This window comes from Asanoa sp. WMMD1127, assembly GCF_029626225.1.
In the GTDB taxonomy this organism is placed as follows: Bacteria; Actinomycetota; Actinomycetes; order Mycobacteriales; family Micromonosporaceae; genus Asanoa.
Window position 1 is genome coordinate 7828992 of the sequence record NZ_JARUBP010000001.1, and the last position, 53936, is coordinate 7882927.

General features: G+C 72.2%; 59 protein-coding genes, 1 pseudogene and 1 riboswitch (2 of these 61 cut by a window edge). Of the genes and pseudogenes, 28 read left to right on the forward strand and 32 right to left on the reverse strand.

Going from position 1 to position 53936, the window contains the following annotated elements; genetic code table 11:
• From ppdK to O7635_RS37445, 4 genes are all read right to left on the reverse strand, one after another.
• Positions 1-1757: the 5' portion of a pyruvate, phosphate dikinase gene (gene ppdK, locus O7635_RS37430; RefSeq protein ID WP_278085679.1), read on the reverse strand. It extends 979 nt beyond the left edge of the window; the window shows 1757 of its 2736 coding nt (coding positions 1-1757); the start codon lies at positions 1755-1757; its stop codon lies off the left edge, out of view.
• Positions 1758-1889: 132 nt separating this feature from the next.
• Positions 1890-2270, reverse strand: coding sequence for a VOC family protein (locus O7635_RS37435; RefSeq protein WP_278085214.1), 381 nt, complete (start codon positions 2268-2270; stop codon positions 1890-1892).
• Positions 2271-2323: 53 nt separating this feature from the next.
• Entirely contained in the window at positions 2324-4021 is a 1698-nt protein-coding gene (lysS, locus tag O7635_RS37440) for a lysine--tRNA ligase (RefSeq protein ID WP_278085215.1), read from the reverse strand.
• A 103-nt stretch (positions 4022-4124) separates the two neighbouring features.
• Positions 4125-4931 (reverse strand): alpha/beta hydrolase, encoded by an 807-nt coding sequence (locus tag O7635_RS37445; RefSeq protein ID WP_278085216.1) that lies wholly within the window; start codon positions 4929-4931, stop codon positions 4125-4127.
• A 100-nt stretch (positions 4932-5031) separates the two neighbouring features.
• On the opposite strand from O7635_RS37445, the gene O7635_RS37450 reads away from it, so the two are divergent.
• The 3 genes from O7635_RS37450 (at position 5032) to O7635_RS37460 (ending at position 6443) form a co-directional block, all read left to right on the forward strand.
• The gene (locus tag O7635_RS37450) at positions 5032-5652 is read left to right on the forward strand and encodes a TetR/AcrR family transcriptional regulator (RefSeq protein ID WP_278085217.1); all 621 of its coding nucleotides are present in this window, start codon (positions 5032-5034) and stop codon (positions 5650-5652) included.
• Between the two features lie 78 nt (positions 5653-5730).
• Positions 5731-6108, forward strand: coding sequence for a type II toxin-antitoxin system RelE/ParE family toxin (locus O7635_RS37455; RefSeq protein ID WP_278085218.1), 378 nt, complete (start codon positions 5731-5733; stop codon positions 6106-6108).
• Entirely contained in the window at positions 6108-6443 is a 336-nt protein-coding gene (locus O7635_RS37460; protein ID WP_278085219.1) for an XRE family transcriptional regulator, read from the forward strand. The genes O7635_RS37455 and O7635_RS37460 overlap by 1 nt, the downstream gene beginning before the upstream one ends.
• Here the strand turns inward: O7635_RS37460 and dusB are convergent.
• Entirely contained in the window at positions 6440-7561 is a 1122-nt protein-coding gene (gene dusB, locus O7635_RS37465; RefSeq protein ID WP_278085220.1) for a tRNA dihydrouridine synthase DusB, read from the reverse strand. The genes O7635_RS37460 and dusB overlap by 4 nt on opposite strands.
• Before the next feature lie 43 nt (positions 7562-7604).
• On the opposite strand from dusB, the gene O7635_RS37470 reads away from it, so the two are divergent.
• A complete protein-coding gene (locus O7635_RS37470; RefSeq protein ID WP_278085221.1) occupies positions 7605-8648 on the forward strand; it encodes a crosslink repair DNA glycosylase YcaQ family protein in 1044 nt (347 codons plus the stop codon).
• A 2-nt stretch (positions 8649-8650) separates the two neighbouring features.
• On the forward strand, positions 8651-9184 hold the full coding sequence (locus tag O7635_RS37475) for an XdhC family protein (RefSeq protein ID WP_278085222.1): 534 nt from the start codon (positions 8651-8653) through the stop codon (positions 9182-9184).
• A gap of 152 nt (positions 9185-9336) precedes the next feature.
• On the opposite strand, the gene O7635_RS37480 is transcribed toward O7635_RS37475, so the two are convergent.
• The 3 genes from O7635_RS37480 to O7635_RS37490 form a co-directional block, all read right to left on the reverse strand.
• Positions 9337-10707 (reverse strand): glycine--tRNA ligase, encoded by a 1371-nt coding sequence (locus tag O7635_RS37480; protein WP_278085223.1) that lies wholly within the window; start codon positions 10705-10707, stop codon positions 9337-9339.
• A gap of 104 nt (positions 10708-10811) precedes the next feature.
• A complete protein-coding gene (locus O7635_RS37485) occupies positions 10812-11612 on the reverse strand; it encodes a hypothetical protein (protein ID WP_278085224.1) in 801 nt (266 codons plus the stop codon).
• A 25-nt stretch (positions 11613-11637) separates the two neighbouring features.
• Positions 11638-11979 carry an antibiotic biosynthesis monooxygenase gene (locus O7635_RS37490; protein ID WP_278085225.1) on the reverse strand — a complete coding sequence of 114 codons (342 nt, stop codon included), beginning with the start codon at positions 11977-11979 and terminating at the stop codon, positions 11638-11640.
• Between the two features lie 27 nt (positions 11980-12006).
• Between O7635_RS37490 and O7635_RS37495 the strand changes: the two genes are divergently transcribed.
• The 7 genes from O7635_RS37495 to O7635_RS37525 all read left to right on the forward strand — a co-directional run bounded on the left by O7635_RS37495 (position 12007) and on the right by O7635_RS37525 (position 16290).
• Positions 12007-12264, forward strand: a complete 258-nt coding sequence (locus O7635_RS37495) for a DUF6703 family protein (RefSeq protein WP_278085226.1) — start codon at positions 12007-12009, stop codon at positions 12262-12264.
• Between the two features lie 74 nt (positions 12265-12338).
• Positions 12339-13283 carry a metal ABC transporter substrate-binding protein gene (locus tag O7635_RS37500; protein ID WP_278085227.1) on the forward strand — a complete coding sequence of 315 codons (945 nt, stop codon included), beginning with the start codon at positions 12339-12341 and terminating at the stop codon, positions 13281-13283.
• Positions 13280-14035 carry an ABC transporter ATP-binding protein gene (locus tag O7635_RS37505; RefSeq protein ID WP_278085228.1) on the forward strand — a complete coding sequence of 252 codons (756 nt, stop codon included), beginning with the start codon at positions 13280-13282 and terminating at the stop codon, positions 14033-14035. The genes O7635_RS37500 and O7635_RS37505 overlap by 4 nt, the downstream gene beginning before the upstream one ends.
• Positions 14032-14940, forward strand: coding sequence for a metal ABC transporter permease (locus O7635_RS37510; protein WP_278085229.1), 909 nt, complete (start codon positions 14032-14034; stop codon positions 14938-14940). The genes O7635_RS37505 and O7635_RS37510 overlap by 4 nt, the downstream gene beginning before the upstream one ends.
• 14 nt (positions 14941-14954) lie before the next feature.
• On the forward strand, positions 14955-15254 hold the full coding sequence (locus O7635_RS37515; protein ID WP_278085230.1) for a metalloregulator ArsR/SmtB family transcription factor: 300 nt from the start codon (positions 14955-14957) through the stop codon (positions 15252-15254).
• Positions 15251-15649 carry a transcriptional repressor gene (locus O7635_RS37520; protein ID WP_278085231.1) on the forward strand — a complete coding sequence of 133 codons (399 nt, stop codon included), beginning with the start codon at positions 15251-15253 and terminating at the stop codon, positions 15647-15649. The genes O7635_RS37515 and O7635_RS37520 overlap by 4 nt, the downstream gene beginning before the upstream one ends.
• Before the next feature lie 38 nt (positions 15650-15687).
• Positions 15688-16290 carry a hypothetical protein gene (locus O7635_RS37525; protein WP_278085232.1) on the forward strand — a complete coding sequence of 201 codons (603 nt, stop codon included), beginning with the start codon at positions 15688-15690 and terminating at the stop codon, positions 16288-16290.
• Here the strand turns inward: O7635_RS37525 and O7635_RS37530 are convergent.
• Together O7635_RS37530 and O7635_RS37535 are read right to left on the reverse strand one after the other, a co-directional pair.
• Entirely contained in the window at positions 16276-17109 is an 834-nt protein-coding gene (locus tag O7635_RS37530) for a hypothetical protein (RefSeq protein ID WP_278085233.1), read from the reverse strand. The two genes, O7635_RS37525 and O7635_RS37530, sit on opposite strands and share 15 nt — an antisense overlap.
• On the reverse strand, positions 17106-17759 hold the full coding sequence (locus O7635_RS37535; protein WP_278085234.1) for a hypothetical protein: 654 nt from the start codon (positions 17757-17759) through the stop codon (positions 17106-17108). Before O7635_RS37535 ends, O7635_RS37530 begins: the two co-directional genes overlap by 4 nt.
• A 153-nt stretch (positions 17760-17912) precedes the next feature.
• Between O7635_RS37535 and O7635_RS37540 the strand changes: the two are divergent.
• A pseudogene (locus O7635_RS37540) lies at positions 17913-18329 on the forward strand (Crp/Fnr family transcriptional regulator); the annotation flags it as partial.
• Between the two features lie 4 nt (positions 18330-18333).
• Here O7635_RS37540 and O7635_RS37545 read toward each other — a convergent pair.
• Complete coding sequence (locus O7635_RS37545) at positions 18334-19326, reverse strand: SMP-30/gluconolactonase/LRE family protein (protein WP_278085236.1); 993 nt, start codon at positions 19324-19326, stop codon at positions 18334-18336.
• Between the two features lie 87 nt (positions 19327-19413).
• On the opposite strand from O7635_RS37545, the gene recO reads away from it, so the two are divergent.
• The 3 genes from recO (at position 19414) to O7635_RS37560 (ending at position 21391) form a co-directional block, all read left to right on the forward strand.
• Positions 19414-20193 carry a DNA repair protein RecO gene (recO, locus tag O7635_RS37550; protein ID WP_278085237.1) on the forward strand — a complete coding sequence of 260 codons (780 nt, stop codon included), beginning with the start codon at positions 19414-19416 and terminating at the stop codon, positions 20191-20193.
• Positions 20190-21005 (forward strand): isoprenyl transferase, encoded by an 816-nt coding sequence (locus tag O7635_RS37555; protein WP_278085238.1) that lies wholly within the window; start codon positions 20190-20192, stop codon positions 21003-21005. The genes recO and O7635_RS37555 overlap by 4 nt, the downstream gene beginning before the upstream one ends.
• Positions 21006-21187: 182 nt before the next feature.
• Entirely contained in the window at positions 21188-21391 is a 204-nt protein-coding gene (locus O7635_RS37560; protein ID WP_278085239.1) for a hypothetical protein, read from the forward strand.
• Positions 21392-21529: 138 nt separating this feature from the next.
• Here the strand turns inward: O7635_RS37560 and O7635_RS37565 are convergent, their stop codons facing one another.
• The 4 genes from O7635_RS37565 to O7635_RS37580 are packed head-to-tail and all read right to left on the reverse strand — an operon-like array spanning position 21530 to position 24942.
• Positions 21530-22129, reverse strand: a complete 600-nt coding sequence (locus tag O7635_RS37565) for an N-acetyltransferase (protein WP_278085240.1) — start codon at positions 22127-22129, stop codon at positions 21530-21532.
• Between the two features lie 30 nt (positions 22130-22159).
• On the reverse strand, positions 22160-22960 hold the full coding sequence (locus tag O7635_RS37570) for an energy-coupling factor transporter transmembrane component T (RefSeq protein WP_278085241.1): 801 nt from the start codon (positions 22958-22960) through the stop codon (positions 22160-22162).
• The gene (locus O7635_RS37575) at positions 22957-24360 is read right to left on the reverse strand and encodes an ABC transporter ATP-binding protein (protein ID WP_278085242.1); all 1404 of its coding nucleotides are present in this window, start codon (positions 24358-24360) and stop codon (positions 22957-22959) included. Before O7635_RS37575 ends, O7635_RS37570 begins: the two co-directional genes overlap by 4 nt.
• Positions 24361-24366: 6 nt before the next feature.
• Positions 24367-24942 carry an ECF transporter S component gene (locus O7635_RS37580; RefSeq protein ID WP_278085243.1) on the reverse strand — a complete coding sequence of 192 codons (576 nt, stop codon included), beginning with the start codon at positions 24940-24942 and terminating at the stop codon, positions 24367-24369.
• Positions 24943-25019: 77 nt separating this feature from the next.
• Positions 25020-25125: riboswitch (TPP riboswitch) on the reverse strand.
• A 49-nt stretch (positions 25126-25174) separates the two neighbouring features.
• Here O7635_RS37580 and O7635_RS37585 point away from each other — a divergent pair.
• A complete protein-coding gene (locus O7635_RS37585) occupies positions 25175-25999 on the forward strand; it encodes an alpha/beta hydrolase (RefSeq protein ID WP_278085244.1) in 825 nt (274 codons plus the stop codon).
• Complete coding sequence (locus O7635_RS37590) at positions 25996-26805, forward strand: AAC(3) family N-acetyltransferase (RefSeq protein WP_278085245.1); 810 nt, start codon at positions 25996-25998, stop codon at positions 26803-26805. Before O7635_RS37585 ends, O7635_RS37590 begins: the two co-directional genes overlap by 4 nt.
• A 201-nt stretch (positions 26806-27006) precedes the next feature.
• Here the strand turns inward: O7635_RS37590 and O7635_RS37595 are convergent, their stop codons facing one another.
• Positions 27007-28236 carry an NAD(P)/FAD-dependent oxidoreductase gene (locus O7635_RS37595; RefSeq protein ID WP_278085246.1) on the reverse strand — a complete coding sequence of 410 codons (1230 nt, stop codon included), beginning with the start codon at positions 28234-28236 and terminating at the stop codon, positions 27007-27009.
• 64 nt (positions 28237-28300) lie between these two features.
• On the opposite strand from O7635_RS37595, the gene O7635_RS37600 reads away from it, so the two are divergent.
• The 3 genes from O7635_RS37600 to O7635_RS37610 all read left to right on the forward strand — a co-directional run bounded on the left by O7635_RS37600 (position 28301) and on the right by O7635_RS37610 (position 31504).
• Positions 28301-28903, forward strand: a complete 603-nt coding sequence (locus O7635_RS37600; RefSeq protein ID WP_278085247.1) for a TetR/AcrR family transcriptional regulator — start codon at positions 28301-28303, stop codon at positions 28901-28903.
• A 44-nt stretch (positions 28904-28947) separates the two neighbouring features.
• Positions 28948-29457 carry a DUF6328 family protein gene (locus tag O7635_RS37605; RefSeq protein ID WP_278085248.1) on the forward strand — a complete coding sequence of 170 codons (510 nt, stop codon included), beginning with the start codon at positions 28948-28950 and terminating at the stop codon, positions 29455-29457.
• 130 nt (positions 29458-29587) lie between these two features.
• A complete protein-coding gene (locus O7635_RS37610; protein ID WP_278085680.1) occupies positions 29588-31504 on the forward strand; it encodes an acyl-CoA dehydrogenase family protein in 1917 nt (638 codons plus the stop codon).
• Positions 31505-31568: 64 nt separating this feature from the next.
• Here O7635_RS37610 and O7635_RS37615 read toward each other — a convergent pair whose 3' ends face one another.
• Entirely contained in the window at positions 31569-32228 is a 660-nt protein-coding gene (locus O7635_RS37615; RefSeq protein ID WP_278085249.1) for a DedA family protein, read from the reverse strand.
• Positions 32229-32399: 171 nt separating this feature from the next.
• Positions 32400-32672 (reverse strand): hypothetical protein, encoded by a 273-nt coding sequence (locus tag O7635_RS37620; protein ID WP_278085250.1) that lies wholly within the window; start codon positions 32670-32672, stop codon positions 32400-32402.
• Between the two features lie 507 nt (positions 32673-33179).
• On the opposite strand from O7635_RS37620, the gene O7635_RS37625 reads away from it, so the two are divergent.
• Positions 33180-33764: a dihydrofolate reductase family protein gene (locus O7635_RS37625; RefSeq protein WP_278085251.1), complete on the forward strand. Its 585-nt coding sequence runs from the start codon at positions 33180-33182 to the stop codon at positions 33762-33764.
• A 12-nt stretch (positions 33765-33776) separates the two neighbouring features.
• On the opposite strand, the gene O7635_RS37630 is transcribed toward O7635_RS37625, so the two are convergent.
• The 10 genes from O7635_RS37630 to O7635_RS37675 all read right to left on the reverse strand — a co-directional run bounded on the left by O7635_RS37630 (position 33777) and on the right by O7635_RS37675 (position 42839).
• Positions 33777-34775 carry an RNA polymerase subunit sigma-70 gene (locus O7635_RS37630; RefSeq protein WP_278085252.1) on the reverse strand — a complete coding sequence of 333 codons (999 nt, stop codon included), beginning with the start codon at positions 34773-34775 and terminating at the stop codon, positions 33777-33779.
• A gap of 92 nt (positions 34776-34867) precedes the next feature.
• Positions 34868-36052 (reverse strand): acyltransferase, encoded by a 1185-nt coding sequence (locus tag O7635_RS37635; protein ID WP_278085253.1) that lies wholly within the window; start codon positions 36050-36052, stop codon positions 34868-34870.
• Positions 36053-36116: 64 nt separating this feature from the next.
• Complete coding sequence (locus tag O7635_RS37640; protein WP_278085254.1) at positions 36117-36890, reverse strand: NAD(P)-dependent oxidoreductase; 774 nt, start codon at positions 36888-36890, stop codon at positions 36117-36119.
• Between the two features lie 16 nt (positions 36891-36906).
• Positions 36907-37794: a GTPase Era gene (era, locus tag O7635_RS37645; RefSeq protein ID WP_278085255.1), complete on the reverse strand. Its 888-nt coding sequence runs from the start codon at positions 37792-37794 to the stop codon at positions 36907-36909.
• Complete coding sequence (locus O7635_RS37650) at positions 37791-38156, reverse strand: cytidine deaminase (protein WP_278085256.1); 366 nt, start codon at positions 38154-38156, stop codon at positions 37791-37793. The genes era and O7635_RS37650 overlap by 4 nt, the downstream gene beginning before the upstream one ends.
• Positions 38149-39492: a hemolysin family protein gene (locus O7635_RS37655; RefSeq protein WP_278085681.1), complete on the reverse strand. Its 1344-nt coding sequence runs from the start codon at positions 39490-39492 to the stop codon at positions 38149-38151. The genes O7635_RS37650 and O7635_RS37655 overlap by 8 nt, the downstream gene beginning before the upstream one ends.
• Positions 39492-39959 carry an rRNA maturation RNase YbeY gene (gene ybeY, locus O7635_RS37660; protein ID WP_278085257.1) on the reverse strand — a complete coding sequence of 156 codons (468 nt, stop codon included), beginning with the start codon at positions 39957-39959 and terminating at the stop codon, positions 39492-39494. The genes O7635_RS37655 and ybeY overlap by 1 nt, the downstream gene beginning before the upstream one ends.
• Before the next feature lie 22 nt (positions 39960-39981).
• Complete coding sequence (locus O7635_RS37665) at positions 39982-41040, reverse strand: PhoH family protein (RefSeq protein ID WP_278085258.1); 1059 nt, start codon at positions 41038-41040, stop codon at positions 39982-39984.
• Between the two features lie 108 nt (positions 41041-41148).
• On the reverse strand, positions 41149-42495 hold the full coding sequence (locus O7635_RS37670; protein ID WP_278085259.1) for a serine hydrolase domain-containing protein: 1347 nt from the start codon (positions 42493-42495) through the stop codon (positions 41149-41151).
• Positions 42492-42839 carry a histidine triad nucleotide-binding protein gene (locus tag O7635_RS37675; RefSeq protein WP_278085260.1) on the reverse strand — a complete coding sequence of 116 codons (348 nt, stop codon included), beginning with the start codon at positions 42837-42839 and terminating at the stop codon, positions 42492-42494. The genes O7635_RS37670 and O7635_RS37675 overlap by 4 nt, the downstream gene beginning before the upstream one ends.
• A 43-nt stretch (positions 42840-42882) precedes the next feature.
• Between O7635_RS37675 and O7635_RS37680 the strand changes: the two genes are divergently transcribed.
• Positions 42883-45297 (forward strand): glycoside hydrolase family 3 C-terminal domain-containing protein, encoded by a 2415-nt coding sequence (locus tag O7635_RS37680; protein WP_278085261.1) that lies wholly within the window; start codon positions 42883-42885, stop codon positions 45295-45297.
• 159 nt (positions 45298-45456) lie between these two features.
• On the opposite strand, the gene O7635_RS37685 is transcribed toward O7635_RS37680, so the two are convergent.
• Genes O7635_RS37685 through hrcA form a run of 3 tightly spaced genes read right to left on the reverse strand, consistent with a single transcriptional unit; the run spans position 45457 to position 48425 of the window.
• Positions 45457-46194: a 16S rRNA (uracil(1498)-N(3))-methyltransferase gene (locus O7635_RS37685; RefSeq protein WP_278085262.1), complete on the reverse strand. Its 738-nt coding sequence runs from the start codon at positions 46192-46194 to the stop codon at positions 45457-45459.
• A 21-nt stretch (positions 46195-46215) separates the two neighbouring features.
• Positions 46216-47349, reverse strand: a complete 1134-nt coding sequence (dnaJ, locus tag O7635_RS37690) for a molecular chaperone DnaJ (RefSeq protein ID WP_278085682.1) — start codon at positions 47347-47349, stop codon at positions 46216-46218.
• Between the two features lie 56 nt (positions 47350-47405).
• Complete coding sequence (hrcA, locus tag O7635_RS37695) at positions 47406-48425, reverse strand: heat-inducible transcriptional repressor HrcA (RefSeq protein ID WP_278085263.1); 1020 nt, start codon at positions 48423-48425, stop codon at positions 47406-47408.
• A gap of 162 nt (positions 48426-48587) precedes the next feature.
• On the opposite strand from hrcA, the gene O7635_RS37700 reads away from it, so the two are divergent.
• Positions 48588-49226, forward strand: coding sequence for a DUF4870 domain-containing protein (locus O7635_RS37700; RefSeq protein WP_278085264.1), 639 nt, complete (start codon positions 48588-48590; stop codon positions 49224-49226).
• Positions 49227-49263: 37 nt separating this feature from the next.
• Here O7635_RS37700 and hemW read toward each other — a convergent pair whose 3' ends face one another.
• Positions 49264-50469: a radical SAM family heme chaperone HemW gene (gene hemW / locus O7635_RS37705; protein ID WP_278085265.1), complete on the reverse strand. Its 1206-nt coding sequence runs from the start codon at positions 50467-50469 to the stop codon at positions 49264-49266.
• Between the two features lie 18 nt (positions 50470-50487).
• On the opposite strand from hemW, the gene O7635_RS37710 reads away from it, so the two are divergent.
• The 4 genes from O7635_RS37710 to O7635_RS37725 form a co-directional block, all read left to right on the forward strand.
• Positions 50488-51255 carry an enoyl-CoA hydratase family protein gene (locus tag O7635_RS37710; protein WP_278085266.1) on the forward strand — a complete coding sequence of 256 codons (768 nt, stop codon included), beginning with the start codon at positions 50488-50490 and terminating at the stop codon, positions 51253-51255.
• 57 nt (positions 51256-51312) lie between these two features.
• Positions 51313-52170 (forward strand): hypothetical protein, encoded by an 858-nt coding sequence (locus tag O7635_RS37715; protein ID WP_278085267.1) that lies wholly within the window; start codon positions 51313-51315, stop codon positions 52168-52170.
• Between the two features lie 30 nt (positions 52171-52200).
• A complete protein-coding gene (locus tag O7635_RS37720) occupies positions 52201-53376 on the forward strand; it encodes an MFS transporter (protein ID WP_278085268.1) in 1176 nt (391 codons plus the stop codon).
• A 275-nt stretch (positions 53377-53651) separates the two neighbouring features.
• Positions 53652-53936, forward strand: the 5' end (the start) of a protein-coding gene (locus O7635_RS37725; protein ID WP_278085269.1) for a phytanoyl-CoA dioxygenase family protein. Its footprint extends 618 nt past the window's final position; 285 of the gene's 903 nt are visible here — the first part of the coding sequence; its start codon is at positions 53652-53654; its stop codon lies off the right edge, out of view.

Sequence of the window (53936 nt, forward strand, 5' to 3'; positions counted from 1 at the left end):
CCCTGCGCGCCGAACCGCCGCGCCCGCGCCGAGTCGGTCCCCGTGTCGCTGTTGGCCCGCACCGCGAGCCGGCGCTGGTCGTCGGCGTGCGACATGATCCGGTGCACGGCCTTGACCAGCGCGTCCTCCGTCTGCGAAGGGTCGAGCGTGCCCTCGAAGTAGCGGACCACCTCGGACGGCTGCACCGGCACCTCACCGAGATAGATCTTGCCGGTGGTGCCGTCGATCGAGATCACGTCGCCCTGCGCGATGGTCTGCCCGTTGACGGTGAACCGCTGCCCCCGCACGTCGACGTCGAGGGAGTCGGCGCCGCAGACGCAGGTCTTGCCCATGCCCCGGGCGACCACGGCCGCGTGGCTGGTCTTGCCGCCGCGCGAGGTCAGGATGCCCTGGGCGGCGATCATGCCGGGCAGGTCGTCGGGGTTGGTCTCGCGGCGCACCAGGATCACGTCGTCGCCGGCGGCCGCCAGCTCCTTGGCCGTCTGGGCGTCGAACACCGCCTTCCCGACCGCGGCGCCCGGTGACGCGCCGATGCCCTTGGCCAGCTGGTCGGGCTCGTCGGCGAGGTCGAAGCGCGGGAACATCAGCTGGGCGAGCTGGGCGCCGTTGACCCGGTGCAGCGCCTCGTCGAGGTCGATCACGCCCTCGTCGACCAGCTGGCCGGCGATAATGAAGGCGGCGGCGGCCGTACGCTTGCCGACCCGGGTCTGCAGCATCCAGAGCTTGCCGCGCTCGATCGTGAACTCGATGTCGCAGAGATCCTTGTAGTGCTCCTCCAGCGTCGCCATGATCCGCATCAGATCGTCGTACGACGTCTTGTCGAGCTGTTCGAGCTCCTGCAGCGGCACCGTGTTGCGGATGCCGGCGACCACGTCCTCGCCCTGCGCGTTGGCCAGGTAGTCGCCGTAGACGCCCTGCGCGCCCGAGGCCGGGTCGCGGGTGAAGGCGACGCCGGTGCCGGAGTCGGAGCCGAGGTTGCCGAACACCATCGCCACGACGTTGACGGCCGTGCCGAGGTCGGCCGGAATCCGCTCCTGGCGGCGGTAGAGCACCGCGCGGTCGGCGTTCCACGACTCGAAGACGGCCCGGATCGCGAGGTCGAGCTGCTCCTTCGGGTCCTGGGGGAACTCCCGGCCGGTGTGCTTGGCGAAGATCTGCTTGAACTCGTCGACCAGGCCGCGCATGTCGCCGGCGTCGAGGTCGAGGTCGTTGTCGCTGCCCTTGGCCCGCTTGGCGGCGTCGAGGGCGTGCTCGAACTCCTCGCCCGGCACGTCGCAGACGGTCTTGCCGAACATCTGGATGAGCCGGCGGTACGAGTCCCAGGCGAACCGGTCGTTGCCACCCGCCTGGCGGGAGAGGCCGTCGACGGAGGCGTCGTTGAGCCCCACGTTGAGCACCGTCTCCATCATGCCGGGCATCGAGAACGCGGCGCCGGAGCGCACCGAGACGAGCAGCGGGTCGCCGGGCTCGCCGAGCTTGCGCCCCATCGACGACTCCAGCGCGTCGAGGTGGGTGGCGATCTCCTCCGCGAGCCCGGCCGGCTGGTCGCCCGTGTCGAGGTACGCGCGGCACGCTTCCGTCGTGATCGTGAAGCCGGGAGGCACCGGCAGCCCGATGTTGGTCATCTCCGCGAGGTTCGCTCCTTTGCCGCCAAGGAGATCGCGAAGATCCTTGTTCCCTTCCGAGAAGTCATAGACGAACTTTGTCACCGGTTGCCCTCCCACGCGCTCAACGCTGAACGACCAGTCAGTAACCATTCCCACCGTGGGCGCAGGTTAAGCGAGGTTTGCGGCCCGTTGGGAGCCCTCGGTGACTATTGGCACAACGCTACGCACACAGGCGGTCCTGGGAGCGTTTTCCCGCGCATCCACGCGCACGCCGGCGCACCGTCAGCGCGCGGACTGCCACAGGCCGATCAGGTTTCCCTCGGTGTCGGAGAAGTAGCCCGTGAAGCCCATGTCACCCACGGCCTGCCGGCCCATCCGGGTCGTGCCGCCGTTCTTCTCCACCGTGGCGAGCGCCTCGTCGATGTCGTCGACGTCGATCGTGACCACCGGCGCCTTGAACATGCCGCTGCGCTTCATCATCCCGCCGTTGATCGCGCCGGGGTCCTTCGGCCGGCCGTCCTGACCGCTCGGGGTGGTGCCCAGCATCGCGTACGACATCTCGGGCATGTCCTGGATGTTCCAGCCGAACGACTCGGCGTAGAAGCGCTCCGCCCGCTGCACGTCATCGGCCGGGATCTCGAAATGGGTGACGCTGCCCTTCATCGGACGACCTCCTCAGGTCGGCCGGCGCGGTCCCCTCCCCTGCTTCGAGCCTATTACCCGCCGAGCAGGCTGCGGACCCGGTCGGCGCCGGTCGCCAGCAGCAGCGTGGGCAGCCGCGGGCCGGTCTCCTTGCCGATCAGCAGGCGGTAGAGCAGGGCGAAGAACGACCGCTGGGCCACCTTGAGCTCCGGCGTCGGCTTGACGTCGAGCGGCAGGCCGAGCAGTTGCTTGGGCACCCCGTAGACGAGCGTGGTCAGGCCGTCGAGCGACCAGTGGTCGTCGAGCCCGTCGCGCAACATGGCCAGGGCCCGGCGCTGGTCGTCGTCGAGGCCGTCGAGCAGCACGGCGTCGGGGGCCTCGCGGACCCGGGTGCGCTCGTCCGGGGTGAGCTGGGTGCGCACCCAGTTGCTGGCGCAGTCGAGCCGGGGCCGGGTCTCGTCGAGGTCCTTGACCGGGTCGGCCGGGTCCAGGTCGCGCAGGATCCGCAGGGTCTGGTCGTCGTTGCCGGTGGTGATGTCGACGATGGAGGCCAGGGTGCGGTAGGGCACCGGGCGCGGGGTCAGCGGCAGGGGGCCGGCGGCGGTGCCCGCGGAACGGCCGTAGGCGGCCAGGTCGCCGCTGGACGCGGTGCCGCTCTCGACGCGGGCGGTGAGCCCGTCCCACTCGTCGTAGAGGCGCTGGATCTCCTGGTCGAACGCGATGTCGAAGGACTGGTTGGGGCGGCGGCGCGCGTACAGCCAGCGCAGCAGCGGCGGCTCCATGATCTCCAGGGCGTCGGCCGCGGTGGGCACCCCGCCCCGGGAGCTGCTCATCTTGGCCATGCCCTTGATGCCGACGAACGCGTACATCGGGCCGATCGGCGGCTCGGCGCCGAAGACCTCGCGGACGAGCTGGCTGCCGACGACGAAGCTGGAGCCGGGCGAGCTGTGGTCGACGCCGCTCGGCTCGAACACCACGCCCTCGTAGGCCCAGCGCATCGGCCAGTCGACCTTCCAGACCAGCTTGCCGTAGTTGTAGTCGGACAGCAGGACGGTCTCACTGTGGCCGCAGGCGCAGGTGTAGGTCAGGGCGGTGGTCGCGTCGTCGTACGCCGTGACGGTCGTGGTGTCCTTGCCGCACTGCTGGCAGTAGGGCTTGTAGGGGTAGTAGCCGGAGGCGGTGCCGCCGTCGTCCTCGCTCGCGGCGCCGGACCCCTCGGCCGCGGCGGCCTCGTCGGGGTTGGTGATCTCCTTGCCCGGCTTCTTCTTGGTGCGGTAACGGCCGAGGACCTCGTCGATCTTGGCGCGCTGCGACATGGCGTGCAGGATCTGCGCGCGGTACGCACCGGAGGTGTACATCGCCGTCTGGCTGATCGGGGTGACCTCGATGCCGAGCCGGGTCATCGCGTCGGTCAGGGGCGCCTTGAAGTGCTCGGCCCAGTTGGGGTAGTCGCTGCCCGCCGGCGCTGGGACCGCGGTGAGCGGCTTGCCGATGTGCTCGGCCCAGGAGGGGTCGACACCGGCCGGCACCTTGCGGAAGCGGTCGAAGTCGTCCCACGACAGGATGTGCCGCACCTCGCGCCCGCGCCGCCGGATCTCGTCGGCGACCAGGTGCGGGGTCATCAGCTCGCGCTGGTTGCCGAGGTGCACGGGCCCGGAGGGACTGAGGCCACTCGCGCACACGATCGGCTTGCCGGGCGCCCGCCGGTCGGCTTCCGCGATCACCTCGTCGGCGAACCGCGCCACCCAGTCCGACTCGATTGCCTGCGCCACGGTGTTCGCCCCTCCTCGGTGTACCGGACGAAATTACCGCACCGCGGGTCGCCTCCCGCGCGCGACGGTGCCGCCTCCCCAGGGGCGACACCGTCGGGCGCGGTCAGTCCTTCAGGTAGGAGCGGAGGAACGGGGCGACGGCGGCCGGGGCGACGTCGTGGCTCTGGTCCGGGACCACCTGGTGTTCCGCGTGCGGCAGGAGGTCGGCCAGCTGGCGGCCGCTGGTGTGCATGAACGGCTCGCTGTTGCCGCCGTTGAGGACCAGCGTCGGGGTGGTGATGCCCTTCCACTCCGCCGGCAGCGGGCGGCCCGACATCGTGGTGCCGACGATGCGGCCGTCGTGGGAGATGGTGTCGGCCACCGCCTCCATGCCCGCCCAGCTCGGGTCGGCCTTCATGCCGGCCAGCCACTCCGGCGGGAGGCCGATCGCCTTGGTCATCAGGAGCTCGACGGCGTCGCCGCGGCGGCCTTCGGCGATGGCGCGCTCGAGCTGCTCGACGTAGTCGTCCGGGAGCGGCGGGCGGCTGTCGTCGACGATGAACGGCGGGTCGTAGAGGGCGATCCTGGTGAGCTCGGGGAGCTGTTCGGCGGCGCGCAGGGTCAACACCGCTCCCGAGGAGATGCCGTACGCGTACGCCTGGCCGCCGTTGTCCTTGATCACCGCGGCGATGTCCTGGATCTCCTTGTCGACCGAGTAGGGCGCGGTGTTGCCGCTGTCGCCGCGGCCGCGCCGGTCGTAGTGGACCACGGTGAAGTCGGCGCTCAGCAGGTCGAGCAGGCCCTGGTAGAGCGGGTCCCACGCGCGGGTGCTGAGGACGGCGGGGACGAGGACGAGCGTGGGGCCCTGACCCTTGACGTCGTACGTGATGGTCGTGCCGTCCGCGGACGTGGTGGTGCGGGTGGTGGTCATGATGGTCTTGGCTCCCTTGTTGGACTAGACGGTTCGGTACTCCGGAACTAGACCGTACGGTACTCGACTTGGAACTGGACTGTCTAGTACTCTTTTCGACATGGACGAGACGCCGAGCCGCACCGAGCGGAAGCGGGCCCAGATCATGAGCGCGGCGACCAGCGCGTTCCTGGAGCACGGCTACAAGGGCACGAGCATGGACCTGGTCGCCGCGGCGGCGCACGTCTCGAAGCAGACGGTCTACAAGCACTTCGCGGACAAGGAGCAGCTCTTCCAGGCGATCGTCATGGCCGCGATGGAGCCGACGGTCCAGCGCCTGACCTCGGCCGCTCCCCCGTACCACGGCGACGACATCGCGGCCGACCTGCTGGCCGTGACCCGCAACCTGGTGCAGGCGATCATGCGCCCGGAGGTGCTGCGCCTGCGCCGCCTCCTGATCGGCGAGTCGGCCCGCTTCCCGGTCTTCGGCGGCGCGTACTTCGAGCAGAGCTTCTCGGGCGGCCTGGCCGCGCTGGCGAAGCAACTGACGGCGTTGGCCGAAGGCGGCGCCCTGAAACTGCCCGACCCGCGGACGGCAGCCGAACATCTGGCCGGCATGGCCCTCTGGGTGCCGATGAACCAGGCCATGTTCACGGGCTCCGACGAGCCGCTGACCGCGGCGGAGCTGGACCGCTACTGCACGGCCGCGGTGGACGCCTTCCTCCGCGTCTACGCGGCCTGACCACGGGGCCACGATCTTGGCCACTAGCCGCTATAACACTCATGACATATGATGTGAGCGTTATGGCGGAGGCATCAGATGGCATGGACCGTCGTGGTCGTCGAGCCGGTGCTGTCGTGGTTGCACGCGCTGCGGCGCACCGATCGCCGCACCTTGCTGCTGATCAGCGCGGCGATCGACGCCCTGGCGGAGGAAGGACCAGGGCTGGGTCGGCCGCTGGTCGACACGGTGAAGGGCTCGCGGCTCGCCAATCTGAAGGAACTGCGACCGGGCTCGGCGGGCCGCAGCGAGGTGCGACTGTTGTTCGTCTTCGACCCGCTCCGGCAGGTCGTGCTGCTGGTCGGCGGCGACAAGGCGGGCAACTGGCGGGCCTGGTACGCGACGGCGGTGCCGTTGGCCGAAGCGGCGTACGACGCTCACCTCGATCGGATGCGCGAGAAGGGGGCTGATCGGTGATGGACCACCTGGACGACCCGGAGGCGGTGTCCTGGTCCGATCTCAAGCAGGAGCTGCGGCTGAGCGACGAGGAGCGTGAGCGGATCACCGCGACCAAGGACGAACTGATCGCGCAGGCGCGTGCCTATCGGCTCGCCGAGATCCGGCGGCGCCAGCATGCCACCCAGACCGACATCGCGAAGGCGATGGGCGTGACGCAGGCCCGGGTGTCCCGGATCGAGAAGGGCGAGCTCACCCGCAGCGAGGTCGACACTCTCGCCGCCTACGTCCGCGCTCTGGGCGGTCGCCTGAAGATCGTCGCCGAGTTCGGTGACGAGTCCTACGTGCTCGGCTAGCCGCCGGAGTCGGCCATTTCGGCTCCCTCGGGGACGGCGTCCGCGTCGCGGGCGGTCAGCCAGCCGTCGGGGAGGTGGACCTTGCCCGGGGAGTTGGTGCGGCCGCGCGGTTGGCCCAGGGTGTCCAGCGGGAACGGGGCGTCAGCGTCGAGCTTGCCGAGCAGGTCGTCCAGCTCCGCCAGCGTCGAGACCATGGCCAGCGAACGCCGGAGTTCGGCGCCGACCGGGAAGCCCTTGAGGTACCACGCGACGTGCTTGCGGATGTCGACGCAGGCGTCGCGTTCGCTGGCGAACTGGGCGACCAGCAGGTCGGCGTGCCGGCGCAGGACCGCGGCGACCTCGCCCAGGGTGGGCAGGCGGCGGCTCGGGTGGCCGGCGAACGCGGCCTCCAGGTCGGCGAACAGCCACGGGCGGCCCAGGCAGCCGCGGCCCACGACGACGCCGTCGGCGCCGGTTTCGGCGACCATGCGGAGCGCGTCCTCGGCCTCCCAGATGTCGCCGTTGCCGAGCACCGGCACGTCGAGCGCCTGCTTGAGGGTGGCGATGGCCGACCAGTCGGCGGTGCCGGAGTAGCGCTGCGCGGCCGTGCGCGCGTGCAACGCCACCGCCGCCACTCCGGCGTCCTGGGCGGCGAGGCCGGCTTCGACGTACGTCAGGTGGTCGTCGTCGATGCCCTTGCGCATCTTGACCGTGACCGGGACGGCGCCCTCGGCGGCGTCGACGGCCGCGCGGACCAGGCGGGCGAACAGCCGCCGGCGCCACGGCAGCGCGGCGCCGCCACCCTTGCGGGTGACCTTGGGTACCGGGCAGCCGAAGTTGAGGTCGACGTGGTCGGCCAGGTCGTCCTCGACCACCATCCGGACGGCGGCGGCGGTCACCTCGGGGTCGACGCCGTAGAGCTGCAGGCTGCGCGGCCGCTCGTCACCCCCGAAGGCGATCATCTTGAGCGTCTTGGGGTTGCGCTCGACCAGGGCCCGCGTGGTGATCATCTCGCACACGTAGAGGCCGCCGCCCTGCTCGCGGCAGAGCTGGCGGAACGCGACGTTGGTGATCCCGGCCATCGGCGCCAGGACCACCGGCGGGTCGACCTGGTGCGGTCCGAGGAGCAGCGGCGTCACGCATCGAGCGTACGTTGTCGTACCCGTGCGGCATCCTGCCCTCATGGCCGACGCCCGCCTCACCGACGCGCAGGTCCGGGCCCACCGGGTCGCCACCCACCTGGGCGGCGGCGCGGGCGTCCTCGACACGGGCATTCAAGACACGCCACCGGGTACGACCGCCGCCCAGGCCCTGCGTCTCCGGGTCTCCTCGGCGCCGGCCGGGCTGGCGCTCGTGCACGCCGCCCGGGGCGCGATGCACCTGCACCGGGCCGCCGACCTGCCGCTGTTGGCCGCCGCTCTCCGGCCGGACGACGCGGCCGATCTGCGTCCGCAGCAGTTCGGGCCGTTCTTCGCCGACCTGCCGCTGCCGATCGGGGCGGCCGTCGACGAGGTGGCCGGCGCGATGGCGGCCGTGATGGCCGACGGGGTACGGCGCGGGAAGGGCGAGCTGTCGACGGCTCTGCTGGCCCGGGTCGACGAGCGGTTGCGGCCGTGGTGCCCTGGCTGCGCGGCCCACCACGTCCAGGACGCGCTGTTCCGTCTGGCCTCGCTGCCCGCCGGGCTGCGCCTGGTGCCCAACGGCGACGGCTCGGCCGACTTCGTCGCCGCCGCGGTGCCGGCTGGTTCTTCAAGGGACGATGCTCGGGCGGAGCTCGTGCGGCGGTTTCTGCGCTATGCCGGCCCGACCGACCGCGACGGGCTGGCCGCCTGGCTGGCCCTCTCCCCCGCCGCCGCCCGGCGCTGGTGGGAGCTGGCCGACGTCGTGCCGGTCGAGGCCGACGGCCGGTGGCTCTTCCTGCACCCGGCAGACCTCGACGCCGCCCGGGCCGTGCCGAAGGCCCGCGGTGTTCACCTGCTCCCGCCCTACGACCCGATCCTGGAGCTCGGGGATCGTCACCTGCTGGTGCCGGACCCCGTCGCCCGCAAGCAGGTGTGGCGGGCCACCGCCAACCCGGGCGTCGTGCTCGCCGACGGCGCGGTCGCCGGCACCTGGCGGCGGCGCGGCAAGCGGATCACCGTCACGCCGTTCGTCGCCCTGACCGCGACGACCCGGCGGGCCCTGACCGGCGCCACCGACGAGGAGGTGGTCGTGGCAGAGTCGTAGGCGTGACCGACCACGTGCATGACGCCTCCTGCGCCGTCGCCCACGGCGACGCGCCCGCACCGCGCGACGAGCCGAAGACGCTGGTCGCCATCTTCGCGTCGCCCGTGTCCGCGCAGCTGTTGCGGTTCGCGCTGGACCTGGGCTACCGGACCGTGCTCGTCGAGCCCGACCCGACCAGGCTGGAGCAGACCCCGCACGAGCACGCCGACGGCACGGTGTCCACGTTGGACGCCGCCGGACTCGACGCCAACACCGACGTCGTGGTCTGCGACCACCACCGCGCCGAACTGGGCACGCTGATCCGCGACGCGCTGGCCGGGAAGACCCGCTGGATCGGCCTGATGGGCAACCCCCGCCACGAGGGCCCGCACATCGCCGCCCTCCGCGACCTCGGCGTGCCCGACGACGAGATCGCCCGCGTCCACCGACCGATCGGCCTCAACATCGGCTCCCGCACACCGGCGGAGATCGCCGTCGCCACCCTGGCCGGCCTGATCGCCGACCGCAACGCCCGCCCAGGCGGCTTCGACTTCTGAAGCAAGAGCCCCTTCTTGACGCTCATCGCGAGCGGTTGTCCACAGGGGCCACCAAGGGCAACGCCTTCGGCACGAAGCGGCCGCGTCACCTGCGACGTGTCAACAAGGGACCCTTCCTGTGCGGAAAGCGTCAAGAAGGGTCCCTTGCTTGCCTAGAGGCGCTCGAGCAGGTAGAGCTCGATCTGGTCCAGCGACACCCGCTCCTGGGTCATCGTGTCGCGGTCCCGCACCGTCACCGCGTTGTCGGTCAGCGTGTCGAAGTCGACCGTGACACAGTACGGCGTGCCGATCTCGTCCTGCCGCCGGTAGCGCCGGCCGATCGCCTGGGAGTCGTCGAACTCGACCACCCAGCGCTTGCGCAGCGCGGCCGCCAGGTCGCGGGCCTTCGGCGACAGCTCCGGGTTGCGCGACAGCGGCAGCACCGCCACCTTGACCGGCGCCAGGCGCTTGTCGAACCGCATGACCGTGCGCTTGTCGACCCCGCCCTTGGTGTTGGGCGCCTCGTCCTCGTCGTAGGCCTCGAGCAGGAACGCCAGCACGGCCCGGGTGAGGCCGGCGGCGGGCTCGATCACGTAGGGAACCCAGCGCTCCTTCTTGTCGGGGTCGAAATAGGACAGGTCGACGCCCGAGTGCTTGGAGTGCGTGGTCAGGTCGAAGTCGGTGCGGTTGGCGATGCCCTCGAGCTCCGAGAACTCCGTGCCACCGAAGCGAAAGCGGTATTCGATGTCGACCGTCCGCTTCGAATAGTGCGACAACTTCTCTTTCGGGTGCTCATAGAAGCGCAGGTTGGTCTCCGCCAGACCCAGGTCGCGGTACCAGTTCCAGCGCTCCTGGAGCCAGTATTCGTGCCACTTCTCGTCGGAGCCCGGCTCGACGAAGAACTCCATCTCCATCTGTTCGAACTCGCGCGTGCGGAAGATGAAGTTGCCCGGCGTGATCTCGTTGCGGAACGACTTGCCGACCTGGGCGACACCGAACGGCGGCTTCTTGCGGGCCGCGGTCGCCACGTTGTTGTAGTTGATGAAGATGCCCTGGGCCGTCTCGGGCCGCAGGTAGTGCATGCCCTCCTCGTTCTCCACCGGGCCGAGGTAGGTCTTCATCAGCCCGTTGAACATCTTCGGCTCGGTGAACGCGCCCTTGACGCCGCAGTTGGGACAGTTGATCTCGGACAGACCGGTCGGCGGGCGGTCGTGCTTGGCCTCGAACGCCTCCTCGAGGTGGTCGGCCCGGAACCGCTTGTGGCACGACTGGCACTCGGTCAGCGGGTCGACGAACTCACCGATGTGGCCGGACGCGGCCCACACCTCGCGGGCCAGCACCACCGCCGAGTCCAGGCCGACGATGTCGTCGCGCTCCTGGACCATGCTGCGCCACCATTGGCGGCGCACGTTTTCCTTCAACTCGACGCCGAGCGGACCGTAGTCCCACGCCGACCTGGTGCCCCCGTAGATCTCGCTGGACGGAAAGACGAAGCCCCGGCGCTTGGCGAGGCTGACGATGGCGTCGATGCGATCGGCTGGCATGGTTTCCTCCTACGCCGGCTGGCGGCCGGCGGGGGCGGCTAAGGGACAGAGCTACAAACGACCACCCGACGGTACGGTTACCGGCTCGGCGACCGCGACCGAGATTAGTCGGTGACGCCGCAGACCTCGAACTCGCCCGTCCCCCGGTCCTGCGCGAGCACGAATCGCAGCGTGGACGACGAGCCGGAGGCATAGGTCACATCGACGGGTACGACGATGTCGGTGGCCCCGGTCTGCGTCGGCCGCACCTGGAACGACCGGATCCGCGGCTCGAGCGACTCGGTGGCCGCGAAGTCGGCCGGCGACTGCGCCCGCTGCCGGTCGTCGCAGAGCAGCGCATAGGCCTCGCCGTATTCGGCCTGCTCCAACGCCGAGACGTAGTCGGTGACCACGACCCGCGCCCGCTCGTCGATCGCCCGCACGCCGAACACGGTGAGGCCGGCGATCGCCGCGACCCCGCCGCCGCAGCAGAGCAGCACGAACAGCCCGGCCGCGCCGAGCCCGAGCCAGAGCCGTCTGGTGCGTCCCTCGGTCGGCGGCGCCGCGAACGGCGGCTGGACACCTGGCCCCGACGGCGGCACCGGCGGCCCGACCGGCGCCGGCGGCAACGCCGGGCTCGGCACGGCCGTCGGGTGGTAGGGCGGCATCGACGGACTCACCGGGTAACCGTCGGACCCGCCCGGCGACCACCCGCCACCCGGCGAGGCCGCGGGCGGAGCCGTGGGCGGCGAGGACGCCGGCGGTGAGGCCGGCCAGGACACCGGAGGCGTCGACCACGGTTGCCCCTGCGGAGCCGGCCCCGGCGGCAGGTAGTGCGGCGCCACCGCCGGGTCGGCCGGCAGCGGGTCGGGACCACCCGACGGCGGGCCGGGCACGTTCTCCGGCGGGCCGGGCGTCGGGTTCATGCCAGCAAGCGTAGTGCGACCAAGCTCATCGCCCCGGCCCGACCGACCGGTCGCTGGACCGGGTGGACACGGTTCCGCCGGGCTCGGCGCTGGCCAGCGGCTCGAACGCGGACGGCTCGTCGAGCGACTCGGCCAGCAGCGGCGTCGCGTGGATCTTGACGTCGAAGGCGCCGAGCGCCCGCCGGTACGTACCCACCGACTCCCACTCGGTGACCAGCGCCCACGCCGTCGGGTCGTCGAGTCCACGGGCCAGCTGCCCCGACCGGTAACCCCGGCACGCGGCCAGTGCCGCCAGGGCGGCGTGGGCCCGCTGCGTGAACCCGTCGGCGGCCTCCTCGGCCACCACGAACCGGTTGACGACCAGCACGGACGAACCTCCTCGTAGAGTGTCGGGATGCAGCCTACGCAGCCCGGCCTGGCGCACCGCCTGGCCCGGGTCAACCCAACCAAGGCCTTCCTCGGCGCGCTGGCGCTGGTGCTGGCCGGGCTGTTCCTCCCCGGCATCATCGGGGGCCTCGTGCTGCTGCTCCTCGCGGCCGGCCTGATCGCGCTGATCCGGCTGACGTGGTCGATCCAGGCGCCGCAGACCCGCATGATCCGCCTCGTCATGCTCACCGGCCTCATCGGCATCGCGATCCTGAAGATCCTCTAGCGCACGGGGTACGCGTACCCGAGCGACCCATGCGTTTTTGACAATCAATTTCATTATCGGCGACAGTTGGTGGCATGCGCCGCCGCCGTACCCTCGCCTCGGTCGTCGCCGGTCTCGCCGCCCTCGCCGCGACCGGGCTCGCGGCCTGCACCAGCGGGTCCGCCGCCGCCCCGGGCAAGCTCGACGTGGTGGCCGCCTTCTATCCCCTTCAGTTCGTCGCCGAGCAGGTCGGCGGCGGGCACGTCGCGGTGACCAACCTGGCCAAGCCCGGCGCCGAGCCGCATGACCTGGAGCTGAGCGCCCGCCAGGTCGGCCGGGTCTCCGACGCCGCCGTGATCGTCTATCTCAAGGGCTTCCAGCCGGCCATGGACGACGCGGTCGAGCAGGTCGGCGGCGACCGGTCGTTCGACGTCAGCGCGGCCGTTCCCCTGCTCAGCGCCGGTGCGAGCGACCACGTGCACGAGGGCGAGGGCGAAGCGGAGCCGGACCACCACGAGGGCGGCACCGACCCGCACATCTGGCTCGACCCCGACCGGCTCGCGACGATCGGCGACCAGGTCGCCGGCCGGCTCGCCGAGGCCGACCCGGAGCACGCGGCGGATTTCACGGCCAACGCGCAACGGTTGCGGGCGCAGCTGACGAGCCTCGACCAGGAGTACGCCGCCGGCCTGCGCACCTGCGACCGCCGCGAACTGGTGACCAGCCACGCCGCGTTCGGTTACCTCGCCGACCGCTACGACCTGGAGCAGGTGGGCCTGACCGGCGTGACGCCGGAGGACGAGCCGGCCCCGCAGCGGCTGGCCGCCGTCGCCGAGGAGGCGCGCGAGCACGGCGCGACCACCATTTTCTTCGAGACCCTCGTCAGCCCCAAGGTCGCCGACACGATCGCCCGCGAGGTCGGCGCGCGCACGGCGGTGCTGGACCCGATCGAGGGCCTCCAGCCCGGCGCGAGCGGCGACTACTTTTCGATCATGCGCACCAACCTGACCGCCCTCCGCACCGCCCTGGACTGTTCATGACAAAACAGGTCATCGAGGTCGCCAACGCGGTCGTCGGTTACGACGACCGGATCGTGCTGCGCGACGTCTCGCTCACCGTCGCGCGGGGCGAGGTGGTCGCGCTGCTCGGCGCCAACGGTTCCGGCAAGTCGACGCTGGTCCGCTCGATCCTGCGCCTGGTGCCGCTGAGCGCCGGCGAGATCACGTTGTTCGGCGACCGGCGCTTCAAGGGCTGGGAACGCATCGGGTACGTGCCGCAGCGGATCGGCGCCGGCTCCGGCGTGCCGGCCACCGTCGCCGAGGTCGTCGCCTCGGGCCTGGTCGCCCGGCGCGGCATCTTCAAGCCGCCGCGCGCCGCCGACCGGGCCGCCGTCACCGACGCGCTCACCGCGGTCGGGCTCGCCGACCGGGCCACCGACCCCGTGGCCAGCCTCTCCGGCGGCCAGCAGCAGCGCACGCTGATCGCCCGCGCCCTGGCCGGCCGGCCCGAGCTGCTGATCCTCGACGAGCCCACCGCCGGTGTCGACGCCGCCAGCCAGGAGGCGTTCGCCGGCGCCCTGGGCGACTTCGTCGCCGGCGGCGGCACGGTGCTGCTGGTCGCCCACGAGCTCGGCCCACTCAAGCCGCTGATCACCCGGTGCGTGGTCGTGCACCACGGCGAGATCGCCCACGAGGGTTCGGTGCCGGCGCCGGCCGGGCACCACGCCGACCCGGACCACGACCACGTCCACCCGCACGCGCCCGAACAGCCGACGGGGATGTGGGGAGCATGAGCATCTTCGCCAACGACTTCATGATCCGGGCGCTGATCGGCGCCGTCGTGATCGGCCTGACCGCGCCCGCGCTGGGCATCTACCTGGTCCAGCGCCGGATGTCGCTGATCGGCGACGGCGTCGGCCACGTCGCGCTGACCGGTGTCGGCGTCGGCCTGCTGCTCAACACGTCGCCGGTGTGGACGGCGGTGGTCGTGTCGGCGGTCGGCGCGATCGCCATCGAGCTGATCCGGGAACGCGGCCGCACCTCCGGCGACATGGCGCTCGCGCTGCTCTTCTACGGCGGCATCGCGGGCGGCGTCATGCTGGTGGGCCTCTCCGGGAGCCGCAGCAACGCCAACCTGATGACGTACCTCTTCGGATCGTTGGCCACCACCTCCCGGTCGGACCTGGTGCTGATCCTGGTGCTCGGCGCCGTCGTGCTCGGCCTGGCGCTCGGCCTGCGGCCGGCGCTCTTCGCGGCCAGCCACGACGAGGAGTACGCCCGGGTCTCCGGCCTGCCGGTCCGCGCGCTCAACCTGCTGATCGCGGTGCTGACCGCGGTGACCGTGACCATCTCCATGCGCGCCGTCGGCCTCCTGCTGGTCAGCGCGCTGATGGTGGTGCCGGTCGCGACTGCCCAGCAGGTGGCCCGCGGCTTCGTCGCCACGATGGGCCTGGCCATGGTGCTCGGCGTCGCCGCGGCGGGCTCCGGCGTCTGGCTGGCCTGGGAGATCGACACCGCCCTCGGCGCGACCATCGTGGTGCTCGCGATCGCCGGCTTCCTGGTCGTCGCGGTCGCCGTCGCCGCGCTGCGGGCCGTCCGCAGACGCGGCGCCCTGCGCGCCGGCCGGCCCGACCGTGGACCGGGCCGGCCGGTCGCTCCCGAACCGGAGCCACACGAGGTCGTCCTGGATCGGCGCTGAGCTACGGTTCCGGTATGACGGAGGGCAACGGGTACGAGTCGTACGAGCGGGCGGGGGAACTCCTGCGCGCTCTGGCGGCGCCGATCCGGGTCGCCATCGTCACGGAGCTCGGCGGCGGCGAGCGCTGCGTGCACGAGCTGGTCGAGTCGCTGCGCGCGCCGCAGCCGCTGGTCTCCCAGCACCTGCGGGTGCTGCGGGGCGCCGGCGTCGTACGCGGCAACCGGCGGGGCCGGGAGATCGCGTACTCCCTTGTCGACGAGCACATCGCGCACATCGTGGCCGACGCCGTCAGCCACGCCCGGGAGGCATCATGAGCGAGGTCGGAGCGCTGCGCAACACCCACCAGCGACGCGCGGTCAGCTCGCTGCTGGGCACGGTGGAGGGCTTCCACAGCGCTCAGGAGCTGCACTCGATGCTCCGCGACCGGGGCGAGCGGGTCGGGCTGACCACCGTCTACCGCACGTTGCAGAGCCTGGCCGACGCCGGCGAGATCGACGTGATGCGCCCGCCGGGCGGCGAGCACCTCTACCGCCGGTGCAGCGAAGGCCACCACCATCACCTCGTCTGCCGCGGCTGCGGTTCGACGGTCGAGGTCGAAGGCCCGGCGGTCGAGCACTGGGCGGACCGGGTGGCCGAGAAGCACGGCTTCACCGACGTCAGCCACACCCTCGAGATCTTCGGAACCTGCCGGAACTGCTGCCGAGGTTGACCCGTGCGCCGCGGTGGCGGTTGCGGGACCCTGTGCGGGTGAAGATTTACGCCGACCGCTTTCCCCGGTTCTTCGTCCAGGTCGTCACCGACCTGCTCGTGATCGCCTGGATCTACTTCTGGATCCGCGGCGCGCTCTGGCTGCACGACCAGGTGGAGAAACTGGCCGTCCCGGGCCAGAAACTCGAAGGCGCCGGCAGCGCCCTGGCGTCGAACCTCGCCGAGGCCGGCAGCAAGGTCGGCGGTGTGCCCCTGGTCGGCGACGAACTGACGTCGCCGTTCGAGAAGGCGGCGGGAGCGGCGCGCTCGGTCGCGGAGGCGGGCCAGGCGCAGCAGGACGTGGTCGGCGACCTGGCGCTGGCGCTGGGCATCATCACCGCGGTGCTGCCGATCCTGTTCGTGCTGCTGCTGTGGCTGCCGCTGCGGGCACGCTGGATCCGCCGCGCCAGCGCGGCGTCCCGGGTCCGCCAGGCCCCGGCGGGCCGAGACCTGCTGGCCCTGCGCGCCCTGGCCACCCAGCCGCTGAGCAAACTGGCGAAACTGGGCCCGGACGTAGCGGAGTCCTGGCGCCATAACGACGAGTCCACCGTGGACGCTTTGGCGGCGCTCGAGCTCAAGTCACTCGGCTTACGCCAACGGTGACTGCGAACCGTTCGGAGAGCGGCCGGCACCGCCCGCGAACGCGACTCCGGCCATCCGCTCCAGGCGCTCCTTGAGGTGTTCGAACTGCTCGGCACGGTCAAAGGCATCGCCATCACCGAGCCGGTCCTCGAGGAGCTTCTGGAGTCTGGCGGCTATCTCCTTCCGCTCCGCAACGATCTCCGACACCACGTTGGCCAGTTCCGTTTCCGTCAGTTTGGCGGCCCCATCCGCGAGCGGATCATCGAGCAGTTCGGTCAACACCGTGCGCCACTGCCTACTCAGTGCCTCCGCGTAGGCTGCCCGCCTCATCTGCACGTCGTGGTCGCAGTCCAGCTGGATCAACTTCTCTCGGTACGGGCGGATGGCCTCCTTGACCCGATCCTCGATCTCCACCCACACGTACGGGCGGCACGTCACCCGGACCTCGTCCAGCACGTACGGCCACTCGCCACTCCCGTCAAGCGCGTCTTGGAGTTCGATCTCGAGCTCGCGCGCATGGTGCGCCGGGTACTGCCGCGCACGCGCGGCAGAAAGGGCGGTCAACTTTCGGACCGCGAACGGCGTGAGGCGCTGCGCGACCTCACTCAACTCCTCACGATGCATTCGGTGTCCGGTCCAGATGAACGTCGCATGCACGTTGAAGCTGAACACGTGTCCGCTTGCCGCAACGATGATCGGTGTCGCCGATTGTCGGCGCACCTTCACGGTGTCCGGCGGCGGAGGCGGGATGAATACGGTAGTGGGTATCGGCTCCGGACCTCGAAGCGCCCGCCCGAGCCGTTCCACGAAGAGCCGCCACCATCCGACCCCTGAGGTCATGACGCATCCACCACCTCTCGTACCCACCACGGCAACCGATCATCAGAAACTCGTGAACTGGTCAGGAAGAACGCGAGCCGCCGCCGCATCCGCGGCGAGGCCGCCAGCTGGTTCAGCAGGTCGACGGCAGGGGGTCGGAGCCGCTCGTCTCGGTCCGCGTGCCACAACCACGAAGCGAACGCCGACCACGCATTGGTCGAGAGGGCGGGCTCAACGAGCGCGATACGCCACAGCCGTGCGAGCTGTGCCGCGTCCGCTTCTGCGCCCGCCAGCCGCACCAGCAACTCGGGGCGGCCATAGGCGGAGGTGGCCGACGGCTTGTGAGCGAGGGTGACCAACGCCCGAGCGGCGTGCAGTCGCGTGTCCGCGCTCCGCGTCCACTCGGTCAACTCGGTCAGGAGCCAGCCCGCCCGGTCCGGTTGATAGAGCTGGTTCACGGCCTCCGCGACGGAGTAATGCCCACGCTGAAGAGGATCGGTGGCGATCCGCCGGAGGTCCGCCATGCTCCACGCGAGCACCCGCTGCTGAAGCCCGGAGGCGTATACGAGGGCGGCGGCATCGCGTCGATAATTGTTGCCGCCGTAGCACCACGAACGAACCTTCTCTCTGACCAGGTGGCTGACCTGACCTCCGAAATCAGAGACGGCCATGGCCCACGCCGCGGCTTGCCGCGCGGCGCGCCTGCGCGATCCGGCCCAGGGGTCGATCAGCTCCCGATGCAGGCGATGGAAGTCGTGGTGGGCCAGGAGCCCGGCAGTTTCAGCGGCCGCCCGTCGCACGGCCACGTCGCCGTCGTCGACGACAGGTCGGCGACGGTGACGACCTGCCAGTCGGCGAAGATTCGGATCATCCACCGCGATGAGTTCCGCGGTTTTCTGCGCGGCAATCCCGACGCCGCGATGGAGATTGCCGGAATGGTTGCCGATCGGCTCCGGTGGTCCAACCGCCGACGGGTCGACTTCGCGTCGTATCCCGTGAAGGTTCGGCTGGCTCGGGTCCTTTGGGAGATCTCGATCGCCTACGGGCGACGGAACCCGATCGGAATCGTCGTCAACGTCCGGTTGACCCAGGCCGAGCTGGCAACCATGTGCGGCGCCGCCGAGATCACGTTGCAACGGTCGATCCGCGAGCTGCGCGATGCCGGCATCGTCGACACTGGCTATCGCAAGGTCGTGGTCCGAGACGCACCTGCCCTACGCCGCGTCGCCGAGATCGACTGACGGATCAGGCCAGCGACACCACCGCGACGCTGGTCTCCACCAGGCTGCCCAGGTAGAGGGTTCCTTCGTGTTCGCGGACGCCGGTGACCATGTGGTAGTCGGCGTCCGACGTCTGCAGGTCCGCGACCACCTCGCCCGCCCCGTTGACGGCCATGACCCAGGTCGTGCGGGCCGGTGCCGGCTGCAGCGCCGTCGGGAGTGACCAGACCAGCCTGCGCAGGGCCGGCGGGAGAGCGTGCAGGCGGTCCAGCGCTGGATTCCGTAATGTCGCCAGGGCGATCCAGATCCGGCCGTCCGCGCCCGTCGAGAGGTTGTCCGGGAAGCCCGGCAGGTTGTCGATCAGCACGTCGTGGTCGCCGGCGCGTGGCCCGGTCAGCCACACCCGTGAGATCCGGTAAGCGCCCGTCTCCGCCACCGCCACGAACGACTCGTCCGCCGCCAGGGCCACGCCGTTGGCGAACTGCAGGCCCTCGAGCACCACGGAGACCGAGCCCGACGGGGACCGGCGGAGGAGGCGGCCCGTGCCCGTGTGTTCGAGGATGTCGGCCCGCCAGTGTGCGAGGCCGTGCCGTTGTGACGAGTCGCTGAAATAGATCGTGCCGTCCCGGGCCACCGCCGCGTTGTCGCACAGGCGGAAGCCGTCGGCCAGCACCTCCACCGCGCCGGAGGTCGGTGAGACCCGCAGCAGACCGCGATAGGCGTCGCTGACCACCAGGTCACCGTCGGACGAGACCTCGACGCCCAACGGGCGGCCCCCGGTGTCCGCGACCTCGACCGGCGGCCCGCCGGCCAGCGGCAGCCGCAGGATCCGGCCGTCCTCGACACCCGTGTAGAGCCCACCGTCCGGATGCACCGCCACGTCCTCCGGCCCGACGGCACCGACCGCGCCGACCGACCGCAAAATTGGCGTCGGCATCGGCGGCCGGCTCGCGCGAAGACGGGCGCGGGGCGGCGGCGCCGGCGCCCGCCAGACAACCGGGTCGATCCGAGGACGCATGGCCCGCACACTAACGCACATCGATCTCCACGACACCTGCCCAGACCCCACACGACATCCGCCACGACCAGGGACCACAATTGGCGGGTGCCGGGCTATCGCCGTCAGCTCTACCGCGACGACGCGGTGGTCCTGCGTGTGCAGAAGCTGGGCGAGTCCGACCGGATCATCACGCTGCTCAGCCGGCGGCACGGTCGCCTGCGGGCCGTCGCCCGCGGCGTGCGGCGCACCACCTCGCGGTTCGGGGCGCGGCTGGAGCCCTTCGGGCACGTCGACCTGCAGATCGCCGGCGATCCCCACGGCGCCGGCAGCGGCCTGCACACGGTCAGCCAGGTCGAGGCCATCCAGCTCTACGGCAAGCGGTTCCTCGACGACTACCCCCGCTACACGGCGGCCAGCGCGATCGCGGAGACCGCCGAGCGGCTGACCCCGGTCGAGCGGGAGCCGTCGCTGCGGTTGTTCCTGCTCACACTCGGCGCGATCCGGGCGTTGGCCGCCCGCGAGCACGCGGGGACGCTCGTGCTCGACGCGTACCTCCTGCGCGGCATGGGTGTCGCCGGTTGGGCGCCGGCGCTGGCGGAATGTGCCGTTTGCGGGACAGGGGGCCAGCACAAGGCATTCTCCGTACCCGCCGGTGGGGCAGTTTGTCCGGATTGCCGGCCGCCGGGCGCGGCCCATCCGGCGCCCGCGACGCTCGACCTGATGGTCGCCCTGTCGTCCGGCGACTGGCACGTCGCCGACGCGGCCGAGGTCGGCGCGCGCCGGGAGTGCAGCGGCCTGGTCGCCGCGCACCTGCAGTGGCACCTCGAGCGGGGGTTACGCTCGCTGCCGCTGGTTGATCGCACGACGGGGGACGAACAAAAATGATCAGGTCACGCGGTACGCGCCGCGAGGTGCGCCCGCCGACGCCGCACGTGTCGGGTGGCCGCCCGCCGGAGCTGCCGGCCGGGAGCCTCCCCAAGCACGTGGCGATCGTGATGGATGGCAACGGCCGCTGGGCCAAGGAGCGCGGGCTGCCCCGGACGGCGGGACACGAGCGCGGCGAGTACTCGCTCTTCGACACGATCGAGGGCGCGATCGAGCTCGGCATCCCCTACCTGACGGCGTACGCCTTCTCCACCGAGAACTGGCGCCGCTCGCCCGACGAGGTCCGCTTCCTGATGGGCTTCAACCGCGACGTCATCCGGCGCCGCCGCGACCAGCTGGTCGACCTCGGGGTGCGGGTGGTCTGGTCCGGGCGGGCCGGACGGCTGTGGAAGAGCGTGATCTCCGAGCTGCAGACCGCCGAGGAGATGTCGCGCGGCAACTCGACGCTGACGCTGCAGTTCTGCGTCAACTACGGCGGCCAGGCGGAGATCGCCGACGCGGCGGCCGCGATCGCCCGCGACGCGATGGCGGGCAAGATCGACCCGGACCGGATCTCCGAGAAGACCATCCAGCGCTACCTCTACCACCCCGAAGTGCCCGAAGTGGACATGTTCCTGCGGCCGTCGGGCGAGCAGCGCACGTCGAACTTCATGCTCTGGCAGTCCGCGTACGCCGAGCTCGTCTTCCTCGACACCCTCTGGCCCGACTTCGACCGGCGCCACCTCTGGTACGCCTGCGAGCTGTTCGCCCAGCGCGACCGCCGCTTCGGCGGGGCGATCCCGAACCCGGTGCCGCCCCCGCCCGCCGAATAAACCTGGCCAAGGCCGGCGACGGCGTGTACGGTCGTCGCATGCGTTACTGATGCCCCCAGGGATTCTGTGTGCCGGTCCGCCAGTCGGCGGTCTTCGAGCGCCCGGGGCGTCATTCCTTTTCTCAGATCAGTGAGCGCCGCCGGGCATCCGTCTGTCCCTCCCCGTTTCCGGAGGTCCTTCGCATGCCTGCATCCGATAAGTTCACCGTCGACCTGTCCGGCGCCGAGTTGCCCGACCTCGAGCTGGGCGGCGGCGGTGGCAACCGCGCGTCGCGCCGGGCGAAGTCGAAGCCGGCGCACGGCCACGACCGCGCCGTCCAGTCCACAAAGGCCGGTCGTGGAAAGCCGGCGGCCCAACCGAAGCGCTACGCCTTCCGCCGCGCGTAGTAACTGGGGTCCCTTCCTGACGCCAACGTCAGGAAGGGGCCCTTCCTATGCGGAAAGCGAAAGGAACGGCTCGTTCTTGACGTCCGTGTTAGTAACGGGCCGTTCCTCTGCGGAAAGCGTTAACAACGGGCCGTTCCTTCACAGGCGGGGCCAGGGGCGGCGGAGGTCGAGCGCGTAGAGGACCTTGTCGTAGCGGAGGTGGCCGACCGCCACGAAGTCGACGAGCCGCCCGTACTCGTTGAAGCCCAACGTGCGATAGAGCGCCAGCGCGCGTTCGTTGTCGCCGCGGGCGTCCAGGGTCAGCACCTCGATGCCGGCCTTGCGGGCGCTGGCCACCAGCCCTTCGGTCAACGCCCGCCCGATGCCGCGCCCCTGGTAGGCCTCGGCGACCGCGACCCGCTCCAGGTCCGCGTGGGGCCGGTGCGTCTGCCGCGCATAGCGGCGCCAGTAACCGAGCCCGGCGACCCGACTCCCGTCGGGCAGCGGCGCCGACCGGTTCAGCGACGAGGGCGACGGGACGTCGTCGCCCGACGCATAGGCCACCAGCAACGCCGCCTCCCCGGAGCCGGCGCCCTCGACCAACTCGGTCAGCAGGTCGCGAACCTCAGCCCGGTCGGGCGGCAACGTCCACCCGAGCGCGGCGCCGGAGGCCACCAGGTCGGCCAGGATGCGGTGCGCCTGCGGCAACAGCGCGGCGACGTCCGCGGTATCGGTTATCTCGGCCAGTCTCACGCTCATGAACCCACCGCCTCGACGAGTGGGAAGACCTTAACCGAGAACGGGGCGGAACGTACCCGTGGCGATGCTCACGGTGAGGATCGCGGCGGTCAGCAGCACGGCGCCGGCCACGAACAGCCAGTCGGCACGGGTGATCCGCTGCAGGCGGGCGTGCGTACGCGGCGTGCCGCTGTCGAAGCCCCGCGCGTCCATCGCGGTCGCCAGCCGGGTGCCCCGCCGGATCGCGCCGACCAGCAACGCGAACACGGCCGAGGCGAACAACCGCGCCGCCGCCACGGGGTTGCCGCCCGTGTCGATGCCGCGCGCCCGCCGGGCCATCCGCAGCGCCTGCCACTCCTGCCCGAGCAACGGCACGAGGCGGAACGCGGCCAGCGTGCCGATCGCGAACCGGGCCGGCGCCTTGGCGTTCTGCACCAGCGCGTCGGCCAGGTCGGTGGGATCCGTGGTGGTGAACACCATGATGCCGGGCAGCGCCAATGCCACCAGGCGCAGCGCGAGTCCTAATGCGACAGTCAGCACGCCGGTGGTCACGTCGAGCGGGCCGAGCGCGAGAACTGTGTCGCCGCCCCGGTTCGCGCCGAACAGGATGGTGGTCAGCACGACGCCGAACACCGACAGCAGCAGCGGCCAGCCGCGGCGCAGCAGGGCGCTGTAGCGGACCCCGAACAACGGCAGCAGCACGAGCTCCGCGGCGATGGCCAGCGCGGGGGTCAGTGGGTCGAGGGTCGCCAGGACACCGAGCGCGAACACGGTGGCGGCGACCAGCTTGGCGACCGGGTTGCGGCGGGCCAGCGGCGCGTCGGAGCGGGTCATCACCGCGGTCAGCGTCATGGCGCCAGCTCCAGCCGCCGGTCGGCCAGCGCGTCGACGAACGCCGCGTCGTGCGTCACCGCGCACACCCCGTGTCCCTCGTCGCGCAGGTCGGCCAGCAGCGCGACCAGCTCGATCCAGGTGCGCCGGTCCTGCCCGAAGGTCGGCTCGTCGAGCAGCAGGAGGCGGGGCGCCGACGCGAGCGCCGTCGCCACGCTCAGCCGCCGCGCCTCACCACCCGACAGGGTGTACGGGTTGGCCCGCGCGAGATGGTCGAGTCGCAGCCGGGCCAGCAGGTCGTCGACCACCGTCAGCGGGCGGCCGAGCCGGCGCGGCCCCACGGCCAGCTCGTCCCGGACCGTAGACGCCACGAACTGGTGCTCCGGATCCTGGAACACCGAGCCGATGCGGGCCGTCAGGTCGGCGGCCCGCCAGCGGTGCGGTGGCCGGCGAGCGTCCGCGCCGGCCAGCACCGACGAGGCGACCACCCGACCGCCGCTGGGCGCGAGCAACCCGCCGAGCAGCAAGGCCAGCGTCGACTTGCCCACGCCGTTGGGCCCGAGCACAGCCACCGCCTCGCCGGTGCACACCGCGAGATCGGTCGGGGCCAGCCGCGGGGCCAGCGCCACCCCGTCGGCGGTGACCAGCATCTCGCCGGGCGCGGCGGCGGCCAGCCGAGGCGGTGGCAGCGGCTGCCCCGGCACCCAGATGCCGTCGGCCGCCAGCGCCGCGCCGTGCCGACCGAAGACGACGGCCGGCGGCCCCGACGCGACCACGCCACCGCCGGGGGCCAGCACGACGACCCGGTCGACCAGCGGCACGATCGGCTCGAGCCGGTGCTCGACCATGATCACGGTGGTGTCCCGGGACACCGCGTCGCGCAACGACGCCCGCACCAGCGCCGCGCCGGCCGGGTCCAGGTTGGCCGTCGGCTCGTCGAGCAACAGCAGGTCCGGCCGCAGCGCGAGGGCGCCGGCCAGCGCGAGCCGCTGCTGCTCGCCGCCCGAGAGCGCATGGGTGGACCGGTCCAGCGGCTGGTCGAGGCCGACCGCGGCCAGCGCCTCGGTGACCCGCGGCCAGATCTCGTCTCGGGGGACGCCCCGGTTCTCGAGGCCGAACGCCACGTCGTCGCCGACCCGCGACATCACCAGCTGGGTCGCCGGGTCCTGGAAGACGATGCCGACCCGTTCCCGCGCCTTACGGGTGTCCAGGCCGTCGATCTCGGCGATGCCCTCGCGCTCACCGGAGTCGTCGGCGAGCAGGCCGGCCAGGGCGGCCAGCAGGGTGCTCTTGCCGGCCCCGGACGGACCCAGCAGCAGCACCCGCTCGCCGCGCTCGACGCGCAGGTCGACCCCGCGCACCGCCCACGCCTTGCGGCCGGCGTGCCGCCAGCCGAAGCCGCGCAGTTCGACGGCGCTCACGACAGGTCAGACCGCCGCGCGTTCGCGACCGGCCGGGAACCGGTCGAGGACGCCGGTGTTGGCCAGCGACCGGGTCAGCAGCCAGGCGCCGCCGCCGGCGATGACCAGGGAGCTGGCCGCGGTGAGCGCCAGGTACGGGACGCCGAAGGTGCCCCACGAGTTGCCGGGGTACCAGTAGATGACGTCGTAGAGCGCGGCCACCAGTCCGGCCGCCGCGCCGGCGAGGGCGGCCACCGGCAGCCGGTAGACGCGGTAGGCGAACAGCGCGAAGACGAGCTCGGCGCCGAGCCCTTCCAGCGGGCCCTGGAGCACCAGGGTCCAACCCCACGTGGTGCCGAGCGCGACCGACACCAGCGCGGCGACGGTCTCGGTGAAGAACGCGGCGCCGGGCTTGCGGACGACCAGCGCGCCGAGCACGGCGGGCAGCAGCCAGACGCCGTAGAGCAGCGTGCGCGCGGGCAGCGGGATCGCGTCGGCGGGTCCGTTGTAGAGCAGGCCCCAGGCCCAGAACACGACGCCGAACGCGACGCCCAGCACGGCGGCGACGACGATGTCGACCGTACGCCAGCGGTGTGATGCCATCGGTGATTGCCTCCCAGTTCGGTGAACCAGGAGAAGACGCACGCCATGCCCCGGAATGGCCCGAGACATGGCGCGGCTGGAGAAGTAGACCGAGCTCCCTGCGCTGGCATTACCCAGATCAGGTTCGAGGGTCTGCGGAAACTGCCCGCACTCTCAGCGCTGTGCGCTCCCCTGTCGGATGTGAAGTTGTCTCGCCAGGCTAACACCGCTGCCGACAGGTACGCTCGCGCGCATGCGGATCGAGACGCGGGGGCTCAGTTTCGAGGTCGCCGAGGGTGGTCCGCCCGGTGGCCCGCCGGTGCTCCTGCTGCACGGCTTTCCGACCAACCGGCACGCCTGGGCCGGCGTGACCCCGCTCCTCACCGCGGCCGGCCTGCGCACGTTCGCGGTCGACCAGCGCGGCTACTCGCCGGGCGCCCGGCCCAGCGGCGTCGACGCGTACCGCCAGGCCGAATGTGTCGCCGACGCCGTCGCGTTCGTCGACGAGCTGGCCGGCGGCCGGGCCGACGTGGTCGGGCACGACTTCGGCGCGTTCGTCGCCTGGCAGCTCGCCGCCGCGCACCCCGAGCGCGTCCGCTCGCTGACCGCCGTCTCGGTGCCCCACCCGGCCGCCTTCGCGCACGCCCTGCTGACCGACGCCGACCAGCAACGGCGCTCGTCCTACATCGACCTGTTCCGGACCGTCGGCAAGGCCGAGCACGTGCTCACCCGCGACGGCGGCGCCGGCCTGCGCACGGTGCTCGCGGGCGTCGGCGACCAGGTGGAGGTGTTCGCCGCGCCGCTGCTGGAGCCGGGCGCGCTGACGGCGGCCCTCAACTGGTACCGCGCCCTGGTGATCGAGGAGCTGGCCAAGGTCGGCCCGGTCGAGCGGCCGACGACGTACGTCTGGGGTGACCGGGACGTCGCCGTCGGGCAGGTCGCGGCCACCGGCGCCGGCGACCACGTGACCGGCGACTACCGCTTCCTGCCGCTGCCCGGTGTCGACCACTGGATCACCGAACGACAGCCCGAGGTGCTGGCCCAGGCGATCCTCACCCGGATCGCGGACGCCTCGTGACCAGCCACCCCGCCGAGGCCGCCGAACGGCTGCCGCACACCCGCGAGTCGCTCGCCGCCGACCTGACGGCGCTCGGCGTGCGGCCCGGTTCGACGCTGCTCGTGCACGCCTCGCTCAAGCCGGTCGGCTACGTCGCCGGCGGGCCGCAGGCGTTGGTGCTCGCGCTGCGTGACGTGCTCGGTCCCGACGGGACGCTGGTCGTGCCGACCCACACGCCCGACAACTCCGACCCGGCCGAGTGGCAGAACCCGCCCGTACCGCCGGGGTGGTGGTCCGTGATCCGCGAGCACATGCCCGGCTTCGACCCGGCCGTGACGCCGAGCCGGTGGATGGGCGCGGTCGCCGAGCTCGTCCGCACCTGGCCGGACGCGCAGCGCAGCGACCACCCGCAGGTCTCGTTCGCGGCGCTGGGCCGGCTGGCCACCGAGGTGGTCTACGGGCAGCCGCGATCCGGCATGCTCGGGCCCGACTCGCCGCTGGGCAAGATCTACGGGCTGGACGGCGACGTGCTGCTGCTCGGCGTCGGCCACGAGTCCAACACCTCGCTGCACCTGGCCGAATATCGTCAGCCGACCCCGCCGACGGCCCGGCTCGGCGCGGCGGTGCTGACCCCCGACGGCGGCCGCGAGTGGGTCTGGTGGGACGACGTCGACCTCGACGAGGGCGACTTCGAGCTGCTCGGCGCCGACTTCGACGCGACCGGCGTGGTCCGGTCGGGACGGGTCGGCGGCGCGCTCAGCCGGCTCATGTCGCAACGGGCCGCAGTCGATTTCGCCGAGCGCTGGCTGGCCGAGAACCGCAAGTAGTCAGGTGCCGCGCCCGGCCGCCGGGCGCGGCGCGGGCCGCGTTGATGCGCCGGCCAGACCCTGCCTCGTGCCGAGCCGCGGGCCCGGGCGGCGGCGCATCGCGGGCCGTGTTGATGCGCCGGCCAGACCCTGCCTGGTGCCGCGCTGCGGGCCTGGTGGCGGCGCATCGCGGGCGGCGTTGGTCCGCGGGACAGATCCTGGTCAGGAGCCGAGCCGGCGGGCCATCCCGCGGCGCAGCGGCGGCACGGCCGCCGTCAGCCGCAGCATCGTCCGGAAGCCGGCCCGACCGAGTGCGGTCGAGTGGGCGGCCTGCTCGGCGTTGCGCAGCGACTGCCGCACGGCCGCGAACCCGTAGCGGAGCATCTCGCGCTCGTAGCGCCCGATCGCGTCGACCAGTGGCCGTTCGCCGGCGCGGGCGGCGATCAGCTCGCGGCGGAGGAGGTCGGCGTCGCGCAGCGCGGTGTTCGCCCCGACACCGGCCATCGGCGTCATGTTGTGGATGGCGTCGCCGAGCAGGGTGACCCGGCCGGTCGGCCACGGGTCGACGGGCGCGGCGCTCCGCACCCGCAGCGCGTGGACGGTGGCCGGGTCGCTGCGCCCGACCAGGTGGTGGAAGGCCGGTGACCAGCCCGTCATCCGGTCCCGCACGACCTGCCGCAACGCCGCCCCGTCGAGCGTGGTCACGTCCGCCGGGAACCGGTCGGCCGCGTCGGAGAATCCCCAGATGGCGTGGTCGGCCGCGCCGGCGCCGCGCCAGACGGCGGTGAACAGCGAGCCGCGACCGCGCGGGACGACGAGGTTCGCCCGGTCGGTCAGGGCGGCGGGGAGGTCGGCGGCACTCGCCCCGTCGAGCGCGAACCGGCCCGCCACCGCGATCACGCCCGTGTCGACCCGGTGCGCGTGCGGGAGAAGCTGGCCGCGTACCCGCGAGTTCGCGCCGTCGGCGCCGACCAGGATGTCGGCGGTCGCCGTGCCGCCGTCCGCGAAGTGCGCCGTGACGCGGTCGCCGGTCAGCTCGTAGCGGGTGAGCTCGCGGCCGAGGTGCACCACGTCGTCGAGCCCGTCGAGGAGGACCTCCCGGAGCCGGATGCGGCTGACGCCGTAATGCCGGTCCGGGGGCGCGGCGGCAGGGTCGTTGATCTCGTCGTCGGCGAGGCCGATCAGCTCGGTGGCCTGGTCGGTGAGGAAGCCGAAGCCGCCGTCGCCGACCGAGACGGTGTCGAGGAACGACTGCCAGCCGGCCGGCGGAAGGCAGTGGTGCATGGCGCCGGCCCCGGCGGGGTTGATGTGGATGCGGTAGCCCTGCAGCCAGTCGGTGCGCTCCCGGGTCCGCTCGTAGACGTCGACGGTGATGCCGGCCCGGCGCAGGCCGTGAGCGAGCGCGAGGCCGCCGAGGCCGCCGCCGACCACCGCTACGGAGAAGTTCGTCATGCCCCCAGCGTCACTCGCCCGCATGACTCTGTCAACCATTTGTTTGATTGATACGATCACCGGCATGGTTGAGTCGCGTCCTCGCCGGTCGCCGGCCGGGCCCGAGCGCAAGCGGGACGCCGAGCGCACCCGGGAACGGATCCTCGACGCGGCGCTGGTGGAGTTCGGCGAGCACGGCTTCGCCGGGGCCCGGGTGGGTGCGATCGCCCGCCGGGCCGGCGCCAACCAGCAGTTGATCTCCTACTACTTCGACGGCAAGGAAGGGCTCTACCGGGCGCTGGTGGAGCGCTGGCGGACGATCAGCGCCGGCGTCAACCAGGCCGACGCGCCGCTCGACGAGGTGCTGACCGCGTTCGCCGCGGTGGGCGAGGCGCAGCGGCACTGGGTCCGGCTGCTCGTCTGGCAGGCGCTGGAGGGCAACCAGGAGGAGGGCGGGTCCGCGTACCGCCGGATGATGGTCGACGACCTGCGCCGGCGGCAGGCCGCGGGCGAGGTCGCGGCGGACCTGGACCCGGCGTTCCTCCTGCTCGCCCTCTTCGGCGCGGCGCTGGCGCCGACCCTGCTGCGGCACTTCGCCGAGGACTTCACCGGACTGGCCGTCGATTCGCCGGAGTTCCGTGCCCGGTACGCCGACCAGCTGAAGCGCATCGTCGCCCGGCTGGGCTGACGATTCCGCCGCGGGGCGGCAGTCGACCGACCAGCATGAGGCGTATGGGCGACGAGACGCCGAAGCAGCGGTGGGACCGCAACTTCAACGACCTGCTGCAGGAGCTGCGGGTCGCGCAGACCGGCGTCCAGATCCTGTTCGCCTTCCTGCTGACGCTGCCGTTCAGCAACGGCTTCCCGCGTACGACGGACTTCCAGCGCAACACCTATCTCGTGTCGCTGCTGGCCGCGGCCGGCGCCACGGCGCTGATCATAGCGCCGGTGGCGTTCCACCAGGGACTGTTCCGGCAGGGGCGCAAGCCGGAGCTGGTCCGCTTCGGCCACCGGATGGCCACGGCCGGGCTGACGTTCCTGTTGGTCTCGATCGTCAGCGCCGTGCTGCTGGTCACCGACTTCATCGCGTCGCGGACCGTCGCGCTGGTGCTCAGCGGCATCACCGCCCTCTTCCTCCTCACCTTCTGGGCCGTACTGCCCTGGGCGCGCCGCGACTGGGGTGAGCCGGACGAGACTGAGGCGGAGATCACCCGACGCCGGGAGCACCCTGAGGAGTTCTAGAAACCTACCGATGGGTAACTAACCGGGGTACCGTCAGAACCAGCACAGCCAAGCCCGACAAAAGGGGGAAGCCGTGACGACGACGCAGAACAGGCCGCCGGAGGCCGGCGGCGCCGACGGTGCCGGAGTCCTGCCGCAGGAGGCAGGGACGGTTTCCTACCAGGAGTCACGTGAGGTCGCCGAGGCGTCCCGCGAGACGGACTGGGCCAAGCCGAGCTTCGGCAAAGAGTTGTTCCTGGGCCGCCTGCGGCTCGACCTGATCGACCCGTGGCCGCAACCCGACCCGATCCGGGCCGCCAAGGGCGCGGAGTTCGTCAAGAAACTCAACGCGTACGTGCGCAGCGAGGTCGACGGCGAGCGCATCGAACGCGAGGACCGGATCCCGGACGAGGTGTTCCACGGCCTGGCCCGGCTCGGCGCGTTCGGCATGAAGATCGACGAGAAGTACGGCGGCCTCGGCCTGACCAACCTCGACTACGCGCGCAGCCTGATGCTGGCCGGCTCGGTCAGCCCGGCGATCGGCGCGCTGCTGTCGGCGCACCAGTCGATCGGTGTGCCGCAGCCGCTCAAGCTGTTCGGCACCGCCGAGCAGAAACGCCGCTACCTGCCGCGACTGGCCGCCGGCGAGGTGTCCGCGTTCCTGCTCACCGAGCCCGACGTCGGCTCCGACCCGGCCCGTCTCGGCACGATCGCCGAGCCGGTCGAGGGCGGCTACAAGCTCAACGGCGTCAAGCTCTGGGCCACCAACGGCACCGTCGCCACGCTGCTCGTGGTGATGGCGCGGGTGCCGAAGTCCGAGGGCCGGCGCGGCGGCATCACGGCGTTCGTCGTCGAGGGCGACTCGCCGGGCATCACCATCGAGCGCCGCAACAGCTTCATGGGCCTGCGCGGCCTGGAAAACAGCGTGACCCGGTTCCACGACGTCTTCGTGCCGTCCGACCAGATGATCGGCGGCGAGGGCCGCGGCCTCAAGATCGCGCTGACCACGCTGAACACCGGCCGGCTGTCGCTGCCCGCGATGTGTGTCGGCGCCGGCAAGTGGTGCCTCAGCGTGGCCCGGCAGTGGTCCGCGGAGCGGGTCCAGTGGGGCCGGCCGGTCGGCGACCACGAGGCCATCGCGCAGAAGCTGGCCTTCATGGCGGCGACCACGTACGGCATGGAGACCATGCTCAACCTCTGCTGCATGCTCGCCGACGACGACCGCAACGACATCCGCATCGAGGCGGCGCTGGTCAAGCTCTACGCGAGCGAGATGGCGTGGAAGATCGCCGACGAGCTGGTGCAGGTACGCGGCGGTCGCGGCTACGAGTCCGCCTCGTCGATGGAGGCCCGCGGCGAACGCGCGGTCGCCACCGAACAGATCCTCCGCGACCTGCGGATCAACCGGATCTTCGAGGGCTCGACCGAGATCATGCACCTCCTGATCGCCCGCGAGGCGGTCGACGCCCACCTCTCCGTGGCCGGCGACATCATCGACCCCAAGGCCGACCTGGGCCGCAAGGCCAAGGCGGGCGCCCGCGCCACGGCGTTCTACGCTCGCTGGCTCCCCGGCCTGACGGTGGGCAAGGGGCAGAACCCGTCGGCCTTCAACGAGTACGGCCCGTTGGCGCAGCACCTGCGCTTCGTCGAGCGGGCGGCGCGCAAGCTGGCCCGGTCGACGTTCTACGGCATGTCGCGCTGGCAGGCGCGGATGGAGGACCGCGAGGTCTTCCTCGGCCGCATCGTCGACATCGGGGCGGAGCTCTTCGCGATGGCGGCGGTCTGCGTGCGGGCCAACGCCGAGCGGGAACTGCGGCCCGAGGGCATGGAGCTGGCGGACCTGTTCTGCAAGCAGGCCAAGGTACGCGCGGAGGCCCTGTTCACCGCCCTCTGGGACAACACGGACGCCATCGACGCGAAGGCGGCGAAGCGCATCCTCGACGGGCGCTACGCCTGGCTCGAGGAGGGCGTCGTGCACCCGGAGAGCGACCTGCCCTGGGTCGCCGCCTGGCAGCCGGGCCCGTCGACGACGGAAGACGTCCGGCGGCGGGTGCCACCGGCCGGCTGAGGTTGCTGTCGGGGCGCGGCCCGGGCTTCGGCCCGGGCCGCGCTGTGCTGTGCTGGGCTTGCCGTCAGTCGGAACGGCCGTCGAGGTGGCTGCCGGCGGCGACGGTCTCCTCGGCCGGGGTGCGGGGCGGCCGGCGGCGATGGCGCAGCCACTGGATCAGCTCGGCCAGGCCGGCCACGGCCAGCGCGATGCCGAAGCCGAGCGCGAGCCCGAGCAGCGGGCTGTCCTGGAAGGCGGAACCGCCCAGGAAGCCGAGCAGCGTCGTATAGGTCGCCCACGAGAAGCAGGCGATCGCGTCGAAGAAGGTGAACTTCCGCCGCGGATAGTCGATCGCCCCGGTCGTGAGGGTGATCGCCGTCCGCCCACCCGGGATGTAGCGGGCGATCACCAGCGCGACGCCGCCGTGTGCGAACAGCAGCTCGCGTACCCAGGCGAAGGTCTTGGCCCGCCGCGTGCCCTCGGGTATCCGCCTGATCACGTTCTCCCCGCCGGCCCGGCCGATCGCGTAGGAGATGTGGTCGCCGGCCATCGCCCCGGCCCCACCGGCGAGGATCACCAGAAGCACGTTGGGCTCGCCGCTGGCCGCGAAGACGCCCGCGGTGATCAGCGTGGCCTCACTGGGCACGATCGGCAGAAACGCGTCGAGAGCCGCCAACGCGAACACCACGCCGTAAACCCACGGCGACGTGATGAACGGATCAAGGAAGTCTAAGAAGCCATCCATGAGAGAAGATCGCGTTGACAACAGACGTGATCTTCAAAGGGTAGCCGGGCCGGGTCGCTTCACCCAGCCGTACGCACCACGGTTGTCGCAGGTCAACAGTCCCCGCCGAGCACGGCGTCGGCCATGTAGTCGTTGTGTGAGCGGCCGTAGACGGTCCTGCTCCGCAGCAGATCATTCGGCCTGCTCCCGCGCGGCCAGACCGACCCGCCCGTCGCCCAGAGCCCGCGCCAGCGACCGGTCACCACCGCGTATGCGCACCTGATCGGATCCGCCGACCCGATAGTGGCAGGCCTCGAGTCGGAGACCTGGATGGCGGCGCGCGAACGCCCCGTCGGCGAAGGCGTGGCGCAAGGCCGACTCGCGCACGAGGTGCTGGGGGTGGGGCGAGGCGGCCTGGGTCTCGAACCGCTGGAGCGGGCTCCGCCCCCGAGTCCTGCGCCGCACCGGCTCATTCTCTACGGGAAGTTGCTACTGGCCGCTGCTTAGCATCGTCCACACCGCGGAGTTTCAGCCAGGCCAGGCCGTCGAGCTCGACCCTGGGCCTCGATCCGCCACCGTCCGGCGCAGGCGAGCTGTTGTTGCACGGCGACGCCGCGGACGCGTGATGGTCCTCCTGACTGTCGACAACGTTTCCGCTCGCTCAGCTTTCGACGACCGCGCGCCATCTCGTCGTCGCCTGTCACGACAGCACGGCTCAGTTTCTCGGGGACGACATCAGCGCCGAGCGCCAGCCCGACTCGTTCGAGACCGCCGTCGCGAAAGGATGTCGACGGCTTTCCCTCGCCTTCCTACCACCGCGCCGCCGCGGCCTAGACCGAAACCGAGCCACGGGCCCGAGATCGGGACGCAGCCATGCTCGCTGTGCCCGCGTCCGCCGGCTCCGCGCACCGATTAGGTTTTCGGGCCGCGTTCGTCTGTAGGTGTGTGATCCACTCACGGAAGGCTGACGCCATGCGGAAACTGACTTACGCCATGAATGTGACCCTCGACGGCTACATCGCCGCGCCCGGGGACGATCTCGGGTGGAGTGGGGGTGACGGGCCGGACTCGTCGCCGAACGACGAGTTCTTCCAGTTCTGGTCCGACCGGGTGGCGGCGACGGGGCTCGCGCTGTACGGGCGCAAGTTGTGGGAGGAGATGAGTTCCAGCTGGCCGACCGCCGACCAGCAGCCCGGCGTCACACCTGCGGCGGCCGAGTTCGCCCGGCGCTGGCGCGACATGCCCAAGGTGGTGTTCTCCTCGACGACCAGCACGGTCGACTGGAACACCCGCCTGGTCACCGGCGACGCGGTCGCGGAGATCAGCCGGCTCAAGGCCGAGGACGGCGGCCCCATGGACATCGGCGGCGCGACGCTCGCCGGGGCGGCCATGCGGGCCGGGCTGATCGACGAGTACCTCCTGGTCACCTCGCCGGTCCTGGTGGGCGGCGGCACGCCGTTCTTCACCGCGCTGGACAGTTGGGTGAACCTGACCCTGGCGGAGACCCGGACGTTTCCCGGCGGCATCCTGCTGACCCGCTACGAGACGAGGCGATGAGCACCCGGGCGATCACAGCGTCGGGGGCAGCTCCAGCCAGGGTTTGTCGCCGGCGGCGAAGCCGGTGAGCTCGGCGATCTTCCCGTCGACGACGCGCAGGACCGCGATGGCGAACAGCCGGTGCTGCGCGTCGTCGGCGGTGCGCAGGTACAGCGCGGCGGCCGGCATGCGGTTGACCGTCGTCGCGATACCGCGCCAGTCGTTGTGGCCGCGCTGGAAGAGCCCACCAGAGACCCAGCCGTCCACGGCGTCCTTCGCCGTGCTGACGGACGTGCCGGCGTCGGGCAGCATCGCGAAGCGCAGGTCGTCGCGCAGCAGGGAGGCCAACCCGTCGAGGTCGTTGCGCTCATGGGCGTCGATGTAGGCACGCACCACGCCGCGCTCCTCATTCGACACCTCGGGGCTGCGCCAGTCGAGGCGGCGGTCGGGCAGCCGCTCGCGCATCGTCACGCGGGCCCGCTGCAGTGCGCTGGTCACCGACGCGACGGTCAGCTCGAGGGCGCCGGCGGCCTGCGACGCCGGCCAGCCGAGGACGTCGCGCAGGATGAACACCGCCCGTTGCCGGGGCGGCAGGTGCTGGACGGCGACGATGAACGCCAGCTCGATCGTCTCCCGGGCCACCACCGCTTCCTGCGGGTCCTCGGGAAGCATCCGGTCGGGGTACGGCTGCAGGTACAGCACCTCGGAGATGGAGTCCGACAGCGCGGACGGCACGGGCGTGCGGTCGTTGCGCTTCGCCAGGAAGTCGAGGCAGGCGTTCGTCGCGATCCGGTGCAGCCAGGTCCGCAGCGCGGCGTGGCCCTTGAACGACTCCCGCTTGTGCCACGCCCGCAGGAACGTCTCCTGCGTCATGTCCTGGGCGTCCGCGTAGTTCGCGAGCATCCGGTAGCAGTGCACCTGCAGCTCACGCCGGTGGCGCTCGGTGACGAGCGCGAACCGCGCCGGGTCGCCTGAGCGAACCGCCGCGATGAACGTGGCCTCGTCGGCGCCCAGCGGTCGAGCGTCGGTCATGGTCATTGATCCTTCCACCGGTGCCAGGGGCTACGACAACTGACGACGCGGCGGAGGATTTCTGATCGGTGAGCCAGGTCACGCCCGGCAGGTCAGATGCGCGGAGCGGGCGACCACCGGGAGACGACCGCGTGGTGGCGGTGCTCCTCCAACTGACCTGCCGCGTCGGCTCGGGTCCAATGCCAGACGAGGACCGGCCGCTCCGCGGGCGCCGACGCCAGGCCCGTCGCGCGCATGTCGCGGGCCGGCGGGCCGGCCGGCGACACCGGCACCGGGAGGCGACGGCGGGCGCCGGGCAGGACGGCCGGGCGGCGGCGGGCGGCAATGTCCTCCACCCAGCCGAACGCCGCCACCGCGAGCGCCACCAGCAGCGCCACGCAGACCAGCCGCACAGCGACCCGGTCGGGCTGCAGGCCCTCGTACCCCAGCGGGGCCGCGACCCACGCCACCAGGATGACGATCGGCATGTGCCACAGGTAGATGGTCAGGGCGCGGGAGTTCAGCATCGTGACCAGGCGGTCGAACGGCCGCCAGCGGGTGATCCAGTCGGCGCTCGCCGGCAGGAAGCCGAGCGCCACCAGGATCACGCCGGCGGACCAGAGGGCGTTGCCCAGCGGGATGTCGTTGAGGTCGTAGCCGCGGAAGCCCGGATGGGTCAGGATCCACGCCAGGCCCGCGCCGGCGAGCACCGCCGCCGCACCCGTCAGCAACGGGCGTGACCAGCGGCGCAGGAGGCCGTCGTGGTGGGCGAAGCCGAGCAGCCAGGCGCCGAGGTAGAGGCCGAAGTCGCGTAGGACCGGTGGGCCGGACAGCAGGCCGACCTCGAAGACGGCCAGCAGCAGGTACGGCGCCACGAGCATCGGGATGGGGAAACGGCGGAAGGCCCACAGCGCGAGTGGGGAGACGAGCACGAACCACAGGTAGTCGCGCAGGTACCAGATCGTGCTCAGCGCCAGCGCGCCCCAGTGGTTGGCCGGCGGGTCGGCCAGCGGGACCACCCACAGCAGCGACTTCCAGTGCGCGTCCAGGCCCGTCAGCCACATCGCCGGCACGAAGACCGCCGCCAGCACCCACAGCGACGGCAGCAGGCGGCGCAGGCGGCGGCCGACCGCGCCCACGCCGGAACGGTCCAAAGAGGACGCCATCAGTGAGCCGCCGAGGGCGAACATCACCGACATCGCGGGTACGAAGGACAGCAGCGTCCAGCCGGACGTGTGGTAGACGACGACCCGCGCGATGGCCACCGCGCGCAGCAGGTCGATGTAACGGTTCCGCATCGGGTCAAGCCGTACCCCGACGTCTTTCACGATCAAACCTCAGTGGCCGGTGAGCAATCCCACATCACCAACGAGGCTTGCCCAGCGGGATGTCGCAGAACATTCCACCGAGGTGCGCGTGTGCGTTCCCGTCGCTGCGTTCGGCCAGGTGAGCAACGTTTTCGGAGTCGCTCTCGGGCGCGTAGCCGATCTCGCCGTCGTGCTCCAGCCACCCCGACGAGTTGGCGCTGACGCCCCAGACCACGCGGAAGCCGGTCACCGGCGTGTCGACGAGCGCGCGGAACAACCGTACGCAGTCGTCCGGTGACAGCCAGATCGGCACGTCGGCCTCGGTCCACGGTGTCTCCTGGAACGCACCGATCCGCACCGCGAACACGGTCAGCCCGAACCGGTCGCTGTAGAGGCTGCCCAGCGACTCCATCGCCGCCTTGGTCCAGCCGTAGAAGGTGTCCGGCCGGGGCGCGGACCACGCCGGCAGCGGCGTCGCGGTGCGCGAGCGGAAACCGGCCGCGTGGATGGACGAGGCGAGGACCACCTTGGGTACGCCGGCCAGCCGCGCCGCCTCGAGCACGGTGCGCGTGCCGTCGAGGTTGGTGCGCACCAGGTCCTCCCAGAGCGCCTCGCTCGGGATGCCGGCGAGGTGGATGACCGCGTCGACGCCGGCGCACGCCTCGACCATCGCGTCCAGGTCGCCGAGCACGCCACGGACCGCTTCCACACCGTCGGGCGGCTCGTGCGGCGCCACATCGAAGGAGCGCACCGCGTAGTCGCCGGCGAAACGCTGCGTGAGCAGCCGACCGATCCGGCCCGCGCCTCCTGTGATCAGCACCCGGCGCATCGGTCGACCTCCCGGCTCAGAACCCCAGCTTGCGGAGCTGCCGGGGGTCGCGCTGCCATTCCTTGGCGACCCGGACGTGCAGGTCGAGGTAGACCCGGCGGCCCAGGAGCGCTTCGATCTCCTGGCGCGAGCGGGTGCCGATCTCCTTGAGCCGGCTCGCCCGTGCCCCGATCACGATAGCTTTCTGGCTCTGGCGCTCCACGTAGACGTCCGCGTAGATCTTGGTCAGGTCGCCCTCGTCGAACATCTCCTCCACCACGACGGCGATCGAGTGGGGCAGCTCGTCGCGCACGCCCTCCAGGGCCGCCTCGCGGACCAGCTCCGCGATCAGCACCTGCTCGGGCTCGTCGGTGATCATGTCGTCCGGGTAGAGCCGCGGCGACTCGGGCAGGAAGCCGGTCATCACGTCGACCAGGGTGTCGACCTGCTCGCCGGTGGCCGCGCTGACCGGCACCACGGCGGCGAAGTCGGCCAGCTCACTGACCGCGACCAGCTGCTTGGCCAGGGTGGCCTTGTCGACCAGGTCGGTCTTGGTGACCACGGCCAGGACCGTCGCCTTGAGCTCGGCCAGCTCGCCGGTGATGAAGCGGTCGCCGCGGCCGACCGGCTCGTCGGCCGGAATGCACAGGCCGATCACGTCGACCTCGCTCCACGTGGTGCGGACCAGGTCGTTGAGCCGCTCCCCGAGCAGCGTCCGCGGGCGGTGCAGGCCCGGCGTGTCGACCAGGACCAGCTGGGACTCCGGGCGGTGCAGCACGGCGCGGATCACGTGCCGGGTGGTCTGCGGCTTGCTCGACGTGATGGCGATCTTCTGGCCGACGATCGCGTTGGTCAGCGTCGACTTGCCGGCGTTGGGCCGCCCGACGAAACAGGCGAAGCCGGCCCGGTAGGTGTTGTTGTTCATGCGGCGACCGTGCCGAGGACGCTGCCGTCGGGGGCGGCCAGGTGGACGGGCGCGTCGGCAGACAGGTCGCGGACCGCGGCGTGGCCCGCGCCGTCGAGCGTGCTGGCCTCGGTGACCACCGCGGCCGCCTCGAGCTTGGTGGCGCCGGCGGCGGCGGCCGAGGCGACGGCGAGCTGCAGGGCCGTCATGGTCAGCGAGGGCAGGGAGACGGTCGCGGCGGCGTACGTGCGGCCGTCCTGGTCGCGCACCGCGGCGCCCTCGACGGCGCCCACCCGGGCCCGGGCGCCCCGGGCCAGCGTGACCAGCTTGGTGTCCTCGGCGTCGAGGTCGGCCGGTGGCCCCAGCTCGGGGGACTCAAACATCCGCGTGTTGCCTCTCGTCACTGTCGTCGTTCTCGGAGTCGCCGTCGTGGTGGGCCCGGCGGACCAGCACCGTGTCGATCCGGTTGCGCCGCCCGACCACGCCCTCCGCGACCATGTGCAGGCCGTCGACGGTCGCCTCCGCGCCGGGGATCGGCACCCGGCCCAGCGCCTGGGCCAGCAGGCCGCCGACGGTCTCGACCTCGTCGGTGGGCAGGTCGACGTCGAAGAGCTCGCTCAGGTCCTCGACCGGCACGCGGGCGGCGACCCGCACCGCGCCGTCGTCGAGGTGCTCGATCGGCGGCCGCTCGTTGTCGTACTCGTCCGTGATCTCACCGACGATCTCCTCCAGGATGTCCTCGATGGTGACCAGGCCGGCGGTGCCGCCGTACTCGTCCACCACGACCACCAGGTGGGTGCGCGCCGCCTGCATCTCCGACAGCAGGTCGTCGACCGGCTTCGACTCGGGCACGAAGGTCGCGTCGCGCATCACGTCGCCGACGGGCATCTCGGCCTCGCCGTCCTCGCTGCGCCGGATGACGTCCTTGAGATAGAGGATGCCGAGCACGTCGTCGACGTTCTCGCCGATCACCGGGATGCGGGAGAAACCGGAGCGCATGAACAGCGCCAGCGCCTGGCGCAGGGTCTTGCCCTCCTCGATCCACACCATGTCGGTGCGCGGGACCATCACCTCGCGGGCGATCGTGTCGCCGAGCGCGAACACCGAGTGGATCATCTGGCGCTCGCCGCTCTCGACCACGCCGCGCTGCTCGGCCAGGTCGACCAGCTCGCGCAGCTCGACCTGGGTGGCGAACGGGCCCTCGCGGAAGCCGCGGCCCGGTGTCACCGCGTTGCCGATCAGGATCAGCAGCGAGGCGAGCGGGTTGAGCGCCCGGCCGAGCCAGCGGACCAACGGGGCGGTGGCCCGCCCGACGGCGTACGCGTTCTGGCGCCCGATCGTGCGCGGGGCGACCCCGACGACGACGAAGCTCACCACCGTCATCGCGCTCGCGGTGACGAGGGCGGCCCGCCAACCGGCCCCCCACGTGTCGACCGCGACCAGCGCGGCCAGGGTCGTGGCGGTCAGCTCGCAGATCAGCCGCAGGAGCAGCAGGAGGTTGATGTGCCGGACCGCGTCGGAGGCGACGATCTGCAGGGTGCGCGCCCCGCGTACGCCCTCGCGGGCCAGCTCCCCCGCCCGGGCCGGGGAGACGGCACCGAGGGCGGCGTCGGTCATGGCGAAGAACCCGCCGAGGACCACCAGGCCCGCGGCGATCAGCAACAGCTGGATGTCGGGCAGCCCCGGTTGGATCGCCTGGGCGGAGACGGCTAAGTGGATCACCGCGCCCGCGCCGCCCGCCAACCCGTCAGGAGCCGCGACTGCAGCTCGAACATCTCCCGCTCCTCGTCCGGCTCCGCGTGGTCGTAGCCGAGCAGGTGGAGGACCCCGTGCACGGTGAGCAGGTGCAGCTCGTCGGCGGGCGAGTGGCCGGCGGTGGCCGCCTGCTTGGCCGCCACCTCCGGGCACAGCACGATGTCGCCGAGCAGCGCTGGCTCGGAGCCGGTGACCTCGCCCGGACCGTGGTCGACGCTGCCCTCGTCCATGGGGAAGGCGAGGACGTCGGTGGGGCCGTCACCGCCCATCCAGCGGTGGTTGAGCTCGGTCATGTAGTCGACGTCGACGAGCAGCACCGACAGCTCGGCGAGCGGGTTGACACCCATCTCGTCGAGCGCGTGGCGGGCGACGGCGAGCACGTCGTCGGTGTCGACGGCGACGCCGGACTCGTTGGCGATCTCGATGGACAACACTGCCTCTTTCGGAGAAAAGCTATCGGCGCCGGCCGGCGCGTTGGGCGGCGGCGCCGCGCCCCGGCACCGCGTGCACGCCCTGTTGCTGCTGGCTCTCGCGCTCGGCGTCCCACTTGCCGTAGGCGTCGACGATCTCGCCGACCAGCCGGTGCCGCACCACGTCGCTGCTGCTCAGAGTCGCGAAGTGGATGTCGTCGAGCCCGTCGAGGATCTCCCGCACGAGGCGCAGGCCGCTGGTCGAGCCGCCGGGCAGGTCGACCTGGGTGATGTCGCCCGTGACCACGACCTTGGAGCCGAAGCCGAGCCGGGTCAGGAACATCTTCATCTGCTCGGGCGTCGTGTTCTGCGCCTCGTCGAGGATGATGAACGCGTCGTTGAGCGTGCGGCCGCGCATGTAGGCCAGCGGCGCGACCTCGATCGTGCCCGCCGCCATCAGCTTCGGGATCGACTCGGGGTCGAGCATGTCGTGCAGCGCGTCGTAGAGCGGGCGCAGGTAGGGGTCGATCTTCTCGTAGAGCGTGCCGGGCAGGAAGCCGAGCCGCTCGCCCGCCTCGACCGCCGGCCGGGTCAGGATGATCCGGTTGACCTGCTTGGCCTGGAGCGCCTGGACGGCCTTGGCCATGGCCAGGTAGGTCTTGCCGGTGCCGGCGGGACCGATGCCGAAGACGATCGTGTTCTCGTCGATGGAGTCGACGTAGCGCTTCTGGCCCAGCGTCTTGGGGCGGATGGTGCGCCCACGCCGCGACAGGATGTTGAGCGTGAGGACCTCGGCGGGACGCTCGACGGTGCCCTGCTCGAGCATGCCGACCGTGCGGCGGACCGCGTCGGTGGTCAGCGTCTCGCCCTTGCGGACCAGCTCGAGAAGCTCGGTGAACAGGCGCTCGGCCTGCGCGTTCTCCGCCGGGGCGCCGGTGATGGTGATCTCGTTGCCGCGCACGTGGACGTCGCTGGCGACCGAGCGCTCGACGAGTCGCAGGATCTCGTCGCCTGCGCCGAGGAGATTGACCATGATCTGCGGATCGGGCACCGTGATCTTGGTCTGCACCCGGGGCTCGCCGGGGGGTGGAGTGCCGGTCATAAGTCGGACCCGCGGGCCCTGCGCCACCTGCTCTCATCTCGTGCGGACGTAGGTGTCAATCGTATCGGTTGAACGTCGCGGGCACCGCGCCCATTTCCGGTGGTGGGGTCACGCCGTGAACGAACGCCCCTCGAACGTCTGCTGGTCGCGGGTCATCCGGTAGGTGGCCCAGTGCATGCGCACCACCCGCCCCTCGGCGTCGCGGGTCAACCGGAGCAACTCCCCGACCTCACGACCGGATACGGTACGAAGAATGTCCGGATTGTCGGCCGTTGGGCGGAACACCGTCGGCGGCCGACCCGGCGCGTCGTCCGCGCCCCGGGACCGCAGCGCCCCGTCGTGCCAGCTGAACACGTGCTCGAAGCCCTCGCTCCACCACCGGCCCAGCACGGAGCGGTAGCTGTCGGGCGCCGGCTCCCCCGGCGTCCACGGGTCGATCTCGGCCGGGTCGCCGTCGGCCGCGGCCGCCAGCAGCTTGTGCGGCAGGTCCACGGTCGCGACCGCGGTGCCCGAGGCGCCCAGCACGGCGGCGCCGAACCCGGCCGGGCCCGCCTGGCCGGTCAGCGCCCGCGGCCGGCCGTAGACGCCGGCCAGGAAGCCAGGCATCGCGCCGTCGTGCCCCACGTGCACCACCCGTTCGCCCTGCGGCATGAGGATGAGCCCCAGGCCGAAGCCGATCGCCCAGAGGCCCTGGTCGGTGGTGGTCACCGGCCAGCGCATCTCGTCGAGCGTGGCCGGCGCCAGCACCGCGCCGGACGGGTCGACGGCGCCCGGGTCGGCCAGGAACGCCGCCCATCTGGCCATGTCGGCGGCCGTGCTCCAGAGCTGGGCGGCCGGCCCGACGGCGCCGAAGTCCAGCGGCGGCTCGGGGAAGGCGGCATCGGAGTAGGCGTCGACCAGGTAGCCGGTCGTCGCGGTGTCCGGCCGGTCGACCGAGGTGCCGGTCAGGCCCAGCGGCCGGAGCACCTCGTCGGCCAGCACCTCGGCCCACGTGCCGCCGCGCAGCCGGGCCACGGCCAGGCCGACCAGGGCCATGCCGAGGTTGGAGTAGTGGTAGCGGCGCGCCGGCGGCAGCACCCGCTCGGCCCGCTCCAGGTCGGCGACGAGCTGGGTAACGTCCGGCGCGACCAGCGTGTCCCAGACGTCGCCGAACGGCTCGCGCTGGATGCCGCTGGTGTGCGAGAGCAGCCGGCGGACGGTCAGCTCGCCGTGGGCGGGCACGTCGAGGTGGCGGCCGATCGGGTCGTCGAGGTCGAGCAGGCCGGCGTCGCGGGCCCGCAGCGCCAGCACGGCCGTGAAGGTCTTGGTGACCGAGCCGATCCGGAACGCGGCGGCGGGCTCGGCGCCCACCGTGAGAGTCCACAGCGGACGGTCGGCGCGGTGGACGGCGGCCGACAGCGCCGGGATGCGGGCCTGCGCCTGAGTTTCCCGGACGAGCCGGTCGAGCGCCTTCACTTGCAGACCATCGGGCCGAGCGGCTCGCCGCCCAGCACGTGCGCGTGGACGTGGTCGACCTCCTGGCCGCCGTACTCACCGGTGTTGAAGATGAGCCGGAAGCCGTCGGCCAGCAGGCCCTCGGTCTCGGCGACCACCGAGGCGGTCTCCAGGAGCTCGCCGGCCAGCCCCTGGTCGGCCTGGGCCAGGGTCGCCACGTCGGCGTAGTGCTCCTTCGTCACCACGAGCACGTGCACCGCGGCCTTGGGGTCGATGTCGCGGAACGCCAGCGTCGTGTCGGTCTCGCGGACCACGGTCGCGGGGATGTCGCCGGCCACGATGCGGCAGAAGAGGCAGTCGTTCACGCAGGCGATCGTAGGCACCAAGTGATAGGGCATGATGACCCGCGTGGAGCAGACAGCGCATCAGGACGCGATAGAGAGCGCTCTCGCGGCCCTCGACCTCGAGACCAAGATCCGGCTTTTGACTGGTCAGGACTACTGGCGGCTGCCGGCCGTGCCGGAGATCGGCCTGGCCGAGCTCACCATGTCGGACGGGCCGATCGGCGTCCGCGGGGTGCGCTGGTCGCCGGACAACCCGTCGGTCGCGCTGCCCAGCCCGACCGCGCTGGCCGCCACCTGGGACCCGGAGCTGTCCCGGCTGGCCGGCCGGGTGCTCGGCCAGGAGTGCCGTGCCCGCGGCATCCACATCCTGCTGGCGCCCACCGTCAACCTGCACCGCAGCCCGCTGGCCGGCCGGCACTTCGAGTGCTACTCCGAGGACCCGCTGCTGACCGCCGCCGTCGGCATCGGCTATGTCACGGGGCTGCAGGACCAGGGCGTCGGCGCGCAGGTCAAGCACTACGTCGCCAACGACTCCGAGACCGAGCGGTTCACCGTCGACGTGCGGGTGTCGCAGCGGGCGCTGCGGGAGCTCTATCTCGTGCCGTTCGAGCGGATCGTCGACGCCGGCGTGTGGAGCCTGATGGCGGCCTACAACGGAGTCAACGGCTCGCCCATGACCGAGCAGGACGAGCTGGTCAACGGGCTGCTCAAGAGCGAGTGGGGGTTCGACGGCGCGGTCGTCTCCGACTGGACCGCGGCCCGCACCACGGTGCCGACCGCGACCGGCGGGCTCGACGTGGTGATGCCGGCGTTCGCCGCGCCGTGGGGCGACCAGCTGCTCGCCGCCGTCCGCGCGGGCGAGGTCACCGAGGACCAGATCGACGACAAGGTACGCCGGATCCTGCTGCTCGCCGGCCGCGTCGGCGCCTGGGACCGGGTGCCGCCCGCGGTGCCCGTGCCCGCGGCGACCGGCCTCGACGTCGACGCCGCGGCGCGGGAGATCGCCGCCCGGTCCTTCGTCCTGGCCCGCAACACGGACGAGGTGCTGCCGCTGTCGGCCGGCGCGCTGCGCAAGGTCGCCGTGCTCGGCGCGCTCGCCGACGACGCCCGGATCCAGGGCGGCGGCTCGGCCCGGGTGCTGCCGCGGCACATCGTCTCCCCGCTGGCCGGGCTGACCGCCGCGCTGCCCGACGCCGAGGTCGTCTACGCCGTCGGCGCCGACCCGCGACCGGAGCTGGCCGCGGCCACCGGTCTGGAGTGGACGCCGATCACCACCACGCTGCGGGACGCGGGCGGCAACGCGCTCTACGAGGCGACCATCGACGCCGGCGACGTGCGCTGGATGGGCGAGCTGCCGGAGGGCGTCGACCCGGCCGCGGCCGCCACGGTGGAGATCTCGGCGACGTTCACGCCGTCGGTCACCGGCACGCACCAGCTGGCCGCCAACGGCTTCGGCAACCTGGTGCTGCGGGTCGGCGAGGAGACGCTGTTCGACCAGGTGGTCTACGCGCCCGGCGACGACCCGGTGACCACGGCCTTCCTGACCCCGGTGGAGACCCGGTGCCCGGTCGAGGCGATCGCCGGCAAGCCGGTCGACGTGTCGCTGACGCACCAGATCTACCCGGGGCGGCACGGCTTCGTGACGCTGACCCTCGGGCACGGGCGACCGGTCGCCGACGACGAGACGTTGCTCGACGAGGCCGCCCGGGTCGCCGCCGAGGCCGACGTCGCCGTCGTGGTCGTCGGCACCACCGAGGAGGTCGAGTCCGAGGGCTTCGACCGCACCTCGCTCGCGCTGCCCGGCCGGCAGGATGAGCTCGTCGCCCGGGTCGCCGCGGCCAACCCGCGCACGGTGGTCGTGGTCAACGCCGGCTCGCCGGTGCTGATGCCGTGGGTCGACGACGTGGCCGCGGTGCTGCTGACCTGGTTCCCCGGCCAGGAGGCCGGCGCCGCCCTGGCCGACGTGCTGCTCGGCGTGGTCGAGCCGGGCGGCCGGCTGCCGACCACGTGGCCGCGCGCGACCGACGACGTGCCGGTGCTCTCCACGACGCCGGAGGGCGGCACGCTCACCTACGCCGAGGACGTGCTGATCGGCTACCGCGGTTGGACGGCCGAGCCGCTGTTCCCGTTCGGCCACGGCCTGGGCTACACCACCTGGGCCTACGAGTCGCTCGACGTCGAGGCCGGCCAGGTGGTGGTCACGGTCCGCAACACCGGCGCGCGCCCTGGCCGCCAGGTCGTCCAGGTCTACGTGGGCCCGACCACCGATGGCGGCCCGGTGCGACCGGAGCGATGGCTGGCCGGCTTCGCGGCCGTGACGGCGGCCCCGGACGAGGCCGTGACCGTGCGGATCCCGTTGCCCGAGCGGACGTTCCAGGTCTGGGACGACGGCGGGTGGCGGACCGTCTCCGGCACCTACCGCGTCGAGGCGTCGGCGGCGGTGACGGACCCGCGACTCACCGCGACGGTCGATGTGTGACCGATCGTCGATCTTGCGCGGGTCAGCAAATGGCGCACAGTCGACGTTCGCCCGAACGGGGAAGGCGGACTTGCTGAAGACCGGGTGATGTGGTCTCGTATATGGGACGGCCGGCGCCTTCCCCCGTGGGTGCCGGCCGTCAACTCTGTCTATGCGTTGTTACGCCCAGCGGCCGAGCCGCGCGCTGACCACCGAGAGCGCCGCGACCCCCGCTGTCGAGGTCCGCAGCACGTTGGCGCCGAGCCGCACCGCGGTCGCGCCGGCCGCCTCGAACGCGGCCACCTCCTCGGGCGTGATGCCGCCCTCCGGCCCCACCACCAGCAGCACCTCGCCGCCCGCCGGCAGGTCGACCGCGGCCAGCGGCGTGGTGGCCTCCTCGTGGAGCACGTAGGCCGCCGCGGCGGCGCGCAGCCGGCCGGCGACGGTGGCTGTGGACGCGTCCGGGTCGCCGCCGATCGTCGGGCGCCAGGCGCGCCGGGCCTGCTTGGCCGCCTCGCGGGCCGTCGCCACCCAGCGCTCGCGGGCCTTGTCGCCACGCTCGGCGCGCCAGCGGCTGACCGAGCGGGTGGCGGCCCAGGGGACGATCTCGTCGACACCGACCTCGGTCATCGCCTGCACGGCCAGCTCGCCACGGTCGCCCTTGGCGATGCCCTGCACGACGACGAGACGGGGGTTGGGCGGGGGTTCATAAGCCCGGGCGGTGACCGTCAGGCTGAGCACGTTCTTCCCGGCGGCGGTGACCACGGCTTCGGCCGTGCCGCCCCGCCCGTCGGCGAGCAGCAGTTCCTCACCCGGGCCGATCCGCTGCACCGTGGCGGCGTGCCGACCCTCGGGGCCGTCGAGCGTGAACTCGTCGCCGGCCGGCAGCGCGTCGACGAGGAAGAGGGGACGGCTCAATGGAGTCTGCGACGCACGGCGTCAGTGCCCGTTGAAGGCGTCGCGCATCCGCGAGAAGAAGCCGCCCTGCTTGGTGAGCTCGGCCACCTCTTCGCCCCGGGACCGGGAGAACTCGCGCAGCACCCGCTCCTGCTCGGCGGTCAGCTTGGTCGGGGTGCGCACGTCGAGGTGCACGTAGAGGTCGCCGCGGCCGGCGCCGCGCAGGTGCGGCACGCCGCGCGCCCGCAGCCGCAGCGTCGAGTTGGGCTGCGTGCCGGGCTTGACGTCGACGGTCTCCTCGCTGTCGAGCGTCTTGATGGTGAGCCGGGTGCCGAGCGCCGCCGCCGTCATCGGCACGGTCACCCGGCAGTGCAGGTCGTCACCCTTGCGGGAGTAGACGTCGTGCGGCCGCTCGTGGATCTCGACGTAGAGGTCGCCGGCCGTGCCGCCGCCGGGGCCGACCTCGCCCTGCTGGGCCAGCCGGATCCGCATGCCGTCCTCGACGCCGGCCGGGATCTTGACGGTCAGCGAGCGCCGGGTGCGCACCCGGCCGTCGCCGGCGCAGGTGGGGCAGGGGTGCGGGATCACGGTGCCGTAGCCCTGGCACACCGTGCACGGGCGGGACGAGACGACCTGGCCGAGGAATGTGCGCTGGACCGACTGCACCTCGCCGCGGCCGCCACAGGTCTCGCAGGTCGCCAGGTGGGTGCCGGCCGCGGTGCCGGCGCCGGCACAGGTGGTGCAGAGCACCGCGGTGTCGACGGTGATCGGCGCCTCGACGCCGAACGCGGTCTCCAGCAGGTCGAGCTCGAGCCGCAGGATCGCGTCGGCGCCGGGCCGGGTGCGCGGTCGCGGACCACGGGCGCCACCGCCGGCCGCGCCGAAGAACGCGTCCATGATGTCCTGGAAGCCGACGAACGGGCCGGCGCCGGGGCCGCCACCGGGGCCACCGCCGCCCGGGGCCAACGGGTCGCCGCCGAGGTCGACGATCTGCCGCTTCTGGTCGTCGGACAGGACCTCGTACGCCGCGTTGATCTCTTTGAACCTGTCCGCGGCGGCGGGATCGGGGTTGACGTCGGGGTGGAACTGACGCGCCAGCTTGCGGTAGGCGCGCTTGATCTCGTCGTCGCTGGCGTCCCGGGCGACGCCCAGAATCCCGTAGTAATCCCTGGCCACTGTGTTCGCAGTCCTCATGTCGTCTCGCTTGTGCCGGCGCCGTGATCAGGTGGGGGTCAGTTCTGGCCCAGCATCTCGCCTACGTAGCGTGCCACGGCGCGCACGGTGGCGATGGTGCCGGGGTAGTCCATCCGGGTGGGCCCGAGCACACCCAGGCCACCCACGATGGTGACACCGGGGCCGTAGCCGGTGCTGACGATCGACGTCGCCCGCAGGTTGTCGATCTCGTTCTCGTCGCCGATCCGCACCCGGGTGATCGGCTCGACCTCGCCGATCAGCTTGAGCAGGATGACCTCTTCCTCCAGCGCTTCGAGGATCGGGCGCAGCGAGCCCTGGAAGTCGAGCAGGCCGCCACGGGTCAGGTTGGCCGTGCCGGCCAGCGCCACCCGCTCCTCGTGCCGCTCGACCAGCGTCTCCAGCAGCACCGTGGACAGCGCCACGGTGGCGGCCCGCAGCTCCGGTGACGACTCGTCGACCAGCGCCTGCACCAGTGGAGGCGTGTCGGAAAGCTTGCAGCCGCAGAGCTTCTCGTTGGTCAACCGGCGCAGCGTGGTGACGGTCGCCTCGTCGATCGGCGCGGGCAGGTCGACCACGCGCTGCTCGACCCGGCCGGTGTTGGCGATCATCACCACCATGAGCCGGGTGGTGGAGATCGGCACCAGCTCCAGGTGGCGCACCGTCGATCGGGCCAGGCTCGGGTATTGCACGACGGCGACCTGGCGGGTGAGCTGGGCCAGCAGGCGGACCGTGCGGTGCACCACGTCGTCGAGGTCGACGGCGCCGACCAGGAACCGCTCGATCGCGCGCCGCTCGGCCGGGCTCAACGGCTTGACCGTCGACAGCCGGTCGACGAACAGCCGGTAGCCGCGGTCGGTGGGCACGCGGCCGGCACTGGTGTGCGGCTGCCGGATGTAGCCCTCCTCCTCGAGCACCGCCATGTCGTTGCGCACGGTGGCCGGTGAGACGCCCAGTTGGTGCCGCTCCACGAGGGCCTTGCTGCCGACCGGCTCCTGGGTGGCGACGTAGTCCTCGACGATCGCCCGCAGCACGTCGAGCTTGCGGTCATCGAGAGCCATGCGTCACCCCCTCCTGCCATCTGGCACTCGACTGTAGCGAGTGCCAGTCTACGACGCACCCACCCACCTGGCGATGATCGCTGTTTGCCGTGGCCAAGCTGTCCAGAACAAGTCAGAAGTCGCATCTGGCGCGGGTTGATCGATACCCCTACGGTGTCGGGCATGACTGAGCCACCCCGGCCACCCGGTGAGGGTCACTCCGACCCGACCGCTGCGCCGCCCCCTTACCAGCCGACCTCGGGCGGCGGGGGTTACCCGCCGCCCACCTCCGGTGGCGGTGCCTACCCGCCCGCCGGTGGCTACCCACCGCCCGGTGGCGGCTATCCGCCGCAGGGTGAGGGCTACCCGCCGCAGGGCGGGGGCTATCCGCCGCAGGGCGGCGGTTACCCGCCGGCCGGCGGCTACCCGCCCGGTGCCTACGGCCAGCCCGGCGGCTACGGCCAGCCCGCGGGCTTCGCCAACGGCGAGGAGAAGACCTGGGCGCTGGTCGCCCACCTCGGCGGCGCGCTGCTCGCGTTCATCAGCGGCGGCACGCTCGGCTGGGTCGCCCCGCTGGTGTCCATGCTGGCCAAGGGCAGCGTCTCCCCGACCGTCCGGGCCCACGCCGTCGCGGCGCTCAACTTCCAGATCGTCTGGTCGATCGTCGCGATCATCGGCTGGGCCACGGCCTGCCTGATCATCGGCTTCATCATCGCGCCGATCGCGATGCTGATCGCCATAATTTTCGGCATCATCGCGGGCGTCAAGGCCAACGAGGGCCAGCTCTACCGCTACCCGCTGAGCATGAGCCTGATCAAGTAGTTCCGCGGCCGGGGGCTGCCGACTCGGTGGCCCCCGGCTACGGCAGCAGGTCGCGGACCACCGCGTCGGCGAGCAGCCGGCCGCGCAGGGTCAGCACCGCCGCGCCGTCGACGACCTCCAGCAGGCCGTCCGTCCGGGCCCGCTCCGCGTCCGCGCGTCCGGCCGCGTCGAGCACGTCCAGCGGCAGCCCGCTGGCCAGCCGCAGCCGCAGCATCACGTCCTCGACGTGCCGGTCCTGCGCCGTCAGCACCTCCCGGCCCGCACCCGGCGAGCGGCCGTCGGCGAGGCGCTGGGCGTACGCCGCCGGGTGTTTGACGTTCCACCACCGCACGCCGCCGACGTGGCTGTGCGCGCCCGGCCCGACGCCCCACCAGTCGCCGCCGGTCCAGTAGAGCAGGTTGTGCCGGCACCGACCGGCCGGCGTGGTGGCCCAGTTCGACACCTCGTACCAGTCGAAGCCGGCCGCGGTCAGCGCCGCATCGGCGGCCAGGTAGCGGTCGGCGGCCACGTCGTCGGACGGGTGCGGCAGCTCGCCCCGGCGGATCCGCGCGGCCAGCCGGGTGCCGTCCTCGACGATCAGGGCGTACGCGCTGACGTGGTCGACACCGGCCCCGATCGCGATGGCCAGCGAGGCGGCGAAGTCGTCGGCGGTCTCCCCCGGCGTCCCGTAGATCAGGTCGAGGTTGACGTGGTCGAAGCCGGCCGCCCGGGCCTCGCTCGCGGCCTGCGCCGCCCGGCCCGGTGAGTGCCGGCGGTCGAGCACCCGCAGCACGCCCGGCGCGGCCGACTGCATGCCCAGCGAGATCCGCGTGTAGCCGGCCGCCCGCAGCGCCCGCAGGCTCTCCGGCGTGACCGACTCCGGGTTGGCCTCGGTGGTCACCTCGGCGTCCGGCGCGAGCCCCCAGATCTTGTCGATCCCCTCGATGATCCGGGCCAGGTCGTCGGCCGGCAGCAGCGTGGGCGTGCCGCCGCCGACGAAGACCGTGTCGACGGCCGGCGCGGCGCCCAGCGTCCGGGCCGCCAGCTCGAGCTCGGCCAGCACCGTGTCGGCGTAGCCCTCGGTGCGCCAGCCGGGCAGGTCGCCCGGCGCGTACGTGTTGAAGTCGCAGTAGCCGCAGCGCGACGAGCAGAACGGCACGTGCACGTAGACGCCGAAGCCGCGCGCACCGACCGTGCGCAGGGCGGACGCGGGCAACGCGCCGTCGGACGGCACCGGTTCGCCGTCGGGAAGTGGGCCGGGCATGCCACTAGTGTGCGCCCCATGACTCTTGTCCGGATCGACACCGACCGCGGGGTAACCACCCTCACCCTGGACAGCCCGCACAACCGCAACGCGCTGTCCACGCCGCTGATGACGGAGCTGCTGGACGGGCTGGCCGCGGCCGTCGCCGACCCGGCGGTGCGGGTGGTGGCGCTGTCACACACGGGCCCGGTGTTCTGCTCCGGAGCGGACCTCAAGGAGACCGCCGCGGCGTACGCGTCCGGCCAGGTCCCCGTCGGCATGCTCGGCGACGTGCTGGCCGCCGTGGTCGAGTGCCCGAAGCCGGTCGTCGCGCGGATCGGCGGTCCGGCCCGGGCCGGCGGGCTGGGGCTGATCGCCGCGGCCGACATCGCGGTCTGCGCCAACGAGGCCACGTTCGCGTTCACCGAGGTGCGGCTCGGGGTGATCCCGGCGGTGATCTCGTCGACCGTGCTCCGCCGGCTGGCGCCGCGGGCGGCGCAGGAGCTCTACCTGACCGGTGAGCTGTTCGACGGGACCCGGGCCGCCGCGATCGGGCTGGTCACCGCGTCGGTCGGCGCCACGGAGCTGGACGCGACCGTGCGCTCCTACTGCGCGGCCCTGGTGCGGGGCGCGCCGGGCGCGCTGGCCGGCACCAAGGAGCTGCTGGCCCGCACGCCGCTGGCGTCGGTGGCGGAGGACGCGGCCGAGCTCGGCGCGCGGTCGGTCGGCTACTTCCTCTCGGAGGAGGGTCGCGAGGGCGTCACCGCGTTTCGGGAGAAGCGCGACCCGGCCTGGATACCGGGATAGTTCCCCGCTGTCGCACCGCCGTCGTAACCTGTGCCACAAACGTGCATGGAGGTGTCGGTGCGAGGTCGTGGCGTCGTTGTCGGGATCGTCGCGCTCTTCCTGGTGGCGGCGTTCGCCGTCTGGCTGAGCCAACAGGACTTCAAGGCGCCGTCCATCACGCTGCCGGCGCCCTCGCGGGACTGCACGGTGCAGGCCGGCGACGACAGCCCGCCGGTCACCCTCGACGCGGCGCAGATGGCCAACGCCGCCACGATCACGGCGGTCGGCGTACGCCGCAGCGTGCCGGAGCGCGGTGTGGTGGTGGCGCTGGCGACGGCGCTCCAGGAGTCCAAGCTGGAGAACCTGCCCGGCGGCGACCGCGACTCGCTCGGGCTGTTCCAGCAACGGCCGAGCCAGGGCTGGGGCACGCCGGAGCAGATCCGCGACCCGCGCTACTCGGCCGGCCGGTTCTACACGGGCCTCAAGAAGGTGCGCGGCTGGCAGGACATGCGGGTCACCGACGCGGCCCAGGCGGTGCAGCGGTCGGCGTTCCCGGAGGCCTACGAGAAGTGGGCCGACGAGGCGTCGGTGCTGGCCGCGGCGCTGCTCGGCAAGGCCACCGGCGCGGTCGCCTGCACGGTGCCGGGCGAGCCGCTGATGCGCGGGGCCCTGGCGGCGACGTCGTTGACCAAGGTGCTCAACCTCGACTGGGGCAAGGTCGAGACGGTGCCGGCCGGGGCCGGCTTCGCGGTGGCCGCGGGCGACGCGACGGCCGGCTGGCGCTACGCGCACTGGCTCGTCTCGCACGCCACCGACCACGGCGTCAAGACGGTCCGGTTCGCGGGCATGGAGTGGTCGGCCGACGGCGGCCGCTGGTCGTCGGCCGACGGCGTCGGCGCCAACCAGGTGCAGGCCGAGGTCTTCGGCGACGCGTGAGAGCCACCGCCGCGGGGTAGCGAGAGCCCCATGCCCCGCCGGTCCGCGTTCCTGCCCCTGTTGTTCAGCGTGCTGGCGCTCGGCATCGCCGACTCGATGATCGGGCCCTACCTCGTGCTGTTCGGCGCCGACGAGGCCGGCCTGTCGCCCCTGCGGGTCGGGATCTTCATGTCGCTGGTCTCGCTGAGCGGGCTGGCCGTCAGCACCTGGCTCGGTCGCCGCTACGACCGGTCGGCGAGCCGCTGGCCGGCGCTGGTCGCGGTCGTCGCGCCGGCGGTGGGCTACCTGGCGCTGACCACCACCAGCGCGTACCCGTTGCTGCTGCTCGTCGGGGTCGGCCTGCTGGGCGCCGGGATGGCCGCCTTCCCGCAGGTTTTCACGCTCGCCCGGACCCATCTCGACCGGACCGGCGGCGCGGCGGTGCGGCGGGGCACGCCGGCGCTGCGGTCGGTGTGGTCACTGGCCTGGGCGGTCGGGCCGATGGTCGGGGCGGCCATGCTCGCGCTGGGCGGCTACGACCTGCTGATGGTGGTCACCGCGGCCGCTTTCGGGCTGGTGGCGGTGCCGCTGGCGCTGCTCGGGCGGACGCCGGCCCCGCTGCCACCGGCCGAGCCGGCCGCGGACGGCGGGCGGTTGTCACGCCCGCTGCTGCTCGCGGCCGGCAGCTTCACGCTCTTCCACACCGCGATGCTGGCCGGTTCGGTGGTGCTGCCGCTCTACGTCACCCGCACGCTGCACCAGTCCGACTCCGCGGTCGGGCTGCTGTTCAGCGTGTGCGCGATCGTGGAGGTCCCGGCCGCGCTCGCGACCATGCTGCTGCCGGCGCGGAGCCCGGTCCGCGCCATCATCGTGGCCGGCATGGTGCTCTTCGCCGGCTACTTCGTGCTCGTCTCCGCCAGCGCCACGATGCCGCTGCTGATCGCCACGCAGGTGGCGCGCGGCGTGGCGCTCGCCGTCGTCGGGGCGCTCGGCATCACCTACGTGCAGGACCTGGCGCCCGGGGCCACCGGACGGACGACCGCGCTCTACGCCAACACGCTCACCGTCGGTTCGCTGGTGTCGGGCGTGCTGGCCGGGGCGACCGCGCAGACGCTGGGCTATCGGCCGGCGTTGCTGGTCTGCGCCGGGCTGGCGGCGGCGGGCTGCGTGCTGCTGGCCGTCAGCGCGGTGGTCCGGCCGCGCGCCGCGCTCGCGTACCCGGGATGAGTTTTATCTCACTTTCTGTATGATCTTGTGACTGCTTTGTCGGCATTTAGGGCGACCTAAGACTCCCCCGTGTAGTGATCCCCCTCCATATCGTGCCGATCCGCCGATCGCCGTCGATCTTCGGCCGATCGGAGTCTTTCCGGCATGGCAATCGCCTCTAGCATCGCCGGGGTGCGCGAAATCCGTTCGGATTCGCGTCGTGTATCCGGGGCCGCCCAGGCCCGAACCGACGGTCGAAGTGACGGCCCCAGTGACGTCACGGGGAGGAATTGCACGTGTTCGACTACGGAGGCCGCACGGGCTACGAGCCGATCAGCGAGGTCGACCGCAAGGAGTTCCACGAGCAGGGCTTCATGCTGCTGCGCAACGTCCTGACCGAGGACCACCGCGCCGCCCTCGAAGAGGCGGTCGACCGGGTGTACGCGGAGGAGAAGGCCGCCGGCCGGACCACCAAGGACGGCACGCTGCACCTGCTGGGCTTCCTCGACCGCGACGAGCTCTTCGGCGAGCTGCTGACCCACCCGATCGCGTTCCCCTACATGTGGGGCCTCGCCGGCTGG

What these genes read in the sequence shown, in the direction of transcription:
- O7635_RS37435 (WP_278085214.1), bottom strand. Translation starts at nt 2,270, where the DNA reads ATGAAGGGCAGCGTCACCCATTTCGAGATCCCGGCCGATGACGTGCAG.
- O7635_RS37445 (WP_278085216.1), bottom strand. Translation starts at nt 4,931, where the DNA reads ATGACCACCACCCGCACCACCACGTCCGCGGACGGCACGACCATCACG.
- O7635_RS37450 (WP_278085217.1), top strand. Translation starts at nt 5,032, where the DNA reads ATGGACGAGACGCCGAGCCGCACCGAGCGGAAGCGGGCCCAGATCATG.
- O7635_RS37455 (WP_278085218.1), top strand. Translation starts at nt 5,731, where the DNA reads ATGGCATGGACCGTCGTGGTCGTCGAGCCGGTGCTGTCGTGGTTGCAC.
- O7635_RS37460 (WP_278085219.1), top strand. Translation starts at nt 6,108, where the DNA reads ATGGACCACCTGGACGACCCGGAGGCGGTGTCCTGGTCCGATCTCAAG.
- O7635_RS37470 (WP_278085221.1), top strand. Translation starts at nt 7,605, where the DNA reads ATGGCCGACGCCCGCCTCACCGACGCGCAGGTCCGGGCCCACCGGGTC.
- O7635_RS37480 (WP_278085223.1), bottom strand. Translation starts at nt 10,707, where the DNA reads ATGCCAGCCGATCGCATCGACGCCATCGTCAGCCTCGCCAAGCGCCGG.
- O7635_RS37485 (WP_278085224.1), bottom strand. Translation starts at nt 11,612, where the DNA reads ATGAACCCGACGCCCGGCCCGCCGGAGAACGTGCCCGGCCCGCCGTCG.
- O7635_RS37495 (WP_278085226.1), top strand. Translation starts at nt 12,007, where the DNA reads ATGCAGCCTACGCAGCCCGGCCTGGCGCACCGCCTGGCCCGGGTCAAC.
- O7635_RS37500 (WP_278085227.1), top strand. Translation starts at nt 12,339, where the DNA reads ATGCGCCGCCGCCGTACCCTCGCCTCGGTCGTCGCCGGTCTCGCCGCC.
- O7635_RS37505 (WP_278085228.1), top strand. Translation starts at nt 13,280, where the DNA reads ATGACAAAACAGGTCATCGAGGTCGCCAACGCGGTCGTCGGTTACGAC.
- O7635_RS37510 (WP_278085229.1), top strand. Translation starts at nt 14,032, where the DNA reads ATGAGCATCTTCGCCAACGACTTCATGATCCGGGCGCTGATCGGCGCC.
- O7635_RS37515 (WP_278085230.1), top strand. Translation starts at nt 14,955, where the DNA reads ATGACGGAGGGCAACGGGTACGAGTCGTACGAGCGGGCGGGGGAACTC.
- O7635_RS37520 (WP_278085231.1), top strand. Translation starts at nt 15,251, where the DNA reads ATGAGCGAGGTCGGAGCGCTGCGCAACACCCACCAGCGACGCGCGGTC.
- O7635_RS37530 (WP_278085233.1), bottom strand. Translation starts at nt 17,109, where the DNA reads ATGACCTCAGGGGTCGGATGGTGGCGGCTCTTCGTGGAACGGCTCGGG.
- O7635_RS37535 (WP_278085234.1), bottom strand. Translation starts at nt 17,759, where the DNA reads ATGGCCGTCTCTGATTTCGGAGGTCAGGTCAGCCACCTGGTCAGAGAG.
- O7635_RS37545 (WP_278085236.1), bottom strand. Translation starts at nt 19,326, where the DNA reads ATGCGTCCTCGGATCGACCCGGTTGTCTGGCGGGCGCCGGCGCCGCCG.
- O7635_RS37555 (WP_278085238.1), top strand. Translation starts at nt 20,190, where the DNA reads ATGATCAGGTCACGCGGTACGCGCCGCGAGGTGCGCCCGCCGACGCCG.
- O7635_RS37560 (WP_278085239.1), top strand. Translation starts at nt 21,188, where the DNA reads ATGCCTGCATCCGATAAGTTCACCGTCGACCTGTCCGGCGCCGAGTTG.
- O7635_RS37565 (WP_278085240.1), bottom strand. Translation starts at nt 22,129, where the DNA reads ATGAGCGTGAGACTGGCCGAGATAACCGATACCGCGGACGTCGCCGCG.
- O7635_RS37570 (WP_278085241.1), bottom strand. Translation starts at nt 22,960, where the DNA reads ATGACGCTGACCGCGGTGATGACCCGCTCCGACGCGCCGCTGGCCCGC.
- O7635_RS37580 (WP_278085243.1), bottom strand. Translation starts at nt 24,942, where the DNA reads ATGGCATCACACCGCTGGCGTACGGTCGACATCGTCGTCGCCGCCGTG.
- O7635_RS37585 (WP_278085244.1), top strand. Translation starts at nt 25,175, where the DNA reads ATGCGGATCGAGACGCGGGGGCTCAGTTTCGAGGTCGCCGAGGGTGGT.
- O7635_RS37595 (WP_278085246.1), bottom strand. Translation starts at nt 28,236, where the DNA reads ATGACGAACTTCTCCGTAGCGGTGGTCGGCGGCGGCCTCGGCGGCCTC.
- O7635_RS37600 (WP_278085247.1), top strand. Translation starts at nt 28,301, where the DNA reads ATGGTTGAGTCGCGTCCTCGCCGGTCGCCGGCCGGGCCCGAGCGCAAG.
- O7635_RS37605 (WP_278085248.1), top strand. Translation starts at nt 28,948, where the DNA reads ATGGGCGACGAGACGCCGAAGCAGCGGTGGGACCGCAACTTCAACGAC.
- O7635_RS37615 (WP_278085249.1), bottom strand. Translation starts at nt 32,228, where the DNA reads ATGGATGGCTTCTTAGACTTCCTTGATCCGTTCATCACGTCGCCGTGG.
- O7635_RS37625 (WP_278085251.1), top strand. Translation starts at nt 33,180, where the DNA reads ATGCGGAAACTGACTTACGCCATGAATGTGACCCTCGACGGCTACATC.
- O7635_RS37630 (WP_278085252.1), bottom strand. Translation starts at nt 34,775, where the DNA reads ATGACCGACGCTCGACCGCTGGGCGCCGACGAGGCCACGTTCATCGCG.
- O7635_RS37635 (WP_278085253.1), bottom strand. Translation starts at nt 36,052, where the DNA reads ATGCGGAACCGTTACATCGACCTGCTGCGCGCGGTGGCCATCGCGCGG.
- O7635_RS37640 (WP_278085254.1), bottom strand. Translation starts at nt 36,890, where the DNA reads ATGCGCCGGGTGCTGATCACAGGAGGCGCGGGCCGGATCGGTCGGCTG.
- era (WP_278085255.1), bottom strand. Translation starts at nt 37,794, where the DNA reads ATGAACAACAACACCTACCGGGCCGGCTTCGCCTGTTTCGTCGGGCGG.
- O7635_RS37650 (WP_278085256.1), bottom strand. Translation starts at nt 38,156, where the DNA reads ATGTTTGAGTCCCCCGAGCTGGGGCCACCGGCCGACCTCGACGCCGAG.
- O7635_RS37665 (WP_278085258.1), bottom strand. Translation starts at nt 41,040, where the DNA reads ATGACCGGCACTCCACCCCCCGGCGAGCCCCGGGTGCAGACCAAGATC.
- hrcA (WP_278085263.1), bottom strand. Translation starts at nt 48,425, where the DNA reads ATGGCTCTCGATGACCGCAAGCTCGACGTGCTGCGGGCGATCGTCGAG.
- O7635_RS37700 (WP_278085264.1), top strand. Translation starts at nt 48,588, where the DNA reads ATGACTGAGCCACCCCGGCCACCCGGTGAGGGTCACTCCGACCCGACC.
- hemW (WP_278085265.1), bottom strand. Translation starts at nt 50,469, where the DNA reads ATGCCCGGCCCACTTCCCGACGGCGAACCGGTGCCGTCCGACGGCGCG.
- O7635_RS37710 (WP_278085266.1), top strand. Translation starts at nt 50,488, where the DNA reads ATGACTCTTGTCCGGATCGACACCGACCGCGGGGTAACCACCCTCACC.
- O7635_RS37720 (WP_278085268.1), top strand. Translation starts at nt 52,201, where the DNA reads ATGCCCCGCCGGTCCGCGTTCCTGCCCCTGTTGTTCAGCGTGCTGGCG.